Raw genomic sequence first — 56551 nt, 5'->3', positions numbered from 1 at the left:
ACCGCGGCGAGCGCCGGGGCATATGCGACGCGTGCGGAGCGTTCGATGCGTGCCACGCCGGGCAATGCACCCGCAAGCAGCGGCACATGGTGCGCGAGCAGTCCGCAGTACGAGCAGGCGTCGAAGTGATCGGCGGCGGAGGCGTGATGCGCGCCGTGCGTATCCGTGTCGGCGGAGGCGGCCTGATGGTGGTCGCCGTGCTCCGCAGATGACGCGAGCGGCGCAGCCGGAGCGATCCCCGGCACGAAGTCCGCGGAGCACATCGGCGCCTGCGGATCGGCGGCGGCTACGCGCGCGGCGATCGTCTGGCTCACGACCGGCGCGACAATGGCAAGCCACATGGCGGCAATGCCGAGCCATGCGACGAAGCGATTGCGCGATGTGCGGGTCATGTAGCCGAAGGCGAACGCAACTGGAAGACGGCGATTGTAGGCACGTCGCAGGCACGGCGCAATCGCCCGGGCGCCATGGTGGGCATCGGTCACGCGGGTGTCGGCCGGTTGCAGACATCGCGGGGCGAATCGGTTAGAATCTCGGGCTTGGCGCGGCCAACGCATAGTGTTTCAAGGGATCGCCGAGGTCCGGAGAAACACGGAAGAACGTTCCGCGCGAGCATGTCAAGGCAACGCACGGCAAGACAAAACGGGTTCACGCGCTTCTCTTCGGAGCGGGCGAATCCGGCGGCGAGGATGGCGAAATTGGTAGACGCACCAGGTTTAGGTCCTGACGCCAGCAATGGTGTGCGGGTTCGAGTCCCGCTCCTCGCACCAGTCATGAAAGCAGCACGCGCATCACGAAAAAGCCATTGATCTTCAATGGCTTTTTTTACTAGGACGGCCGCATTCCAGACGTTCCGAACGCCTGCCGCATGCCGCGCAAGCCGCCCGCTCAGTCGCCCCACACAGCCGACCCCAGTGAACTTCGACGATTACTGCCAGCAAAAGGCCGCCCCCGAAGGCTCCAGCACGTACTACGCGCTGCGCCGGGCGCCGGCCGCCCGCCAGCCGTTCCTGACGGCGCTCTACGCGCTGCGCCGCGAACTCGAGGAGACGGTCAAGGAAACCAGCGATCCGACGATCGGCCGCACCAAGCACGCATGGTGGCAGAAGGAGCTTGCGAGCCTGGCCGGCGGCGAGCCGTCCCATCCGGTGACGAAGGCGCTGCGCGCGCATGCTGCGCATCCTGGCGGCGGAGCGCTCGACGAAGCGACCCGCGCGTCGATCGACGCGCTCGTCGAAGGCTTCGGCATGGACCTCGATCAGGCGCGCTATCTCGACTGGCCGGGACTGCGCCGCTATCTCGAACAGGTGGGCGGCGCATTCGCGGTGGCCGTCGCCCGGACGACGGCGCGCGACGCCGCGAACGCCGCTGGCTGGGCCATGCCGCTCGGCTCGGCGCTGATGCTGGCGGAACGCGTGCAGGCACTCGGCGACGATGCGCGCCACGGCCGCATCTATGTGCCGATCGACGAATTGCAGCGCTTCAAGGTAACGGCCGCCGACGTCATCAACCGCAAGTACAGCGACGATTTCACGGCGCTCATGCGCTTTCAGACCGAACGCGCCAGGCGCGTGCTCAACGACGCGCTCGCCGCCATTCCGTCCGGCGAACGCGCGCACCAGCGCGTGCTGCGCGCGCAGGCGGCGCTCTCCCTCGCACTGTTCGACGAGATCGAGCGCGAAAACTTTCAGGTGCTGCATCAGCACATCTCGCTCACGCCGATCCGCAAGCTCTGGATCAGCTGGCGCACGCGCTAGCGTTTCAGGTGCGCAGAAGCGGCAGCGGCTCGAAGCGCTCGTGCAGAATCGACGCGGAATCGAGACCCCACCAGTTGCCGAGGATGGTCGAGTAAAGCTGCCGGAAGTCGACGGCGGCGGGCAGGTTGCCGCCGCCGTCGAGCCGCGCGAGCCGGGGCGCCGCGCCGAAGAGCCCGCCGCGCACGCGCCCGCCCATCACGAAGTGCGGCGCCACGGTGCCGTGGTCGGTGCCCCTGCTCTGGTTTTCGCGCGGATGCCGGCCGAATTCCGAGTAGGTCACGACGAGCGTGTCATCCCAGCGTCCGAGTTCGCCCAGCGCAGAGCGCAGCGCGGCGCACCCCTCCGACAGCTCCCCGAGCAAAGCCGCGTGCCGCGCGTGCTGGTTCTGATGCGTGTCGAATCCGTTGAGCGTCAGGCGGATCACGGCGACGCCCGAGCGGGTGTCGCCGGCGAGAAGACGCACTGCCGAGCCGACCGACGCGCCGAACGCGCCGGCCGCAAAGCGCGTCCTCACTGTTTGCGCCGCGCCGCGCCCGTTCGCTGCAGCGATCGAGTCGCTCGCGGTTGACGCCGACAAGAGCATCGCGTTGCCTGCCGCGCCGTTGGCCGCTGTGGCGAATGCGGTGAATGGCCCCTTCTCGACACTGCCGATCACGGCAGCGCCCGCGGCAAGTCCCCGCGCACCGGATGCCGGCCGCAACGCGCGCGCCAGCCAGCCTTCTTCGAGATATTGATCGGCGCGCGACGCGGTGTCCCAGATCTCCAGCGAGCGGAAATGCGAGAGATTCGGCCGTGGATAACCAACGCCCTGCACGATCGCAAGCTGGCCGTCGCTCCAGAGCGGCATCAGGGCTTTCGCCGCCGGGTGCAGGCCCGTACGTTCGTCGAGCTGCAGGACCCGCGAGCGCGCGATGTTGAGGGTCGGTCGCAGCGTGTAGTAAGCGGGATCGGCGAACGGGATCACCGTGTTCAGGCCGTCGTTGCCGCCTTTAAGCTCGATGAGGATCAGGACCTTGCCCGCGCCGGAAAGGTCAGGAACAAGCGGTCTGGAAGGAAGTGCGGCGGGCGCGGGCGAAATGCCCGCATAGGCGTTCGGGATCGAAAGACATGCGCCTGCCATCGAAAGAAAACGGCGTCGGTTCATGGCAAGCGGCCGGGGCGCATCAACGCTTGTAAAGATCCCGTACCGCTTCTTCGATATGCTGTCGCAACAGGCGCCGCTCGTCGGCGGTCATGACGGCATGCCGGGGCGGGCGCGCGGGCGGCTGGTCGTTTTGCTGGACGGATTGCATCGCGGGAGGCTTCGAGTCGCGATCACGATTGCCTGAGGTCGAGTTCTTGCCGCTTCGCTGCTGGGCACGGATCATGCGTGGATCCGACCGGTTGGGCCGGCTGGTCACGGTGCGGTCGAACGCAGCCGGATCGCGACCGGAAGCCGACGATGACTGTGCAAATACGGGGGGCGTGGTCAGTACGGCGTAAAGCGCGCTAGCGAGTAGCGTCTGCTTGAGAATGCGCTCATGGCGCACAGGTCCGCGCTGCCGCGCTCCCTTCATGTTGTTCCCTTCGTTGCTCGACAACCGGACGGTCTCAGTCTCTTGTTGCGTCGCACGCAACCCCGTGATCACGGTGCGAACGCGGAGCGTTGGTCTAATGAAGTATCTACCGAATGACGGGCTTAGGTAAAGGAGTGTACGCACAGAACCTATATAGCGTGCCACACGCGCCGTAAATTTTGTAACCGTCTGTTACGCTGCAATTGTTACAAACTCGACGTCTTTCTAATCGCGCTAAGATGCCGCTATGGAAACCAAAAATCCTTCAAAAATCCTCGTAGTCGACGACGATCCGCGCCTGCGCGACCTCCTGCGACGCTACCTAGGTGAACAGGGCTTCAATGTCTATGTCGCGGAAAACGCGCCGTCGATGAACAAGCTCTGGGTCCGTGAACGTTTCGATCTCCTCGTGCTCGACCTGATGCTGCCGGGCGAAGACGGGCTGTCGATCTGCCGGCGCCTGCGCGGCAGCAACGACCGCACGCCGATCATCATGCTCACCGCGAAGGGCGAGGACGTGGACCGCATCGTCGGGCTCGAGATGGGTGCCGACGACTATCTGCCGAAGCCGTTCAATCCGCGCGAACTCGTTGCGCGCATTCATGCAGTGCTGCGGCGGCAGTCGCCGTCCGAGCTGCCTGGCGCGCCTTCCGAAACCACCGAAGTGTTCGAGTTCGGCGAATTCGCGCTCAATCTTGCCACCCGCACGCTCACGAAGAACGCGCAGGAAATTCCGCTCACCACGGGCGAGTTCTCCGTGCTGAAGGTGTTTGCGCGCCATCCGCGCCAGCCGCTTTCGCGCGAGAAGCTGATGGAGCTTGCGCGCGGCCGCGAATACGAAGTGTTCGACCGCAGCCTCGACGTCCAGATCTCGCGCCTTCGCAAGCTGATCGAGCCCGATCCGAGCAGCCCGCGCTTCATCCAGACGGTCTGGGGCCTCGGCTACGTGTTCATCCCCGACGGCGCCGCGTGAGGCGTCCCGAAACCGGCCACGCGACGTTTCCCGAGCAGGACCCGAAAGACTCATGCGCATCGACAGGCGGCTACTGACGCTCGCGTTCGGCGGCCTGTTCTGGCGGACTTTTGCGCTGATCGCGCTGCTGATCGCGGTGAGCCTCGCCGCGTGGTTCCAGAGCTTTCGCGTGATCGAGCGCGAGCCGCGCGCGCAGCGCGTGGCGCTGCAGCTCGTCGCCGTCGTCAAGCTCACCCGCACCGCCCTCCTCTATTCCGATCCCGATCTGCGCCGCGCGTTGCTGCAGGATCTGGAGAGCAATGAGGGCGTGCGCGTGTATCCGCGCGAGACTACCGACAAATATCGCCTGCAGCCCGACGAGTCGCTCAACCGGCTGATCGAGCGCGACGTGCGCGGACGGCTCGGCAACGAGACGATCATCGCGCAGTCGGTGAACGACATCCCGGGTGTGTGGATCAGCTTCAAGATCGACGACGACGACTACTGGGTCGCGCTCGACCGCGATCAGCTCGACACCGTCACCGGCCTGCAATGGGCCGGCTGGGGCGTGTTCGCGCTCGCGCTGTCGCTCTTCGGCGCGGCGTTCATCACGAGCCTCGTGAACCGGCCGTTCGCGCGGCTCGCGCTCGCCGCGCGCAAGGTGGGCTCGGGGCAGTCGCCGGAGCCGCTGCCCGAACGCGGCATGGGCGTCGCGGCCGAAACCAACCGCAGCTTCAACCAGATGGTGCAGGACCTCGAACAGCTGGAAGCCGACCGCGCGCTGATGCTCGCCGGCATCTCGCACGACCTGCGCACGCCGCTCGCGCGCCTGCGGCTCGAAACCGAGATGAGCCCGTCGGACGAGACCACCAAGCTCGCGATGATCGACGACATCGAGCAGATGGACATGATCATCGGGCGCTTTCTCGACTACGCGCGGCCGATGCAGCGCATGCCGGAAGCCGTCGACCTGTCGATGATCGCGGGCGAGCTCGCCGCCCGCTTTCAGGCCGACGAGGGCGTCGTGATGAAGACGGACCTCGCGCACGGCGCGATGATTGAAGGCGATCCGACCGACGCACGCCGCGTGGTCGGCAATCTGCTGGAAAACGCGCGCAAGTACGGCCGCAGCGAGCACGACGACATCGCGCGCATCACGCTCGTCACGCGTGTGACACATGGTCGCGTGGAGCTGTCGGTGATGGACGAGGGCCGCGGCATTCCGGACGACCAGATCGCGCTCATCACACGTCCGTTCTATCGCGTCGACACCGCGCGCACCCAGGCGAACGGCACCGGGCTCGGAATGGCGATCGTGCAGCGGCTCGTCACGCGCCAGCGCGGCACGCTGCGCCTGCGCAACCGCGCGCCCGGACCGGGCTTCGAAGTGACGATCGACTTCCCCACCGTGAAGGGCGGGAAGTTCGACACGCAGCGCGATTGAGCGCTGAAGTGCACAACAATCGCGATGTGAAAACCTATCGAATCGTTCGCCAAAAACTATCCATGTTGTTAGTTAAAATCTATTGAGAATATAGATTAATAGAGTTATAGTCGGGGTCGGGTAACGGGGGCGCGGCCTATGTCACGGCCTCGTTACGGCGATCAGGTAGTCTCGTCTGTCCTTCCAAACGTACACAGGAGTAGTCACATGAAGACCGTGGGCGATAAAGTCGAAGCGTTTACCGTCACCGCTGCAAAGCCGGGTTTCAACCATCACGAGGAAAACGGCCAGTCGGCGTTCGAAGAGATCACCGAGCAGTCGTTCCCGGGCAAGTGGAAGATCATTTACTTCTATCCGAAGGACTTCACGTTCGTCTGCCCGACGGAAATCGTGGAATTCGGCAAGCTCGCGAAGGATTTCGAAGACCGTGACGCCGTGCTCCTCGGCGGCAGCGTCGACAACGAATTCGTGAAGCTCGCATGGCGCCGCGAGCACAAGGACCTGAGCAAGCTGAACCACTACGCGTTCGGCGACGTGAAGGGCGAGCTGATCGACCAGCTCGGCGTGCGCGACAAGGAAGCGGGCGTTGCGCTGCGCGCCACGTTCATCGTCGACCCGGACAATGTCATCCAGCACGTTTCGGTGAACAACCTGAACGTCGGCCGCAACCCGGAAGAAGTGCTGCGTATTCTCGACGGCCTGCAAACGGACGAACTGTGCCCGTGCAACCGCGCGGTAGGCGGCGCGACGCTGTAAGCGTCTTCGCAAGGCCCTTCCCGGCTTGACGCCAAAGCCCGCTATGCTTATTGAGTCACACTGAGCCGGCGGGCTTTTTTACCGTCGTTAGAATAGGAGAAATCAATGGAATTCCTGTCTTCGATTAAAGAACTCATTCCCGACTACGCAAAGGACATCCGCCTGAATGTCGACGGCACGATCGCGCGCTCGTCGCTGGAAGGCAACGACGCGGTCGGCGTCGCGCTGGCCGCCGCCTACGCGGCGAAGGCGACGAAGATCGTGAACACGATCCGCTCGGCGGGCGTGCTGTCGCCGGAAGAAACCAACGCGGCGCTCACGGCGGCCGCGCTGATGGGCATGAACAACGTGTGGTATCCGTACCTGGAGATGGCCGACAACGCCGATCTCAAGACGCAGCCCGCGGGTCTGCGCATGAACGCGTACGCGTCGCATGGCGGCGTGGACAAGCGCCGTTTCGAGATGTATGCGCTCGCCGCGTCGATCATCGGCAAATGCCACTTCTGCGTGAAGTCGCACTACGAGAATCTCGTCACGGAAGGCATGAGCACGACGCAGTTGCGCGACGTCGGCCGCATCGCGGCGGTGATCAATGCCGCGGCGCTCGCCATCGAGGCCGAAGCAAAATAAGTACCGGAAGCCAGCGCCCCCGGCGCCCGAAAGCGATAACGCCACGCGCGAAGCGTGGCGTTTTGCTTCAGTTCTTGCTTCAGTGATCGATCGACGTGCGCAGCAGCAGCACCGCCGCCTGCGCCTCGATCCCCTCGCCCCGCCCGAGGTAGCCGAGCTTTTCGTTGGTTTTCGCCTTCACGTTCACGCGATTGACCGGCAGGTCGAGGTCTTCGGCGATGTTCGCGCGCATGCCCTCGATGTGGGGCGCGAGTTTCGGCGCCTGCGCGATTACGGTCGAATCGACGTTCGCGATCGCGAAACCCGCCTCCGTCACGCGCCTGAACGCCTCGCGCAGCAGCGCGCGGCTGTCGGCACCGGCGAATTCCTTCGCGGTATCGGGAAAATGCCGGCCGATGTCGCCCATCGACGCCGCGCCGAAAAGCGCATCCGTGATCGCGTGCAGGAGCACGTCGGCGTCGGAGTGGCCGAGCAGGCCGCGTTCGTGGGGAATGGTCACGCCGCCGATGATGAGCTGCCGCCCTTCGACCAGCTGGTGGACGTCGTAGCCCTGTCCGATTCTGAAGTCCATCGATTTACCCTGTCTGAAGGAGATTTAAGGCGTTGGGCCGAGCATCGCCGTGGCGAGCGCGAAGTCTTCGGGATAGGTGACCTTGAAATTGCGCAGGCTGCCCTGCACGAGCCGCGGCGCATGGCCGAGCCATTCGATCGCGCTCGCCTCGTCGGTGAGATCGTGGCCGTCCTGGCGTGCCCGCGCGATCGCGTCGCGCAGCATGCCGAGACGGAACATCTGCGGCGTCTGAGCCTGCCACAGGCCGTCGCGCGGCTCCGTGCGCGCGATGCGCCCTTCGAGGTGCGCATCGCCCTCGGGCTCGATGCGCTTCAACGTATCCGCGACCGGCAGCGCCAGAATCCCGCCGACTGCGTCGTCTTTCAGTTCGCCGACGAGCGTGCGGATCATCTGAGCGGTGATGCCCGGCCGCGCGGCGTCGTGCACGAGCACCCAGTCGCCGTCCTTCGCGCCGAACTCGATCAGCGCGTTCAGGCCGTTGAACACCGACGCCTGGCGCGACGCCCCCCCGCAGCGCTTCACCGCGAAACGCAGGCCGGCAAAGCGGCGGGCGTCGAAATGGGTGTCGTCGGGAGCGAGCACGACGAGCGTCTGCGAGAATTCGGAGCACGCATCGAACGCGGCAAGCGTATAACTCAGCATCGGGCGGCCGGCCACGGTCTGGTATTGCTTGGGCATCGGCGCGCCCGAGCGGCTGCCGGTGCCGGCGCACGGAATCAGGGCAAAAAGGCGTGAGCTCACGTGTCGGAAATCTTGCCAAGTCAAAGTGAAGCCCGGATTTTATAATAGGTCCTTCGCGACCACGCCGGTCCGTGCGCACTTTCGCGCCCGGACGGTTCCCCGCACACCTTATGTCTTCAAAAGCCGTCACATCGCAGTCCACGTCTCCCATCGCACTTGTCAAGGCGGGCCAGCGCTTCGTCTTCAACGGCGCCACCGGCTCCTCCGACGCCCTCGCCATCGCGCGCTACCACACCGCCTTTCGCGAGCAGGTGCCGCTCCTGACGGTCCTATGCGCGAGCGCCGTCGACGCGCAGCGCCTCGCCGCCGAAATCCCCTATTTCGCGCCCGCTGCCCGCGTGCGCCTCCTCCCCGACTGGGAGACGCTGCCGTACGACACGTTCTCGCCGCACCAGGACCTCGTCTCGGAGCGCCTTGCCACGCTGCACGACCTGGGCGAAGGCCGCTGCGACATCCTGCTCGTGCCCGCCACGACCGCGCTCTACCGCATGCCGCCGGCGTCGTTTCTCGCCGCCTACACGTTCTCGTTCGCGCAGGGCGAGCGCCTGAACGAGGCGAAGCTCAAGGCGCAGCTGACGCTCGCGGGCTACGAGCACGTGAGCCAGGTCGTGCGCCCGGGCGAATACTGCGTGCGCGGGTCCCTGCTCGATCTCTTCCCGATGGGCTCGCCGCTACCCTACCGCATCGACCTCTTCGACGATCAGGTCGATTCGATCCGCGCGTTCGACCCCGACACGCAGCGCAGCCTCTATCCGGTGCGCGACGTGCGCCTGTTGCCGGGCCGCGAGTTCCCCTTCGACGAAGCTGCGCGCACCGCGTTTCGCAGCCGCTGGCGCGAGGTGTTCGAAGGCGATCCGAGCCGCTCGCCGATCTACAAGGACATCGGCAACGGCGTGCCGTCGGCGGGGATCGAGTATTACCTGCCGCTCTTCTTCGACGAGACCGCGACGCTCTTTCACTATCTGCCCGAAGGCGCGCAACTGGCGTTCGTCGGCGACATGGACGCGGCGATCAGGCGCTTCACGAGCGACACGAAGCAGCGCTACAACTTTCTCTCGCACGACCGCGAGCGGCCGCTCCTCGAGCCGCACCGCCTCTTTCTGACCGACGACGACTTCTTCTCGTTTGCCAAGCCGTTCGCGCAGCTCAAGTTTCCGCCCGTGCCCGAAGGCGGCTGGGCCGTGCCGCTGCCGGGCCTCGCGATCGACCGCCACGCCGACGAGCCGCTCGCCGCGCTGCGCCACTATCTCGACCAGACACCCAATCGCGTGATGCTGGTCGCGGAATCGGCGGGACGGCGCGAGACGATCCAGCAACTGCTCGCCGACAACGGCCTGCGCGGCGCGCTCGACGACACCTTTCAGCAGTGGCTCACCGGCGACGCGAAGTTTTCGCTCGGCGTGGCGCCGCTCGCCAACGGCTTCGCGCTGCCGGGCGAGGAACTCGCGATCATCACCGAGACGGAGCTTTACGGGCCGCTCGCGCGCCGCGCCGGGCGCCGCCGCCAGGAGCAGGCGAGCAACGTCGACTCGATGGTGCGCGACCTCTCGGAGCTGAAGGTCGGCGATCCGGTCGTCCATACGCAGCACGGGATCGGGCGCTACATGGGGCTCGTGTCGATGGACCTCGGCGAGGGCGAAACCGAGTTCCTGCATCTCGAATACCAGAACGAAAGCAAGCTGTACGTGCCGGTCGCGCAGTTGCACGTCATTTCGCGCTACAGCGGCGCCGATCCGGAAAGCGCGCCGCTGCACGCGCTCGGCTCCGGCCAGTGGGACAAGGCGAAGCGCAAAGCGGCGCAGCAGATCCGCGACACCGCCGCCGAGCTGCTGAACCTCTACGCGCGGCGCGCGGCGCGCTCGGGCTACGCGTTCAAGCTCGAACCGCGCGACTACACGAAGTTCGCGGAGAGCTTCGGCTTCGAGGAAACGCCCGACCAGGCCGCGGCGATAGCCGCCGTGATCGGCGACATGACGAGCGGCAAGCCGATGGACCGGCTCGTGTGCGGCGACGTCGGCTTCGGCAAGACGGAAGTCGCGCTGCGCGCGGCGTTCATCGCGGTGATGGCGGGCAAGCAGGTCGCGATCCTCTCGCCTACCACGCTGCTCGCCGAACAGCACACGCAGACCTTCACCGACCGCTTTGCCGACTGGCCGGTGCGCATCGCGGAGCTGTCGCGCTTCAAGAGCACGAAGGAAGTATCGGCGTCGATCGCGCAGATCAACGAGGGCACCGTCGACATCGTGATCGGCACGCACAAGCTGCTCTCCTCGGACGTGCAGTTCAAGCGCCTCGGGCTCGTGATCATCGACGAGGAGCACCGCTTCGGCGTGCGCCAGAAGGAGGCGTTGAAGGCGCTGCGCGCGGAAGTCGACGTGCTGACGCTCACCGCCACGCCGATTCCGCGCACGCTCGGCATGGCGCTCGAAGGCCTGCGCGACTTCTCCGTGATCGCCACCGCGCCGCAGAAGCGCCTCGCGATCAAGACCTTCGTGCGCCGCGAGGAAGACGGCGTGATCCGCGAGGCGATGCTGCGCGAGCTGAAGCGCGGCGGCCAGGTGTATTTCCTGCACAACGAGGTCGAAACGATCGAAAACCGCCGCGCGATGCTGGAAGAGCTCGTGCCCGAAGCGCGCGTCGCCGTCGCGCACGGCCAGATGCACGAGCGCGAGCTTGAGCGCGTGATGCGCGACTTCGTCGGCCAGCGCGCGAACGTGCTTTTGTGCACGACGATCATCGAAACCGGCATCGACGTGCCGAGCGCCAACACGATCCTCATGCACCGCGCCGACAAGTTCGGCCTCGCGCAGTTGCACCAGCTGCGCGGGCGCGTCGGGCGCTCGCACCACCAGGCGTATGCGTATCTGCTCGTGCACGACCCCGCCGCGCTCACCAAGCAGGCGCAGCGGCGGCTGGAGGCGATCCAGCAGATGGAGGAACTCGGCTCGGGCTTCTATCTCGCGATGCACGACCTCGAGATCCGCGGCACGGGCGAAGTGCTCGGCGACAAGCAGTCGGGCGAGATTCACGAGATCGGCTTCCAGCTCTACACCGACATGCTCAACGACGCCGTAAGGGCGCTGAAGGAAGGCCGCGAGCCGGACCTCAACGCGCCGCTCGCCGCGACCACCGAGATCAACCTGCACGCGCCGGCCATCCTTCCCGCGGACTATTGCGGCGACGTCCAGGAACGGCTGTCGCTCTACAAGCGGCTCGCGAACTGCGAATCGAGCGACGCAATCGACGGCATTCTGGAAGAGCTCGTCGACCGCTTCGGCAAGCTGCCGCCGCAGGCGCATGCGCTCGTCGAGACGCACCGGCTGCGGCTCGCCGCGAAGCCGCTCGGCATCTCCAAGATCGACGCGGCCGAACAGGTGATCGGGCTCCAGTTCATCCCGAACCCGCCCGTGGACGCCATGAAAATCATCGAGATGGTGCAGAAGCACAAGCACATCAAGCTTGCCGGACAGGACAGGCTGCGCATCGAGACGAGGAGCCCCGACCTGTCGGTGCGCATCGCGACGGTCAAGGAGACGCTGCGCGCGCTCGGCAGCCCGGCGCGGCAGGCAGCGCCAGCGGCGCGGTAATGTCCCGCGCCGGCGGTGCAGCGGGCCCGCAGCGCCCGCCCCGGGACGGACCCGGACGCGCTTTTTCGGTATGATCGAACTCTATCCACACGGAGAACACAATGTCGCAGATCGCTGAACCGGCGGGTTCCCAAACGTCGTCGGCCGCGTCGTCCGCCGCCCTTCCGTGGGTCGAGCGCCTCGTCTCCTTCGACACCGTCAGCCGCAATCCGAACCTCGGCCTGATCGAAACCGTGCGCGACGAACTGCGCGCGGCGGGCGTCGAATCGACCATCACGGTCGACAAGCGCGGCCAGTGGGCCAATCTCTTCGCGACCGTGCCCGCGCACGACGGCGAGACCAACGGCGGCATCGTGCTGTCGGGCCATACGGATGTCGTGCCGGTCGACGGCCAGGACTGGGCAAGCGACCCGTTCAAGCCGGAAATCCGCGACGGTCTGCTCTACGGCCGCGGCACCTGCGACATGAAAGGCTTCATCGGCACGGCGCTCGCGCTCCTGCCGAAAATGCAGGCCACCCGCCTCGCCCGGCCGATCCACTTCGCGCTTTCCTATGACGAAGAAGTCGGCTGCGCGGGCGCGCCGCTCATGATCAGCGACCTGCAAAAGCGCGGCCTGCGCCCGGACGGCTGCATCGTCGGCGAACCCACTTCCATGCGCCCGGTCATCGCGCACAAGGGCATCAACACGTACAACTGCTGCGTGCGCGGGTTCGCCGCGCATTCGTCGCTGACGCCGCGCGGCCTGAACGCGATCGAATACGCCGCGCGTCTCATTTGCTTCATCCGCGACGTCGCAGACGAATTCCGCGCGAAGGGCCCGTTCGACGAACTCTACGACGTGCCCTACACCACCGCGCAGACGAGCACGATCAAGGGCGGCAACGCGATCAACACGGTGCCCGCCGAGTGCAGCTTCCAGTTCGAATTCCGCAACCTGCCGATGATGGACCCCGAGCTCGTCTATCAGCGCATCGAAGCGTACGCGCGCGAGACGCTCCTGCCGAAGATGCAGCAGGAGCACGCGAGCGCCGCGATCGAGTTTTCGCGGATCGCCTCGGCGCCGGGGCTCGACGCGACCGAGCAGGCGGCGATCACGCAACTCGTGCGCGCGCTCACGGAGAATCAGGAGAAGCGCAAGGTCGCCTATGGCACGGAAGCGGGCCTCTTCGCGCTCGCGGGCGTGCCGAGCATCGTGTGCGGGCCGGGCAACATCGAGCAGGCGCACAAGGCGAACGAGTATGTGTCGCTCGAGCAGCTTGCCGCGTGCGAAGCGTTTCTCGGCAAGTTCATCCACAGCATGTCGGTGGACGCGCAGTCCGCCCGCTAAACCGTTCCGTTCGAGCCGCCATGTCCACAGCCACGCACACCGACCACACGATCGACGGCACGCCGATCCCGACACTCGACGAAATCGCCGAGCAGCACATGGCGCTCGCACCGTGGGTCGCGCGCACGCCCACCTTCGAGCGCCACGACTTTCCGACGCTCGAGGGCACGCCCGTCACGTTCAAGTTCGAGCTTCTGCAGGCAAGCGGCACGTTCAAGGCGCGCGGCGCGTTCTCGAACCTGCTCGCGCTCAGCAACGACGAGCGCAGCGCGGGCGTCACGTGCGTATCGGCGGGAAACCATGCGGTGGCGGTCGCCTATGCGGCGATGCGCACGGAGATCGGCGCGAAGGTGGTGATGATCCGCACCTCGAGCCCGGCGCGCATTGCGCTCGCCCGGCGCTTCGGCGCGGAAGTGGTGCTGGCGGAGAACGCCACGGAAGCGTTCGAGATCGTGCGCCGGATCGAAGCCGAGGAAGGCCGCTTCTTCGTGCATCCGTTCAACGGCTACCGGACGGTGCTCGGCACCGCCACGCTCGGCTACGAATGGACGTCGCAGGCACCCGATCTCGAAGCGGTGATCCTGCCGATCGGCGGCGGCGGGCTGGCAGCCGGGGTATCGACGGCGATGCGCCTCGCCAACCCGTCGATTCACGTCTACGGCGTCGAGCCGATCGGAGCCGATGTGATGAGCAAGAGCTTCGCTGCCAACCACACGGTAAAGATGGGCACGATGCACAGCATCGCCGATTCGCTGATGGCGCCGCACACCGAGCAGTACAGCTACGAGCTGTGCCGCCGGCATATCGACCAGATCGTGACCGTGACGGACGGGGAACTGCGCCGCGCGATGCTTGCGCTCTTCAACGAACTCAAACTCGCCACCGAGCCCGCCTGCGCGGCGGCGATGGCGGGCCTGCTCGGGCCGCTGCGCGAGCGGCTGCAAGGCAAGCGCGTCGGCGTCCTGCTGTGCGGCACGAACACCGACTCCACTTCGTTCGCGCGGCATCTGGCGAGCGCATAGCCCGCCCCGCTCGGCTCACAGCACCCCGGTGAGCCGTTTGCGCTGGCCGCGCTGCATGAAGTAGTTCGCCGCCACCACGCCGATCGTCACGAACGCGATGAAAAGCGTCGCGAGTGCATTCATTTCCGGATTCAGCCCGAGCCGCACGCGCGAGAACACGACGAGCGGCAGCGTGGTCGAGCCCGGCCCCGACAGGAACGCCGAGAGCACGAGGTCGTCGATCGACAGCGTGAACGACAGAAGCCACCCCGCCACCAGCGCCTGCGAAATCAGCGGCAGCGTGATCGTGAAAAATACCCGCAACGGCGTGGCGCCGAGATCGAGCGCGGCTTCTTCGAGCGACGGATTCAGTTCACGCACACGCGACTCGACGATGATCGCCACATAGGAAATGCACAGCATCACGTGCCCGACCCAGATCGTGAACATGCCGCGGCCGGCCGGCCAGCCGAACACCTTCGCCATTTCCACGAACAGCAGCAGGAGCGAAATGCCCTGGATCACCTCGGGAATCACGAGCGGCGCGTTGATCATGCCGGTGTAGAGCGTAAAGCCGCGAAAGCGGCCCATGCGCGCGAGCACGAAGCCCGCCCAGGTGCCGATCGCGACCGACGCGCACGCCGTCAGCACCGCGATCTTCAGCGAGAGCCACGCGGCGTTGATCAGCTCGTCGTCGTACCACAGCGCCTTGTACCAGCGCAGCGAGAATTGCGTCCAGACGGTCACGAGCTGCGACTCGTTAAACGAATAGACGATCAGGCTGATGATCGGGATATAGAGAAACAGAAAACCGAGCCCAAGCGCGGTGAACTGGAGCGGGCGGCTTGGCCTGATCATCGCTTCTCCTCCAGTTGCTTCGCCTGGTAATGCTGGAAGAGCGCCATCGGCACGAGCAGCAGCAGCACCATCGCGCAGGTGACGGCGGAGGCCATCGGCCAGTCGGCGTTGTCGAAGAACTCGTTCCACATCACGCGGCCGATCATCAGCGTGTCCGCGCCGCCGAGCAGTTCCGGAATCACGTATTCGCCGACCGCCGGAATGAAGACCAGCAGGCACCCGGCGATGATCCCGTTCTTCGACAGCGGCAAGGTGATCTGCACGAACGCCTTCCACGGTTTCGCGCCGAGGTCGTAAGCGGCTTCGAGCAAGGTCAGATCCATTTTCACGAGGTGCGCGTAAAGCGGCATCACGAGAAACGGCAGATACGAATAGACCATGCCGATATAGACCGCGATGTTCGTGTGATAGAGCTCGATCGGCGAATGAATCAGGCCGGTCGACATCAGGAAGTTGTTCAGCAAGCCGTTGTTCTTGAGAATGCCGATCCACGCGTACACGCGGATCAGGAACGACGTCCAGAACGGCAGCATCACCGCCATCATCAGCAGGTTGCGCGTCGCCGGATTGGAGCGCGCGATGTAATACGCCATCGGATAGCCGATCAGCAGGCACAGCACCGTCGATACCGCCGCCACCAGCAGCGAATTCATGTAGGTGGCGAAATACAGGCTGTCGGTGAAAAGGAACGCGTAATGCGAGAAGTCGAGCGCGATATTGAGCACGCCGTCCTTCATCGCCACGAGTTCGGTGTAAGGCGGAATGCCGAGCCGCGAATCCGCGAAGCTGATCTTCACGACCAGCAGGAACGGCACGAAAAAGAGCAGCAGCAGCCAGCCGAACGGCCCGGCGATCACCGCCGTGCGGCCCGTGAAGCCCATGCGCCGCCACGGCGCGGCAAGTAGAGCAAGCACGCGCTTCATGACGTCAGCACGACACCCGCCGACGCGCTCCAGCGCACGTAGACTTCGTCGTCCCAGGTAGGCGAGTCGATTTCGCCGAGCGCGAGGCTCGACACGTTCGCGACCACGATCTTGCCGCTCTCGAGCTTCACGTGATAGAGCGTATAGCCGCCCATGTACGCAATGTTCGACACCGTGCCGCGGCCCCAGTTGTACGCGCCTTCGGGCGGCTTTCTCGTGAGCGCGATGCGCTCGGGGCGCACCGAGATCGTCACCGGCATGCCGAGCGGCCCGGTGATCCCGTGGCTCACGTAAAGCCGCACCGACAGGTCGGGCGACTCCACGAACACGTGATCCGGCTGGTCCTCGACGACGTTGCCGTCGAAGAGATTGGTCGAGCCGATGAACTCCGCCGAAAAGCGGCTGTTCGGATATTCGTAGACCTCGTGCGGCGTGCCGATCTGCACGATCTGCCCCTCGCTCATCACGGCAAGGCGCCCCGCCATCGTCATGGCCTCTTCCTGGTCGTGGGTGACCATGATGCAGGTCACGCCGACCTGATCGAGGATGTTCACGAGCTCGATCTGGGTGCGCTGGCGGATCTGCTTGTCGAGCGCGGACATCGGCTCGTCGAGCAGCAGCAGCTTCGGCCGCTTGACGAGGCTGCGCGCGAGCGCGACGCGCTGCTGCTGCCCGCCCGAAAGCTGATGCGGCTTTCGCTTCGCATAGCGCGCCATCTGCACGAGTTCGAGCACGGTACTCACGCGGTCCTTCAGCTCGCTGCCGCGCACGCCTTCCTGCTTCAGCCCGAACGCGACGTTCGACTCCACCGTCATGTGCGGAAACAGCGCATACGACTGGAACATCATGTTGGTCGGGCGGCTGTAGGGCGGCATGCTCGCGAGGTCGACGCCCTCGATGAGGATCTGCCCGGAGCTCACCGATTCGAGCCCCGCGAGCATGCGCAGCAAGGTTGACTTGCCGCATCCGGAACTGCCGAGCAGCGCGAACAGCTCGCCCTTCTTCACCGACAGGTTGACGCCCTTCACCGCCACCGTGTCGCCGAATTTCTTGACGACATCGACGATCTGCACGAAGTTGTCCGTGCCGGCCGCATCGGGGGCATTGCCCGGCTGCGGCCTGCCGGAGTTAGGCGCTGCGTGTACTGCGCTCGACTGCTCACTCATGATTGCCTGCTCGACTCCTGCAAAATTCCTGTTGCGCGACACATGGCGCCCGGCCGGTCGAAAGGCGGGCGCCCGATCGGCTGCGCGACGAACAAAGCCCCCGGCGGACCAGGGGCTTCGTGGTTTCGATTCACTGCAAAACGTTCAAGTCTAGCGGCCGGACTTGAATTCGGTCCAGAGGCGCGTCTGCAAACGCTGGATCTCGGGAGGCAGCGGCTTGAGCAGGAACAGGGTCTTGATCACTTCCTGCGGCGGATACACGGCCGGATCGTTCGCGACGTCCTTGTCGACGTACTTGCGCGCTTCCGCATTCGCGCTCGGGTAGTACACCGCGTTGGTGATCGCTGCGTGCACCTGCGGCGTCTCGATGTAATTGATCCACGCGTGCGCGGCTTCCTTGTTCTTCGCGTCCTTCGGGATCGCCATCACGTCGAACCAGACCGGCGCGCCGCCCTTCGGAATGAAGTATTCGATCTTGAACGGCTTCTTCGCCTCCAGCGCGCGGTGCTTCGCGATCACGACGTCGCCCGACCAGCCGTAGGCAAAGCAGATGTCGCCGCCGACCATGTCGTTGATGTAGCCCGACGAATTGAACTGCGTGATGTACGGGCGGATCTTCTTGAGCATTGCCAGCGCGGCGCGGTAGTCGTCCGGGTTCGTGCTCATCGGATCCTTACCGATGTAATGGAGCGCCGCCGCGAACATCTGGTCGGGCGCATCGAGCACCGAGACGCCGCAGGCCTTGAGCTTGGAGATGTTCTCCGGCCGGAAGAGCACGTCCCAGCTGTCGAGCGCGACATCCTTGCCGAGAATCTGCTGCGCCTTCGTCACGTTGTAGCCGAGGCCCGTCGTACCGTAGGCCCAGGGCACCGTGTACTTGTTGCCCGGATCGGCGCCCTCGACGAGCTTCATCAGATCCGGATCGAGATATTTGAGGTTCGGCAGCTTCGACTTGTCGAGCGGCGCGAAAATGCCGGCCGCGATCTGCTTGCCTGCGTAGTTGCTGGTCGGCGCGACGACGTCATAGCCCGAGTTGCCGGTGAGGAGCTTGGCCTGCAGCGTGTCGTCGCTGTCGTAGTTGTCGTACTTGACCTTGATGCCGGTCTGCTTCGTGAAATTCGGGATCGTGTCCTTGGCGATGTAGTCCGACCAGTTGTACACATTGAGCTGCGTGTCCTTCGCCGATGCCGTCGCCGGTGCCAGCGCCAGGGCGCATGTCACTGCAGCCGCCAGCATCGTCAACCGGCCCGCCAGTTTTTTTGTCATCTCGTTTCTCCGTCGTTTCGACTCTCGACCCCGTCATGCCGCGCGGACCGCCCTTGCTCGAACAACCGGCCAGCCCGCGGCTCCCTTAAAAACCCGAAAACTACCATTAAATACCTGCGGGACAAAAAACAATCGCCCGCTTGTCGCGCAAAGTGGACACGCATGCGCGCGCGGTGCGCGGCGCAAGGCTCCCGAGCGGTCCGCGGCCCCCGGCCGTGGCCCCGGCGCGCGGATTGCTGCCCGCCGGGGAGGCCGCATTTTAGCCGTTAATCCGCGTGCGCGACACCGGGCAAAACCACACTGGCGGCAGTGAGACCCGGCAGCCGGTGCGCCGCGCGATGGCAATATCTGTGACCTGCGGTCGCGCCCGGCATCACCGGGCGCGACCGCATCGAATAGCCATGCGGAACAGTCGTTGCTAGCCACTTCGGACGCGCGCCGATTCGCCGACGCGCGGGTGCCCCGCTTCGGGCGCGCCATCACGGGAGGCGCCCGGCGCCTCCCGGCGCACGGCGACGGCACCGTCCGTCGCCGCCATATCTCACGGGCTTTCACTGGCACGCCGCATTCCGTACCAGCTATTCGGGGCAAGCATCTGCAATGAACAGCAATCCCTCCGCACTCATGCCCGCGACCCGGCCCGAGCGAGCGCCGTCCGGGCGCGATCCTCACGACGAACGGCTGCGCCGGCGCCCGGCCGGACCGCCGCGCGGACGTTGGTTCTCGTTTGTCGGCGCGGGCGCGCTCGTCGCGGTCGGCTACATGGACCCCGGCAACTGGGCGACGGCGCTTGCGAGCGGCGCAAGGTACGGCTACCGGCTGCTCGGCGTCGTGCTGTTCGCGAGCCTGATGGGCATGCTGCTGCAATGGGTGGCGTCGCGGGTCGGCGTGGTGACGGGACGCGATCTCGCGCAACTGTGCCGCGAGCGCTTCAGCCGGCGCACGACGCTGTTCCTCTGGATAGCGTGCGAAATCGCGATCATCGCCTGCGATGTCGCCGAGGTCGTGGGCAGCGCGGTCGCGCTGCAACTGCTGCTCGGCGTCTCGCTGACGACGGGCGTCCTGATGTCCGCGTTCGCCACCTTCGCGATGCTCGCCCTGCAAAGCCGCGGCAAACGGCCGCTGCAGATGGCGATCACGGCGCTGATCTTCTTCGTCGGCTTCTGTTTCGTGGTCGAGCTCGCGCTGGCGCGCCCGGCGTGGCACGCCGCGCTCGCCGGACTGGCGCCGCCGAAGGAACTGCTGCGCGATGCCGGCATGATCTGGCTCGCGGCCGGCATCCTCGGCGCGACGGTCATGCCACACAACCTCTATCTGCATTCGGCGCTCGTGAAGGAGCACGCGCCGCAACGCGACGACCCGTCGATCTCCGAGGCCCTCTACGGCGTGAACATCGACACGTTCGCGTCGCTCGCGCTGGCATTCACGGTCAATGCGTCGCTGCTGATCGTCGCGGCGGCGGTGTTTCACGCGAGGGGATACGTCGACGTGGAGGATCTCGCCGACGCCCACCGGCTCATCGCGCCGCTCGTCGGCACGCAATGGGCGAGCATTTTCTTCGCGGCGGCGCTGCTCGCCTGCGGGCTCAACGCGACGGTCACCGGCACGCTAGCCGGACAGGCGGTCATGGAGGGCTTTTTGCGCATCACGATCGCACGCTGGGCGCGAGCGCTCCTCACCCGCGGGCTCGCGATCGGGCCGGCGCTCGTCGCCGTCGGCGCGTTCGGCCAGCACGGCTCCAACCAGTTGCTCGTGGCAAGCCAGGTGGTGCTCAGCCTGCAGCTTCCGCTCGCCGTGATTCCGCTCGTGCGCTTCGCCTCCGACGCCGGACTGATGGGGCGCTGGCGGGTCGCGCGCATTCCGCTCGCGCTCGCATGGGCGTGCGCGGGAATCATCGTCGCGCTCAATGTCGCGCTGCTCTCGCAGCTCGTGCGCGGCAACTGAAGTCACACGCGGGTCATCCGAGGACATCGGCCGGCATCGGGCGCCACCTGTCGGGCGCGCCTTCAGCACGTTTACAATTACACCCCTGACATCGCTTTTGTCCTGAACGCCGCGACGCCGGCACACGCTGACGAACGCCGGATGGCCCGCGCCGCGCCCGTCCGGCCGGGCAGAAGTTCGACAAAACGCCACCCCGGGCATGGACACGCTGGCCCGCTCCCTGCCCGCATCACGATCGAGGACGACCATTACATGGCCCGATGCCCCCCGCGTCCCGAAAGACGCGCCACACGACGCAACTTCGCATTGCTCCTGCGCGTCTGCGCGCTCGTCATTGCCGTCGGCTGGACGGGCGCGGCGTGCGCGACCGTCGCCGTGCTCCAGCCTGCTCGCGAAGCCGCTGCGCAGCAGCCGCTCGAGCTGACGCTGCTCTACACCGACGACGACGCCAGGCCGCTTACCGTCGAAGTGCCGAAGCAACTGAACGTGACACTGACCAACGGCGATCTGCCGCCGCAGCCGCTCGCGCTGCAACGCGATCCGGCCGTGCCGGACCGGCTGACGCTGCGGCCCGGGCAATACCGGCGGGTGCGCTTTTCCGCGCCGTGGCCCGACTCGGCGCGCGGCACGGTGAAAATCGATCCGGTCGGCTTCGATTCGTCGCCGATGCTCGTCACGCTCAATCGCGGCGAAAACCAGGCGCAGGTCGTCGCGGCGGAGCGCGAGGAAGCGCAGGCGCGCACCCCCGCGCAGCTGGCGAGCGCGAGCGCCGCGGTCAATACGGCAGCCGTGCCGACCACGACCGACCGCATGCTGAGCGGCCGTCTCTCGACGTTCGAGCCGATGTATTTCGCCGACGGCCAGAACGGCGACAACCTCGCCAAGTTCCAGTTCAGCTTCAAGTACCGCCTGTTGCTGCCGGACGACCCGCGTTCGCGCGCCCTGCTCGACAACCTCTATTTCGGCTACACGCAGACGTCGATCTGGGATCTGTCCGCCGATTCCGCCCCTTTTCGCGACACGAGCTACCAGCCCCAGTTGTTCTACTACCTGCAGGACACCGGGTGGAAGAGTCCGCTCTTCACGCGCATGGGCGTGGCGGCGGGCTTCGGCCACGAATCTAACGGCAAGAGCGGCGACGAGTCGCGCGCGATCAACATCGCGTTCGTGCGGCCGACGTGGGAGTTCGGCGACATCAATTCGAACCACCTGACGCTGTCGCCGAAGTTCTATTACTACATCACGAAGCAGGGCAACGAAGACATCGCCGACTATCGCGGCTATGTCGATTTTCTGGTGAAGTACGGCAGCCCCGACGGCTGGCAGCTCGCCACCACGCTGCGCAAGGGCACGAAGGCGTGGTACGGCAGCGTCGACGCGCAACTGACCTATCCGCTCGCGAAGCTCATCAGCAGCGCGTGGGGCGGCTATCTGTTCGTGGGGTACTTCAACGGCTACGGCGAGGACATCCTCGACTACAACCAGCGTCATCACTGGATCGCGCGAATCGGCTACAGTATTGCGCGCTGAGGTTTTTTTCCGCTTCGCCCGCGCCTTGCCGCGGGCAGGCGCCAACAGGTTTCCTATGTCATCGAATCTTCACGGCTTGCCCGACAGCCCCTGCATCGGCGTGTGCTCCACTCTCTTCGACGAAGTGTGCAAGGGCTGCGGCCGCACCGCGGTCGAGGTGTCCAACTGGGTGTTTCTCTCCGACGACGAAAAACGCGCGATCTGGGAGCGCATCACGCGCGACGGAACCGCCATGCGGTTCAGGAACGACCGGCTCTGAGCGTTACCCGGCGCCATGGTGCGCCGCCGGGCGCGGCCGGGCGGTCTCTCTTCAGGCCGCCGCGGGCGCGCGGCCGGTCAGCATCAGGTCGAGCAGTTCGCGCACGCTTCGGATCGCCGGGCCGAACGGCAGCGCCTCGCGGCCCCGGAAGAACAGCCCGTTCGCGACATCGCCGCGCAGCGCCGCCGCAAGCCGCGTATCGATGCAGAAATGGCCGAACTTCTCGATGCCGTCGCGCAAGCCGCACACGGAAAGACACTCGAGCCCGGTCGGGCAGACCTGCTGGCGCGCGCCGATTTTCGTGCGAATCCGCTCCTCGTTGCGCAGATAGCGCGCGAGCCACGGCGTTTTCACGGCGCGCGCGGGCAGCCCGGTCACGCTGACGAAATCGACGATGTCGTCCGGCTGGGCCTCAGCCAGAATGCGCTTGAAGGCGGGGTGCGCGTCGCCCTCCTCGGTCACGGCAAACGGCGTGCCGAGCTGCACGCCCGCCGCGCCCGCCGCGAGACACGCGCGCAACGCCGCGTGGCTGTTGATCCCGCCCGCGACGATCAGCGCAATGCGCATGCGCCCGATGCCCAGGTTGTCGAACGTCTGCATGGTCTCCTCGATCACACGGGCGAAGTGAAAGCGCGCGTCCCCGATGTCGCCGACGTTTGCGACGCCCAGATGACCGCCCGCATGCGCGGGATGCTCGATGACGATCGCATCGGGCAGGCGGTTCTTTTTCATCCATTTCTTCAGCACGAGCGCGATGCCGCGGCTGTCCGAGAGGATCGGGATCAGCGCGATATCGACGCTCTCCGTGAGATCGGGCAAATCGAGCGGCAGGCCGGCACCCATGACGATGGCGTCAGCGCCCGCGTCGCAGGCGGTCTTCACCGAGTCCGCGTACGAACTGACCGCGCGCATCACGTTCACGGCGATCATGCCGCGGCCTTCGCTCAGGCGCCTCGCCGCCGCGATTTCGCGCGCGAGCGCTTCCTGGTTGGCTGCTTCGAAGGTCGCGCGGTCCGGGCTTGCCTTGCAGCGCTCGACGAGGTCGGGATGGTGGTGGCGCAGGTCGATGCTCGCGATCGTGCCGAGCGCGCCTTCCCGCGCGACGGAACCCGCAAGGCGGTGCGCCGAAACACCGACGCCCATTCCGCCCTGGACGATGGGCAGCAGCGTGCGGCCGCGGATGGTCAGCATGGGCAGGTCGGTCATTGCGAGTGTGTCCTTCGATGAATTCAGATTTTCGGAGTCTGATCGAAGGAACGGCCCGAGGGCTTGCGGCGGGTCAAGCGAAAGCGGATATGCGGACGAACACGCGGGCGAACCGGCGCGCGACCGTTCGACGCGCCCGCGCGATCCGCCCTGACCCTAGCTTTTCAACTGCATCGACTTGTACTCGAGATATTCCTCCAGTCCGTACTTGCCGTTCTCGCGACCGTGGCCCGACTGCTTGAACCCGCCGAACGGCGCGGCCATGTTCCACGCGCCGCCGTTGATATCGACCTGCCCGGTGCGAATGCGTCGCGCGACGCGCAGGGCGCGCTCGTCGTCGCCCGACCAGACCGCGCCGCCCAGACCATAGAGCGAGTCGTTCGCGATGCGGATCGCCTCTTCCTCGTCCTTGTAGGTGAGGATCGACAGCACCGGCCCGAAAATCTCTTCCTGCGCGAGGGTCGCCTTCGGATGAACGCGGCCGAACACCGTCGGCTTCACGTAAAAGCCGCGCTCGAGGCCGGCGGGCCGGCCGGGGCCGCCCGTCACGAGTTCCGCGCCCTCGTCGATGCCGCGGCGCATGTAGTCCTGCACGCGCGCCTCCTGCGCCGACGACGCGAGCGGCCCGAGCCGCGTCGTCTCCCTGTGCGGGTCGCCCGGGACGAACGCCTCCGCCGCCTGCTTCGCGAGGCCGCGCGCCTCCTCGTAGCGCGATTCCGGCACGATGAGCCGCGTGTGCGCCGAGCACGTCTGCCCCGAGTTCAGGAAGCATGCGCCGACGGTGCCCTTGATCGCCGCGGGGAAATCGGCGTCGTCGAGCACGACCGACGCCGACTTGCCGCCGAGCTCCAGCGCGACGCGCTTGACCGTCGCCGACGCCAGTTCGGACACGCGCTTGCCCGCCCGCGTCGAGCCGGTGAACGACACCATGTCGACCGACGGATGGCTCGCGAGCATTTCGCCGACGACCGGCCCGTAGCCGCTCACGAGATTGAACACGCCCGCGGGCAGCCCCGCCTCGTGAATCACCTCGGCGAGCACGAACGCGTTGAGCGGCGCGACTTCCGAGGGCTTCAGCACGACCGTGCAGCCGGCCGCGAGCGCGGCGGCGACCTTCAGCGTGATCTGGTTCAGCGGGAAATTCCACGGCGTGATCCCCGCGACGACCCCGACCGGCTCGCGCACGACGAGCGAGTTGCCGACCTTCTCCTCGTACTGGAACTCGCTCGCGAGCTTCGCGTAGGCGTTCCAGTTGTAGACGGGGCTGCCGACCTGGATCGCGCGCGCGAGCTTGATCGGCATGCCGACTTCGCCCGCGATGAGGCTCGCGAGCTCGTCGGTGCGCGCTTTCAGCGCTGCGGCGATCTTCGCGAGATAGTCGCCGCGCACTTTCGCGGGCGTCGCGGCCCAGGCGTCGAAAGCGAGCCGCGCGGCCTCGATGGCCGCCTCGGCGTCGGCGTCGCACCCTTCCGGGATGCGGCCCATGACGGCTTCCGTCGCGGAATCGATCACGTCGATCGTGCCGTCGCCCGACGGCTTGTGCCATTTGCCGCCGATATACAGCTGTTCGCAGATTTTCATGTCCTGTCTCCGGTGGATGACGACATTCTACGAGGCTTCCGGAATGCAAAACGGCCCGCTTCTGCCGAAGCGGGCCGTTCTGGAACGGTTCCGGGTGCTGGTTCGGGCCCCGGAAGGCGCTGAACTTACTGAATGCCCTGGCTCGTCAGGAATTCCTCGTACGTGCCGCCGAAATCGCGCAACGTGCCGTCGTTGCGCACTTCGATGATCCGGTTCGCGAGGCCGCTCACGAACTCGCGGTCGTGCGACACGAAAATCAGCGTGCCGTCGTACTTTTCCAGCGCGATCTGCAGCGATTCGATCGATTCCATGTCCATGTGGTTGGTCGGCTCGTCCATCAGCATCACGTTGTGGCGGCCGAGCATCAGCTTGCCCCAGATCATGCGGCCCTTTTCACCGCCCGACAGGACCTTCACGGACTTCCGGATGTCGTCGGCGTTGAAGAGCAGCCGTCCGAGCGTGCCGCGCACCATCTGGTCGTCGTCGCCGTCCTGACGGAACTGGTCGACCCAGTCGGTGAGCGTCTCGTCCTTCGGAAACTCTTCGTACGTGTCCTGCGGCATGTAGCCGACGTTCGCGTTCTCCGCCCACTTCACCGTGCCGCCGTCGAGTTCGATCGCGCCCTTGAGCGACTTGAGCAGCGTGGTCTTCCCCGCGCCGTTCTCGCCGATGATCGCGATGCGCTCGCCCGGCTGGACGCTCAGATTGAAGCGCTCGAAGATGGTGCGATCGTATTTCTTCGTGATGCTGTCCGCGACGACCGCAATGTTGTACAGCTTCTTCTCGAAGTCGAAGCGGATGAACGGGTTCTGACGCGACGACGGCTTGAATTCCTCGATCTTGATCTTCTCGATCTGCTTCGCGCGGCTCGTGGCCTGGCGCGCCTTCGACTTGTTCGCCGAGAAGCGGCGTACGAAATCCTGCAGATCGGAGACGCGGTCCTTGGCCTTCTGGTTCGCGGCCTGCTGGCGTTCCTTCGCCTGCGTGCTCGCGAGCATGTAGTCGTCGTAGTTACCCGGATAGACCTTCAGCGTGCCGTAATCCATGTCCGCCATGTGCGTGCAGACCTGGTTCAGGAAGTGCCGGTCGTGCGAGATGATGATCATCGTCGAGTTGTACTGGTTCAGCACGTCTTCGAGCCAGCGAATCGAGTTGATGTCGAGGTTGTTGGTCGGCTCGTCGAGCAGCAGCACGTCGGGCTTCGAGAACAGCGCCTGCGCGAGCAGCACGCGCAGCTTCCAGCCCGGCGCCACGTTGCTCATCGGACCGTCGTGATCGGCGATCGCAATGCCGATGCCGTGCAGCAGCTCGCCCGCGCGCGCTTCGGCCGTGTAGCCGTCGTATTCGGCGAACTTCGCTTCGAGTTCGGCGGCGCGCATGTAGTCGTCGTCGGTGGCGTCGGGGTTCTCGTAGATCGCGTCGCGCTCGGTCATCGCGGCCCACATTTCCGTGTGACCCATCATGACGACGTCGAGTACGCGCATGTCTTCGTACGCGAACTGGTCCTGGCGCAATTTGCCCAGACGGACGTTCGGCTCGAGCATCACGTTGCCGGAGCTCGGCTCGAGGTCGGCGCCGAGGATTTTCATGAAGGTCGACTTGCCGCAGCCGTTCGCCCCGATCAGGCCGTAGCGATTTCCTTCCCCGAACTTGACCGAAATGTTCTCGAAGAGGGGCTTCGGCCCGAATTGCATGGTGATGTTGGCAGTAGACAGCACAGCGCGTCCTTTTGAATGATGTACGGCGAAAAACCGCGTATTTTAGCAGTTTTTGAAGCGTTTTTGCGGATTAATCCGATTTCGGTGCCGGTTGCTCACGTTGCAACGGGCCGGCTGCGGCGCGGCCGCGGCGGCACCCGGAAAAGCACACAAGCAAAACGGGGCGCGGCAAGCCTGCCGCGCCCCATGTGTCCCGCCGATGCGCCCCCGTTTTCAGGTGCGCTCGGCGATATAGGCTTTCACCACGTTCGCATCGGCAGGCACGATATCGAACCTTTGTGGCAGTTTTTCAAGTCCAACGAACGCGGGCGGGCGTTCCGGCTCGCGCAGGAGCGCTTCGCGGATCGTCTCGCCGAACTTGATCGGCTGCGCGGTCTCCAGCACGATCATCGGCACGCCGGGCTGAAGGTGCTCGCGCGCCACTTTCAGGCCGTCGGCGGTGTGGGTGTCGATCATCGTGCCGTAGCGCTCGAACACGTCGCGGATCGCGTCCACGCGGTCGGCATGGCTGCTGCGGCCCGACACGAAGCCGAATTCCTTCACCCGCGCGAAATCGCCGCTCGCCGCGAGATCGAAGCCGCCCTTCTCCTCGACGTCGCGGAACAGTTGCAGCACGCGCGCCGGATCGCGCCCGAGCAGGTCGAACACGAAACGCTCGAAATTCGACGCCTTCGAGATGTCCATGCTCGGGCTGGTGGTGTGATACGTCTCGTCGGCGCCGCGCACGCGATACACGCCCGTGCGGAAGAACTCGTCGAGCACGTCGTTTTCGTTCGTCGCGACTACGAGCTTCTCGACCGGCAGCCCCATCATGCGCGCGATGTGTCCCGCGCAGACATTGCCGAAGTTGCCCGACGGCACCGTGAACGACACGCGCTCGTCGTTGCTCTTCGTGGCCGCGAAATAGCCCTTGAAGTAGTAGACGACCTGCGCCACCACGCGCGCCCAGTTGATCGAATTGACCGTGCCGATCTTGTGCGCGGCCTTGAAGGCGTGGTCGTTGGACACCGCCTTCACGATGTCCTGGCAGTTGTCGAAGTTGCCCTCGACGGCGAGATTGAAGATGTTCGGGTCCTGCAGCGAGAACATCTGCGCCGTCTGGAACGCGCTCATTTTCCCGTGCGGCGACAGCATGAAGACGCGCACGCCCGCCTTGCCGCGCATCGCGTATTCGGCGGCGCTGCCGGTGTCGCCCGAGGTCGCACCGAGAATGTTCAGCGTCTCGCCGTGTTTGCGAAGCGCGTACTCGAACAGGTTGCCGAGCAACTGCATCGCCATGTCCTTGAAGGCGAGCGTCGGCCCGTTCGAGAGCTCCAGCAGCGAGAGCGCCGCGCCGTTCTCGACGCCGAGCGTCTTGAGCGGCGTGATCTGCGCGGCGGCTTCCTCGTCGCGCACGTTGCTGTAGACGTCGGCCGTATAGGTCTTGCGCGTGAGCGAGCGCAGGTCGTCGGCGGGAATGTCGTCGCTGAATTTCGAGAGCACTTCGAACGCGAGGTCCGCATACGACAGGGTGCGCCACCGCGCGAGTTCTTCCGCCGGTACGCGCGGATACTGCGTGGGCAGATAAAGGCCGCCGTCCCTGGCGAGCCCGCCGAGCAGGATGTCGGAAAACGTGTGGCGCTCGGAAAGGCCGGCGCCGCGCGTCGAGATGTAGTTCATGGCTTGAATCCTAGTTCAGCGCTTCCATGCGCAGCTTCGTCACTTGCGAGACGACCGTCGAGAGCGCCTCGATCTCCCGAATCGCCGCGTTCACGTTCCGTTCGACCGTCTCGTGCGTGATCAGGATGATGTCGGTCTCGCCCTTGTCCACGCCGTCGACCTGCTCCGATTCCTTCTGCAGCAGCGCGTCGATGGAGATGCGCTTGTCGGCCAGAATGCGCGTGATGTTGGCGAGCACGCCCGTCACGTCCGCGACGCGCAGGCGCAGGTAGTAGCTGCTCGTCACGTCCTCGATCGGCAGGATCGGCGTGCTGGAGAGGCTGTCCGGCTGGAACGCGAGGTGCGGCACGCGATGCTCCGGGTCGGCCGTGTGCAGGCGCGTGACGTCCACGAGATCGGCGACGACTGCCGAGGCGGTCGGCTCGGCGCCCGCGCCCTTGCCGTAATAGAGCGTCGTGCCGACGGCGTCGCCGTGCACGACGACCGCGTTCATCGCGCCTTCCACGTTGGCGAGCAGGCGCTTTTCCGGAATCAGCGTGGGATGCGTGCGCAACTCGATGCCCTTCTCCGTGCGCCGCGCGATCCCGAGCAGCTTGATGCGGTAGCCGAGGTCCTCGGCATAGCGGATGTCGATCGCCGCGAGCTTGCTGATGCCTTCCACGTACGCGCGCTCGAACTGCACCGGCACGCCGAACGCGATCGCGCTCATGATCGTCACCTTGTGCGCGGCGTCGACGCCTTCGATGTCGAAGGTCGGATCGGCTTCCGCGTAGCCCAGGTCCTGCGCCGCCTTGAGCGCGGTCGCGAAATCGAGGCCGCGGTCGCGCATTTCCGAGAGGATGTAGTTCGTCGTGCCGTTGATGATGCCCGCGATGTATTCGATGCGGTTCGCCGTCAGCCCTTCGCGCAGCGCCTTGATGATCGGAATGCCGCCCGCCACCGCCGCCTCGAACGCGACCATCACGCCTTTCGCGCCCGCCGCTTCGAAGATCTCGCTGCCGTGCACGGCGAGGAGCGCCTTGTTCGCGGTGACGACGTGCTTGCCGTTCGCGATCGCGCGCAGCACGAGCTCGCGCGCCACGCCCGTGCCGCCGATCATTTCGCAGACGATGTCGATGGACGGATCGTCGACGACGGCGTTGAAGTCGTTGGTCACCGCGATGCCGGCCGCCGCCGCGGCCGCGGCCTTTGCCGGCGTGCGCACGGCGACGCGCGCGATTTCGATGCCGCGGCCCGCGCGGCGTTTGATTTCTTCCTGGTTGCGGCGCAGTACCGTAAAGGTGCCGCTGCCGACCGTGCCGAAGCCCAAGAGTCCAACTTTGATCGGTTCCATGCAGCGTGTTTCTTATAGTGAGGGGTTAAGCGGAGTGGCGTTTGCGATAGCCGCCGAGAAAGCGCTCGATGCGGTTGATCGAATCGGCGAGATCGTCGACGTTCGGCAGGAACACCACCCGGAAGTGATCCGGCGTCGGCCAGTTGAAGCCCGTGCCCTGCACGAGCAGCGTGCGTTCCTCGAGCAGCAGGTCGGTGATGAACTGCTGGTCGTCCTCGATCGGGTACATCTTCGGATCGAGCTTCGGGAACATGTAGAGCGCCGCCTGCGGCTTCACGCAGGATACGCCAGGAATCGACGTCAGCATGTCGTACGCGAGTTCGCGCTGCTTGAAGAGGCGCCCGCCCGGGACGATCAGGTCCTGGATGCTCTGGTAGCCGCCGAGCGCCGTCTGGATCGCGTACTGCCCCGGCACGTTCGCGCACAGGCGCATCGAGGCGAGGATGCCGAGGCCCTCGATGTAGTCGTTCGCGCGGCGCCGGTTCTCTTCGATCAGGCCCGAAATGAACATCCAGCCCGCGCGGTAGCCGCACGACCGGTAGCTCTTCGAGAGACTGTTGAACGTCACGGTCAGCACGTCCTCGGAAAGCGCCGCCATCGAGGTGTGCTTCTGGCCGTCGTAGACGATCTTGTCGTAGACCTCGTCGGCGAAAATGATGAGCCCGTGCTGGCGCGCGATCTCGACCAGTTCGAGCAGCAGGTCGTCCGAGTAGAGCGCGCCCGTCGGGTTGTTCGGGTTGATGACGACGATCGCCCGCGTGTTCGGCGTGATTTTCGCGCGGATATCGTCGAGATCGGGCATCCAGCCGGCGCCCTCGTCGCAGATGTAGTGGCGCGGCGTGCCCGACGAAAGGCTCACGGCCGCCGTCCAGAGCGGGTAGTCGGGCGCGGGCAGCAGGACTTCGTCGCCGTCGTTGAGCAGCCCCTGCATCGCCATCACGATCAGTTCCGACGCGCCGTTGCCGATGAAGATGTCGTCCAGCTCGACGCCCGTCACGCCCTTTTGCTGCGTGTAATGCATGATCGCCTTGCGCGCGGCGAACACGCCCTTCGAGTCCGAGTAGCCCGACGACGTCGGCAGGTTGCGGATCATGTCCTGGATGATTTCGTCCGGCGCATCGAAGCCGAACGCCGCCAGATTGCCGATGTTGAGCTTGATGATCCTGTGCCCTTCTTCTTCGAGGCGCTTCGCGTGTTCCAGCACGGGCCCGCGGATGTCGTAGCAGACGTTTTGCAACTTGTTGGATTTGAGAATCGGTTTCACGGCTGGCGGCTCTGGGTAATCAAGCTGGCTGAAAAGGCGGTCTGCGGTATGAACGCTGGCTGATCGGAAAAACGCGGAACATCCTGGAAAACATTGCAAAACTTCGACAATACGCCGCGAGGCGCCCGCGTGACCCGCTCACTTGCGAGGCTGGCGCAGTCAACCGGCGGCTGAACGCGCTCTGCATGGCCTGGCTGCGATTCGCGCGCGAAGGTCAAGGCGGGCGCGGACGTCAACGGGCAAACAGGCCAGGCACGAGGCCAAACAACGAAGCCGACAGCGAGACCGGCAAGGCAATCCGGCAGGGCCGCGACGGATGGAGGCGGGATCCTGCCCGGGACCGGCGGGTTGCCGGCGTGAGTCACCGGGGTCAATCGCCGGGCCAAATCGCCGGGTTGGATCGCAACTCGAAGGCGGCTTGTGGCGGCGCGCGAGTGCAATGGACGCCGCACGAGCAGGCCCGGCGGCTAAAAAGTTATAATTTAGCGGATTATGGCTGACTTCCGCAATGCACCAATCGAAGGCGCGGGAAGGCGCGGCGCCTGTTCCGGCTTTCCGCGGCCGGCGTGCGCGTCGTGCGGAAGCGCCTTTCGTCTCCCGCCATCACCCTCGCTAGTCGGAACATCGATTTGAAACTGCACCAGGAATCCAGCGGCGCGCTGAACACGATCACGAGCTACGGCGACGGCTACGTCGCGATCAATCTGGAACGCCACGAAGGCAGCGTCATCATCATGCCGCAGACACCGGTGCTCGCCTGGCCGGTGTCGTCGTTCGAGGCGCTCCTTCCCGAGCATTTCGAGACGCTTCTCGCGGCCGCGCCCGAAGTGGTCATTTTCGGCAGCGGCTCGCGGCTTCGCTTTCCGCATCCGCGCCTCACTGCCCAGCTCGCGAAGCACCGGATCGGTGTCGAGACGATGGACTTCGGCGCGGCCTGCCGCACCTACAACATTCTGATGTCCGAAGGCCGGCGCGTCGCCGCGGCGCTCCTGATCGAAGCCTGAGCACGCGGCCGTCCGCAGCGCGGCAACATCACAAATTGGCAAAAACGGCTTCGCAGTGCGGTAAACTCGCGCCCGTCGTCCGGGATGCCGTCCGATTCCGCTCACGCGTCCGCCGGGGCACACGGCCTGTTGCCCCATGCAGGATTTCAGTGAACCTGCGCGGCAGCCCCGGTACAAAGCTTACGGTATCTCGTCGTCACGCCTTTCGAAAACCATTCGATGCGCACCGGCCCCGCCAGCGTGCGGCGCGCGGCGGCCCGGCCCGCGCACGCTAAGCGTCGTTTAAGTGTTGTCGCGCGATACTCGAGCCTTTTTTGCATTCTTAGCGCCGCACGTGCGGCATCGGACAGGTCGAATCTCATGAACGATACGCCTTCGCGGCTACCGCTCACCCGCCTCTCGCTGCTCCTTTTGATTGTCGCGCTCGCGCTGATCTGGTTCGTGCCGCTCGGCTGGCGCCACCTGCTGCCGAGCGACGAAGGCCGCTACGCCGAAATGGCGCGCGAAATGTTCGTCACCGGCGACTGGATCACCCCGCGCTACAACGGCTACAAATACTTCGAAAAGCCGCCGCTGCAGACCTGGGCGAACGCGCTCACGTTCGCGTGGTTCGGCATCGGCGAATGGCAGGCGCGGCTCTACACGGCGCTCACCGGCTTCGCGGGCGTGCTCCTCATCGGCTACACGGGCGCGCGGGTGTTCAACGCGGCGACGGGCTTCTGCGCCGCCGTCGTGCTCGCGACCGCGCCGTACTGGAACCTGATGGCGCACTTCAACGCGCTCGACATGGGCCTGTCGTTCTGGATGGAGCTGACGCTTTGCGCGCTGCTCCTCGCGCAGCGCCCCAACCTGCCGACGCGCGAAGTCCGGCTCTGGATGTGGGTCTGCTGGGCCGCGATGGCGGCGGCGCTGCTGTCGAAGGGGCTCGTCGGCATCATCCTGCCGGGCGGCGTGCTCGTGCTCTATTCACTCGTCGCCCGGGACTGGGCGCTCTGGAAGCGCCTCTATATCGGCAGCGGCCTGATCGTGTTTCTGATCATCGCGCTGCCGTGGTTCATTCTGGTGCAGATCAAGAATCCGGAATTCTTCGACTTCTTCTTCATCGTCCAGCAGTTCAAGCGCTATCTGACGCCCGAACAGAACCGCCCCGGCCCGTTCTACTACTTCGTGCCGGTGGTGATCGTCGGGTTTCTGCCATGGCTGTCGATTGCGTTCCAGAGCGTGCGCCACGGCCTGAAAGCGCCGCGCCAGCCGAACGGGTTCGCGCCGGTGCTGCTGCTGTGCGTCTGGTCGGTGCTGATTTTCGTGTTCTTCAGCGCATCGCACTCGAAGCTGCTCTCCTACACGCTGCCGATTGCGCCCGCCATCGCGCTCGTGCTCGGCATCTACCTGCCGCTCCTCACGCGCGTGCAATGGCACCGGCATCTCGTCGGCTACGCGGTGTTCCTGATCGCGGCGGCGTTCGGCGCCATCTTCATCGGCCGCGCGGGCAGCGACAATACGCCGAACGTGCTGTATCGCGAGTTCCAGGTCTGGGTGTACGCGGCGATCGCGGTCGCGTTCGTCGTGACGCTCGTCGCCATCTGGCTCAACCGTCGCAGCACGATCGCCGCCGCGGTGGCGCTCGGCACGGCGTGGCTCCTGCTCGGGACGATCGCGGGCACCGGCCACGACGTGTTCGGCCGCGAAAGCTCGGGCGTGAAGCTCGCGCCGGCCGTGAAGGCCGCGCTCGCGAAAGTGCCGCCCGACACGCCGTTCTACTCGATCGCCAAGCTCGACCACACGGTCCCGTTCTACATCGGCCACACGATGATCATGGTGCAGGAGGCCGACGAGCTGCGCTTCGGCGTTCAGACGGAGCCGCAGAAGTGGGTGCCGACCATCGACGAATGGGTGAAACGCTGGGACGCCGATCGCTACGCGCTCGCGCTGATGCCGCCCGGGCGCTACGACGAGCTGGCCGCGCGCCACGTGCCGATGCAGGTGATCGCCCGCGACGCCCGGCGCGTGATCGTCGAAAAGCCGCAACCCTGAAACAATCGGTACGATCGTTCAGTAAAATGCAACCCCGCATTCGCAACCTGGCGTTCGCCACCCACACGGAATCCCTGAAGCGAGCCTGATGAACCCGATATCCTTCCTTTGCATCCTCATCGGCGTATTGTTGAACGCCGGCGCGCAATTGCTGCTCAAAGCAGGCGTCAACGCGGTCGGGCACTTCGAATTCACCCGCGCGAACGTCCTGCCGGTCGGACTCAAGATCGCGACGCAGTGGCCCATCATCGGCGGCCTCGCGTGCTATGTGGTCAGCGTGGCGGTGTGGATCATCGGCCTGTCGCGCGTGGACGTGTCGATCGCCTATCCGATGCTCTCGCTCGGCTACGTCGTCAATGCCTTCGCCGCGTGGTATTTGTTCGGCGAAGTGCTGTCGATGCAGCGGCTCATCGGCATCGGCATCATCCTCATCGGGGTCGCCGTCCTCGCACGCGGCTAAACATCATTTTTAAGCAGACAGTCCATGACTCAGACATCGCTGCCTTTCCTGCCTTTCACGCGCCCGGAGATCGACGAAGAGACGATTCAGGGCGTCGTCGACGTGCTGCGTTCCGGCTGGATCACGACCGGCCCGCAGAACCAGCAGTTCGAAGCCGAGTTGTCGGCGTATTTTGGCGGCCGGCCGGTGCGCTCGTTCAACTCCGGCACGGCGACGATGGAAATCGGGCTGCGGATCGCGGGCGTCGGCGCGGGCGATGAGGTCATCACCACGCCGATGACCTGGGTCTCCACCAGCAACGTGATTCTGGAAGTGGGCGCGACGCCGGTTTTCGTCGACATCGATCCCGCCACGCGCAACATGGACCTCGACCAGCTGGAAAAGGCCATCACGCCGCGCACGAAGGCGCTCATGCCGGTGTATCTGTCGGGGCTGCCGCTCGACATGGACCGGCTCTACGACATCGCGCGCGCCCACCAGCTGCGCGTGATCGAGGACGCCGCGCAGGCGTTCGGCTCGACGTGGCGCGGCAAGCGCATCGGCTCGTTCGGCGACATCGTCTCGTTCAGCTTTCACGCGAACAAGAACGTGACGACGACCGAGGGCGGCGCGCTCGTGCTGAACAACGAGGAAGAAGCGGTGATCGCGCAGAAATACCGGCTGCAGGGCATCACGCGCACGGGCTTGGACGGGATGGATTGCGACTTGCTAGGCGGAAAGTACAACCTGACCGATGTCGCGGCGCGCGTGGGCCTCGGGCAGCTGCGGCAGGTGGAACGGTTCACGGAGAAGCGCCGGCAGCTTGCGCGCGCCTACTTCGAGGGCTTCGCGAACGGCGCCGCGGTGAAACAGGGCGTGCAGTTGCCGGTGCGCAATTTCACCGACAGCAACTGGCACATGTTCCAGATCGCGCTGCCGCTCGAGCGGCTTGGCGTCACGCGCGCCGAATTCATGGCGCAGCTGAAGGAGCGCGGCATCGGTACCGGCGTGCACTATCCCGCGCTGCATCTTTTCACGCTGTACCGGGCGCGCGGCTTTGCCGAAGGCATGTTCCCGCATGCGGAGAAGTACGGGGCGTCCACCGTCACGCTGCCGCTCTTCACGCTGATGAGCCACGACGACGTCGCACGGGTCGTGCGCGCGGTCGACGAGATATGCGAACAACATGGACAATACTAAACATAACTCGGGAACCCAAACCCCAAGGGAACGAAGCGCAACATGAGTCATTCGGATTTTCCGCCGGCGGGGCCGGAAGTATCGGTCATCATCCCGGTGTACAACGAGGAGGCGGGGCTTGCCGCGCTCTTCGAGCGCCTGTACCCGGCCCTCGATGCGCTCGCCACGCCGTATGAAGTGATCTTCATCAACGACGGCAGCCGCGACAAGTCGGCCGCGCTCCTCGCGCAGCAGTTCCACGTGCGTCCCGACACGACCCGCGTGATCCTGCTCAACGGCAACTACGGCCAGCACATGGCGATTCTCGCGGGCTTCGAGCAGTCGCGCGGCGAGATCGTCGTCACGCTCGACGCCGACCTGCAGAACCCGCCCGAGGAAATCGGCAAGCTCGTCGCGAAAATGCGCGAGGGCTTCGACTACGTCGGCACCATCCGGCAGCAGCGCCAGGACAGCCTGTGGCGCAAGAAGGCGTCGCGCATGATGAACCGCCTGCGCGAGCGCATCACGAAGATCAAGATGACTGACCAGGGCTGCATGCTGCGTGCGTACAGCCGCCATATCATCGATACGATCAATCGCTGCGGCGAGATCAACACCTTCATTCCGGCGCTCGCGTACACGTTCTCGCAGAACCCGATCGAAGTCGACGTCGCGCACGAGGAGCGCTTCGCCGGCGAATCGAAGTACTCGCTCTACAGCCTGATTCGCCTGAACTTCGATCTCGTGACGGGCTTTTCGGTCGTGCCGCTGCAGTGGCTGTCGTTCATCGGCGTGATCCTGTCGGTCGGCTCGGCGGGCCTCTTCCTGCTGCTGCTGGTCCGCCGCTTCATGTTCGGCGCGGAAGTCGAAGGCGTGTTCACCCTCTTCGCCATCACGTTCTTCATGCTCGGCGTGATCATCTTCGCGCTCGGCCTGCTCGGCGAATACATCGGACGGATCTATCAGCAGGTGCGCGCACGCCCGCGCTACCTCGTGCAGACCATCCTCGAAGAGCGCGACGGCCACGCGACCCTCAACAAGCCGCGCCAGGAAGCCGTGCAGCCGGTCGTCGCCGTGACGCGCGAGGAACACGGACGATGAAACCGCGCGCCGTCGTCTTCGCGTATCACAACGTCGGCGTGCGCTGCCTGCAGGTGCTGCTCGCGCGCGGCGTGGACGTCGCGCTCGTCGTCACCCACGAGGACAGCGCAAGCGAGAACATCTGGTTCGGCAGCGTGGCGTCGGTCGCGGCCGAGCACGACATCGACGTCGTCACGCCCGCCGATCCGAAGGCGCCCGAACTCTTCGACGCGGTGAACCGCATAGCGCCGGATTTCATCTTCTCCTTTTACTACCGGCACATGCTGCCGGTCGATTTGCTCGCGCTCGCGAAACGCGGCGCGTACAACATGCACGGCTCGCTGCTGCCGAAGTATCGCGGCCGCGTGCCGACCAACTGGGCCGTGCTGCACGGCGAAACGGAGACGGGCGCGACGCTGCACGAAATGGCGGCCAAGCCCGACGCCGGCGCCATCCTCGCGCAGACGCCGGTGCCGATCCTCCCCGACGATACCGCCGCGGAAGTCTTCGAGAAGACCACCGTCGCCGCCGAGCAGACGCTCTGGCGCGTGCTGCCCGCGCTGATCGCGGGCGAGGCGCCGCATCTGCCAAACGACCTCGCCGCCGGCAGCTACTTCGGCGGGCGCAAGCCGGAGGACGGGCGCATCGACTGGTCGCGGCCCGCCCAGCAGGTGTACAACCTGATTCGCGCCGTCGCGCCACCCTATCCCGGTGCGTTTACCGATATCGGCGGCGAACGCTTCATCGTCGCGCAGGCCCGGCTCGTGCCCGAATCCGGTACGCGGGCCATTCCCGCCGAGTTCGTGCGCACTGTCTCGAATTTGCCCGCGGGCCTGACCGTGGCGGATAATGCGCTGTTTGGCGTCTGCGGCGACCGCCGCGTCATCGCCATCCGCGAATTGCGGCACCGGGCCGCGGACGGCAGCGCGGACCCAGCCGGCGGCGAACGCGTCGTCAGCCCCGCCGAATTTGGCCGAATCACTCAAACCTCTCGTCATTCATGAAAAAAGTCCTGATTCTGGGTGTCAACGGCTTCATCGGCCATCACCTGTCCAAGCGCATCCTCGAAACGACCGACTGGGAAGTCTTCGGGATGGACATGCAAACCGACCGCCTCGGCGACCTCGCGAATCATGAGCGCATGCACTTCTTCGAAGGCGACATCACGATCAACAAGGAGTGGGTCGAGTATCACGTGAAGAAGTGCGACGTGATCCTCCCGCTCGTTGCGATCGCGACGCCCGCCACGTACGTGAAGCAGCCACTGCGCGTGTTCGAGCTCGACTTCGAGGCGAACCTGCCGATCGTGCGCTCGGCCGTGAAGTACGGCAAGCACCTGGTGTTTCCGTCGACGTCCGAGGTGTACGGCATGTGCAGCGACGAGCAGTTCGACCCGGAAGAGTCGCTGCTCTCCTACGGCCCGATCAACAAGCCGCGCTGGATCTACGCGTGCTCGAAGCAGCTGATGGACCGCGTGATCTGGGGCTACGGCATGGAGGGGCTCAACTTCACGCTCTTTCGCCCGTTCAACTGGATCGGCCCGGGCCTCGACTCGATCTACACGGCGAAGGAAGGCAGCTCACGCGTCGTCACGCAGTTCCTCGGCCATATCGTGCGCGGCGAGAACATCAGCCTCGTCGATGGCGGCGCGCAAAAGCGCGCGTTCACCGATATCGACGACGGCATCGGCGCTCTGATGAAGATCATCGAGAACAAGGACGGCGTCGCGACCGGCAAGATCTACAACATCGGCAATCCGGCGAACAACTTCTCCGTTCGCGAACTTGCGCACAAGATGCTCAAGCTCGCGAACGAGATCCCCGAGTACGCGCAAAGCGCGAAGGACGTCCAGCTCGTCGAGACGTCGTCGGGCGCGTATTACGGCGCGGGCTATCAGGACGTGCAGAACCGCGTGCCGAAGATCGACAACACCATGCAGGATCTCGGCTGGAAGCCGCTCGCCACGATGGACGACGCGCTGCGCAAGATTTTCGAAGCGTACCGCAGCCACGTGGGCGACGCCCGCAAGCTCGTCGAGCAGTCTTGAAGGGTAGCGCGTGGCCCGCATCGTCCTGAAGATCGACGTCGATACGCTGCGCGGCACGCGTGAAGGCGTCCCCAATCTCGCGCGCCTGCTCGACAGGTTCAACGCCCGCGCCACCTTTCTCTTCAGCCTCGGGCCGGATCACACCGGCTGGGCGTTGCGGCGCGTGTTCCGGCCGGGCTTTCTGAAGAAGGTGTCGCGCACGTCGGTCGTCGAGCATTACGGCGTCAAGACGCTCATGTACGGCGTGCTGCTGCCGGGGCCGGACATCGGCACGCGTGCGGTGTCGGAGATGCGTGCCATTCACGAAGCCGGCTTCGAGTGCGGCATCCACACGTGGGACCACGTCTACTGGCAGGACAACGTGCGCGAGCGCGACCGCGCCTGGACCGTCGCGCAGATGCAGCAGAGCCATGCGCGCTTCATCGAGATCTTCGGCGCGCCGCCCGTTACGCACGGCGCGGCCGGCTGGCAGATGAACGGCTACGCGTTCGAGCAGATCGATGCGTGGGGCATGCGCTATGCATCCGACGGGCGCGGCCACACGCCATACATTCCCGTGCTCGACGGCCGCACGCTCGGGCACGTCCAGATGCCGACCACGCTGCCGACGCTCGACGAGGTGCTGGGCGTGGACGGCATCGACGTGAACAACGTCGCGGGGCATCTGCTGCGTCACACCGCGAACAATCCGCACGATCAGGTCTTCACGCTGCACGCCGAACTCGAGGGGCAGAAGCTCGCGCCCGTCTTCGAGCAACTGCTCGCCGGCTGGCGTGCGCAGGGACACGGCTTCGCCACGATGGGCGACTATCATGCGACGCTGGACCGGTCGGCGCTGCCCACGTACCCTGTGACGTGGGGCGAGATCCCGGGCCGCGCGGGCGAACTGATCGTCCAGCCGGGCTGATATCCTTCCGGTCTGCTGCGCCTGGCCCGCGCCGGCCGGCCACGACGCCCGCCGCCGTCCGCCGCGCGTCCGCGCAGAGCCCACTGCCCCGGCGCCCGGCAGGACATGCCGAATCCAAACAACAACAGGAGAAAATTACGTGCCGATCGCAGTCGACCAGCCCGTCCCCGATTTCACCGCGCCTTCGACGTCCGGCGAGTTCTCGTTCGCCAGCCTGCGGGGCAAAAAGGTCGTCCTCTTTTTCTATCCGAAAGACAACACGCCGGGCTGCACGACGGAAAGTCTCCAGTTCCGCGACCTGTATGCGCAGTTCCAGGCCGCGGGCGCCGAAGTGGTGGGCATCTCGCGCGACAGCCTGAAGTCGCACGAGAACTTCAAGGCGAAGCTCGAACTGCCCTACGCGCTCGTTTCCGACACCGACGAAGCCATCTGCAACCTCTTCGGCGTCATCAAAATGAAGAAAATGTACGGCAAGGAAGTGCGCGGCATCGAGCGCTCGACGTTCCTCGTCGACGCCGACGGCGTACTGCGACGCGAGTTTCGCGGCGTCAAAGTGCCGGGGCACGTGGAAGCAATTGTGGACGCTGTACAAGCGCTTTGAGGCACGTTATATTGGTCCGCAATGAGCGCCTGTCCACCCCATTCCTCCTGCCGTAGCGCCAGCCACCACGTGCCTTTCAGCGCGGTCGGCATGGACCCGGGCTATGTGGAGACGGCCAGCGTCGGGCGCCCGCGAATCAAGGTCGAGCCGCTGTTTCCCTTCTCCGGGACGGCGGCTTTTTTATTTGCGTCGCGTGAAGTCCACATTCCGTGCGCACCGCGCGCGGCGCGCCTGCCTCATGCAACTTCCAAGGAGCCGATCGAAACCTAGGCGAACCGGCGTTTTCGACAACGAAGCGCGTCTCCGGGCGCAAACTGCACGACCCGTTTTCAGTGTCACGGTAGAAGCAGGATGCGACAGGCGGCGCACGACATACGATCCGATTCCTTTCGAGGGAAACCATGCCTTTGCCTACCGCCCCAGCCAAGCTCGGCAACCTTCTGCCGTCTGAAGAATACAAGGCCAAAGCCCGGCCTGCGAAACAGCTGAAGAAACAGGCGGGCGAGACCGACGCAGCCGAAACCGACGACTATGGCACTGCGGTGAACGCCGTTGGCAGCACGCGGCCCGCGGCAGCCAACGCGGCGACCGCCCTGCGGGCCGTCGCGAGCGATACGCTCGCCCAGGGCAAAAGCGTCCCCGCCGACGCTCCGGCGCCCGCCTCCAGCCGCCGCCGCCTCAAGCAGACGGCTGCCCTGCTGCAGCCCGTTCCCTCGCCGCGCGCCGACGAAGACGAAGTCGCCAGGCCTTTGGCCCGTCAGGCCCGCGAAGCCCGCGGCGACGATTCCGCCACGGCCGCCGCGCAGCCGCGCGCGCAGAACAAGCGCCGTCAGCGTGGCCAGCCGGAAGCGGAGATGCGCAAGCTCTTCGTGCTCGACACGAACGTGCTGATGCACGATCCGAGCTCGCTCTTTCGCTTCGAGGAGCACGACGTCTATCTGCCGATGATGACGCTCGAGGAGCTCGACAACCACAAGAAGGGCATGTCGGAAGTGGCGCGCAATGCGCGTCAGGTGAGCCGCACGCTCGATGCGCTCGTCGCGCACGCGGGCGAGATGTCGGCGGGACTGCCGCTCTCGGCGCAGGGCAACCGCGACGCGCTCGGCCGCCTGTACTTCCAGACCACGCTCACCGACATCGAGCCGGTCGAGGGGCTGCCCGTCGGCAAGGCGGACAACCAGATCCTCGGCGTCGTGCGGGCGCTGCAGAAGGAGCGCGGGGACCGCCAGGTCGTGCTGGTGTCGAAAGACATCAACATGCGCATCAAGGCCCATGCGCTGGGCCTCCCGGCCGAGGACTACTTCAACGACCAGGTTCTCGAGGACAAGGACCTGCTCTATTCCGGCGTGCGCGCGCTGTCCCAGGATTTCTGGACGAAGCACGCGAAGGGCATGGAAAGCTGGCAGGACACCAAGACCGGCACGACCTATTACCGCGTGACGGGTCCGCAGTGCGCGTCCATGCTCGTGAACGAGTTCGTCTACCTGGAGCCGCAGAACGGCGAGCCGTCGTTCCATGCGGTCGTGCGCGAGCTGAACGGCAAGACGGCGCTGTTGCAGACGCTGCGCGACTACGGCCACCACAAGAACAACGTGTGGGGCATCACGGCACGCAACCGCGAGCAGAATTTCGCGCTCAACCTGCTGATGAACCCGGATGTCGATTTCGTCACGCTGCTCGGGCAGGCGGGCACCGGCAAGACGCTGATGGCGCTCGCCGCCGGCCTCGCGCAGGTGCTCGACGACAAGCGCTACAACGAGATCATCGTGACGCGCGCGACGGTTCCGGTCGGCGAGGACATCGGCTTCCTGCCGGGCACCGAGGAAGAAAAAATGCAGCCGTGGATGGGCGCATTCGACGACAACCTCGAAGTCCTCCAGAAGACCGACGACGCCGCCGGCGAATGGGGCCGCGCGGCGACGCAGGAACTGATCCGCTCGCGCCTGAAGGTGAAGAGCATGAACTTCATGCGCGGCCGGACGTTCGTCGACAAGTACGTGATCATCGACGAAGCGCAGAACCTGACGCCGAAACAGATGAAAACGCTCGTCACGCGCGCGGGTCCGGGCACGAAGATCGTGTGCCTCGGCAACATCGCGCAGATCGACACGCCGTACCTGACCGAAGGGAGTTCGGGGCTCACGTATGTCGTCGACCGCTTCAAGGGCTGGACCCACAGCGGCCACGTGACGCTCGCGCGCGGCGAACGCTCACGGCTCGCGGACTACGCGTCCGATATTCTCTAAGCGCTCGCGCGCTCATTGACGGCCCGGCAGGGATCTCCCTGCCGGGCCGTTTTCATTTTCGAAAGGCTGTTGCGGCGTTCTTTCATCGGGTTTTCGTCCCGGCCGCGCAACACTTACGGCGCACACCTCAAGTAAAACATCAGGAACGCTTGCCGCGGGCCCGTGTGGCGGACTAGTATCGATAGACCGCCTGCTCTGGCGAGTGTTCGCTCGCCCTCCGAAATGCGTCGATTCTGGTTCCTGCTGGTCGTCACCCTGTTCCTTGCCGCGTGTGGGAGCGCGCCGCAGCAGGTGTCACGCAAGCCAGCCGCCAGTTCCGCCGCCACTCGCACGTTTCCGACGCCGTCGGGCTTTCCCAATTTCGTCGATCACAGCGTCGGACGCGAGGAAATCTCCATCCAGGCGATGTCGCTCGTCGGCGTCCCGTATCGCTGGGGCGGCAATACGCCGGAAGCGGGGTTCGATTGCAGCGGGCTCGTGCGGTACGTGGTCGATCGCGCGGCGTCCGTGAACCTGCCGCGCACGACCGCTGACATGAGCACGCGCGGCGAATCCGTCGAGCCGGACGAAGTGGCGCCCGGAGACCTCATCTTCTTCAACACGACCGGGCGGCCGCATTCGCATGTCGGCATCTATGTCGGCAAGCTGCGGTTCGTGAACGCGCCGTCGACGGGCGGCACCGTGCGGCTCGATTACCTGACGAATCCCTATTGGGCCAAGCGTTTCGACGGCATCCGGCGCGTCGCGCCGCCGAAGTCCGCGCCCACGCCGTTCGATGCGCCGGTCTATCTGGCCTCGCCCGCTGCGGCGCCGGCCGCGCCGGCCGCGCCTGCCGCGGCGAGCGCGCGTGCGCAGCCGGGCGTAGCGGAGCCGGTCGAAACGCGGGCGGCCGCGCAGCGTCAGGAGCGCGTCGCGGTTACCGCCGCGCTGGCGCGCGCACAGCCGCAAGCCGCCGCCATCGCGCAAGATCAGTTCGAGCCGCCGCCGTCCGCGCTCACAGCCGCGCAGCGGCAGGCGCAGGCAGCGGGCGCGGTATCGCCGGCGGTGGCCGCCGCCTCGGACGCTCCCGACCCGATCGCCGCCGTCGCCGACGCCTTCGAGCCCCCGCCGCCCACCGCGCGCCTCGCCGCGCAGCAGGCGCGCTCGGTGCAGCAACCCGCCGCCGCGGAGCCGCCCGTGCGCGTGATGCGCGCCTCGACGGGATCGCTCGCCGCGCCCCGCCCCGTTGCCAGCGACGACCCGATCGCACGCTTCGCCAATGGCGGTGACTAACCTTCGCCCCGTGTCTCTGCTATCGTGTTCCGATTATCTCGGCTAGATAGGAGCGAAACGTCATGGACCTGGGACTCGCGGGCAAAGTTGTCCTGATTACGGGTGGCAGCAAGGGCATCGGATTCGCGTGCGCGCGCGCGTTCGCAAGTGAAGGCGCGAAGGTGGCGATCGTGTCGCGTGATCCGGCCAACCTCGCGCGCGCCCGCGAGCAGCTCGCCGCATCGGGCTATCACGTCCACCTCGCCCGCGCGGACCTGCACGAGGCCCACAGCGCGCAGGACATCGTCGAGGAAGCGACGAGCGCGCTCGGCCCGATCGACATCCTCGTCAACAGCGCGGGCGCGGCAAAGCGCTACGACCCGGATATGCTCGACGCCGCCGCGTTCAGGGCCGCCATGGACGCGAAATACTTCTCCTACGTCTTTCCGCAGCAGATCGTGCTGAAGCAAATGGCCGAGCGCGCGCGGGCGAATCCGGACGCGGAACCCGGGGCGATCGTGAACATCATCGGAATGGGGGGCAAGATCGCGAGCGACATCCACATCGCGGGCGGCGCGGCGAACGCGGCGCTGATGCTCGCGACGGTCGGACTCGCGCATCACTACGCGAAGCTCGGCATCCGCATCAACGCGATCAATCCGGGTGCGACGCTGACGGAGCGCGTCGAGGAAGCGCTCACGCTCGAAGCGCAGCAACAGGGCATCACGCGCGACGAGGCGCTCGCGGGCAGCCAGTCGCGAGTGCCGCTCGGCCGCTATGCAAAACCGGAGGAAATCGCCGACGTCGCCCTCTTTCTGGCGAGCCGCCGCGCGAGCTATGTATCGGGCGCCATCATCCCGATGGACGGTGTCTCGGCGCCGCTCATCTGAGCAGCGCGTCGGCAGGAAAACTTACAGGAAGCGGTGGCCGAGCCACCAGCCGGCGGCGGAGAGTGCCGCCGACGCCGGAATCGTCAGAATCCACGCCCACACGATGCTGCCCGCGACGCCCCAGCGCACCGCGCTGAACTTCTGCGTCGCGCCGACTCCGACGATCGCGCCGGTGATCGTGTGCGTGGTCGACACCGGAATACCGAGGAACGAGGCGACGAACAGCGTGATCGCCCCGCCCGTTTCTGCGCAGAACCCGCCGACGGGCTTGAGCTTCGTGATCTTCTGGCCCATCGTGCGCACGATGCGCCAGCCGCCAAAGAGCGTGCCGAGGCCCATCGAGAGGTAGCACAGCCCGATCACCCACACGGGCGGCGCGTCGGCCGTGGCGGACGCGTAGCCCGTCGCGATCAGCAGCATCCAGATGATGCCGATGGTTTTTTGCGCGTCGTTGCCACCGTGACCGAGCGAGTAAAGCCCCGCCGACACGAGCTGCATGCGCCTGAAGCGCCGGTCGACGCGCGAGGGCGGCGTGCGGAAGTACATCCACGACACGAGCAGCATGAAGAACGAGCCGAGCACGAACCCGAGCAGCGGCGAGATGAAGATGAACGAAACCGTCTTGAGCAGCCCGTCGATGTTGAGCGCGCTCCAGCCCGACTTCGCGAGCGCGGCGCCGACCAGCCCGCCGATCAGCGCGTGCGACGAACTCGACGGAATGCCGTAGATCCACGTGACGATGTTCCAGCCGATCGCCCCGACGAGCGCACCGAAAATCACGTAATGGTCGACGATGGCCGGGTCGATCGTGCCCTTGCCGACCGTGGCGGCCACTTTCAGGTGAAAGACGAAGTACGCGATGACGTTGAAGGCGGCGGCGAATGCGACCGCCTGCTGCGGCTTGAGCACGCCGGTGGAAACGACAGTCGCGATGGAGTTGGCTGCGTCGTGGAAGCCGTTCATGAAGTCGAACACGAGTGCGACGATGACGAGCGTGGCGACAGCCCAGATTGCGAGTTGAATCGAATGCATTCGGTGGTGGTTTTTTAACCGTTTCTTGACCGCTTGTGGCTGTTTGTGGCCGCTTTTGGCCCTAGTCGGCCCAAGTCGGCCCTATTCGGCCCGGTGACTGGCGAAGCGGCCCGCCGCAGGGGCGTGGCCGGTCAGCCGGATGAGTGCCATGCCGGAATCAGGCGTTTTCCAGCACGATGCCTTCGATGATGTTCGCGACGTCCTCGCACTTGTCCGTGATCGTTTCCAGCAGTTCGTAGATCGCCTTCAGCTTGATGAGCGTCTTCACGTCGTCTTCCTCGCGAAAGAGCTTCGACATCGCCGCGCGCAGCACGCGGTCCGCGTCCGATTCCAGGCGGTCGATCTCCTCGCAGATCTTCAGGATGTCGCTTGCGCGCTTCATGTCCGCGAGCAGCTCAACGGCCTGCTGCACGCGCACCGACGTGGCGGTGCAGATGTGCGCGAGCTGGCTCGCCTCGGACGTGACGGCGCGCACGTCGTAAAGCGAAATGGCCGTGGCGACGTCCTCCATCAGGTCGAGGATGTCGTCCATCGTGGTGATCAGCTTGTGGATTTCGTCGCGGTCGAGCGGCGTGATGAAGGTCTTGTGCAGCAGGTCGATGGTTTCGTGCGTGAGCTTGTCCGCACGCTTTTCATTGGTCTGGACGTTCTGCTTGTGGATCTCGGCGTCCTCGAGATTGTCGATCAGCAGTTCGAGCTCGCGGCTCGCGGCGACGATGCACTTCGCATGTGCATTGAAGATTTCGAAGAATTTGCCCTCAGTGGGCATGAATCGACCGAACATGAAAATCCCGGTAAATGGGTCAATATGGGGCTGACATCAAACCGACACATTGTACCTTTGCAAGACAGCCGGCGCACCGCGCCGGCCGTTGCGTTGTTGCATGTCAACCGCATCCCGGGAGCGCATTGACACGCGGCCGGATGTACCGGCCCGATCGATTTTTCAGTCGCCGCCGTAGAAGCTCTGCGCGCCCGCGAAGTTGTCGAACTTGGTGTACTGGCCGTGGAACGTGAGCCGCACCGGGCCGATCGGACCGTTACGCTGCTTGCCGATGATGATTTCCGCGGTGCCCTTGTCCGGGCTGTCGGGGTTGTAGACTTCATCGCGGTAGATGAAGAGGATCACGTCCGCGTCCTGCTCGATGGCGCCGGATTCGCGCAGGTCGGACATGATCGGACGCTTGTTCGGCCGCTGTTCGAGGCCGCGATTCAACTGCGACAGCGCGATCACCGGCACGTCGAGCTCCTTCGCGAGGCTCTTGAGCGAGCGCGAGATTTCCGAGATTTCCGTCGCGCGGTTCTCGCCGCTGTTGCCGGAGCCGGACATCAGCTGCAGATAGTCGACGATGATGAGGCCGAGCTTGCCGCACTGCCGCGCGAGGCGGCGGGAGCGCGAGCGCAGTTCCATCGGATTGAGGCCGCCGGTTTCGTCGATGAAAAGCTGCGCCTCGCTCATCTTCTGCACCGCGTGGGTGAGCTTCGGCCAGTCCTCGTCGGTGAGGCGGCCGGTCCGCATGCGGTGCTGGTCGAGCCGGCCGACCGAGCCGAGCATACGCATCGTCAGCTGCGTGCCCGGCATTTCCATGGAAAACACCGCGACCGGCAGGCCGTATTCGACCGCGACGTATTCGCCGATGTTCATCGAAAACGCCGTCTTGCCCATCGACGGCCGCCCCGCCACGATGATCAGCTCCCCGCCGTGCATGCCGGACGTCATCCGGTCGAGGTCGACGAAGCCCGTCGGCGTGCCGGTCACGTCGCTCGGGTTCGCGGTGTGATAGAGCGTGTCGATGCGCTCGACGACCTGCGTCAGGAGCGGCCCGATTTCGAGAAAACCCTGCGTGCCGCGCGCGCCGTCTTCGGCGATCGAGAAGACTTTCGCCTCCGCTTCGTCGAGCAGTTGCCGCACTTCCTTGCCTTGCGGATTGAAAGCATCGGCGGAAATTTCGTCGGCGACCGAGACGAGGCGCCGCAATACCGCCCGATCGCGCACGATTTCCGCGTAGCGGCGAATGTTCGCCGCGCTCGGCGTGTTCTGCGCGAGCGCGTTCAGGTAGGCGAGCCCGCCGACCTCCTCCGCCTTGCCCGCCGTGGTGAGCGCTTCGTGGACCGTGATCACGTCGGCGGGCCGCGTGGTCGCGATCAGCTTGCCGATATGCTCGTAAATGATCCGATGATCGTAGCGGTAGAAGTCGCTGTGCGACATGACATCGGCGATGCGATCCCACGCGGCGTTGTCCAGCAAGAGGCCGCCGATCACGGACTGTTCGGCTTCGATCGAATGCGGCGGGACTTTCAGCGCATCGAGTTGCGGGTCTTTAGACGGTGCGTTCATGGGGTGGAATTATCGATGAAATGACGGATCGCGGACAACAAAAAAGGCAGGAACCGCGCGCGGTTCCTGCCCTTCTTTTACTGCATCCGGCGTCGGGCGTCAGCACTCGACGCCCGCGGCATCAGGCGTGTTCGCCGAGCACCGACACCGTGATGTCGACCAGGACGTCCGTGTGCAGGGAAACCTGCACCGAGTGGTCGCCGACCATCTTCAGCGGGCCTTCCGGCAGACGCACCTGCGCCTTTTCCACTTCGGCGAAGCCTTGCTTCTTCAGCGCTTCCGCGATGTCCGCGTTCGTGACCGAACCGAACAGGCGGCCGTCGACGCCGGCCTTCTGCGAAATCTGCACGGTCGAGCCGTTCAGCTTTTCGCCCTGAGCCGTCGCGGCAGCCAGCTTTTCAGCGGCGACCTTTTCGAGCTCGGCGCGGCGCACTTCGAATTCGGCGATTGCGTCCTTCGTTGCACGGCGGGCCTTCTTGCCCGGGATCAGGAAGTTGCGCGCGTAGCCGTCCTTGACCTTGACGATGTCGCCCAGGTTGCCCAGGTTGACGACTTTTTCCAAAAGAATGATTTGCATTTGGCTGTTCCTTTTTTACGTCGTCCGATTAGGCCTTGTGCAGGTCGGTGTACGGCAGCAGCGCGAGGAAACGCGCACGCTTGATCGCCGTGTCGAGCTGACGCTGATAGTGAGCCTTCGTACCCGTCAGGCGCGCCGGCGTGATCTTGCCGTTTTCGCCGATGAAGTCCTTCAGCGTTTCCGTGTCCTTGTAGTCGATGTACTCGACACTGGCTGCCGTGAAACGGCAGAACTTCTTGCGCTTGAAGAGCGGGTTTTGTTGCTGACGACGCTTGTCGAATTTCTTACCAGTCGGGCGGGGCATGTTCAGTCCTTTCCAATGTCCTGCAATTCTGTGATGTGAAACACCAGGGTTCGCGCGTTGCGGCTCTTTTTCGCCAGAAAGCCGGTGAAACGTGTCTCCACGCCCATCGGACAGCTTTCCAGCCTGCCGCTCGCCTCACCGGCGGCTACCGCGGGCATCGTCAGTTCGATCTGGCGGGCAATGCCCGCTTCGACGACTTCCGTGCGGTGATGCAACGTGCAGCTTGCGATCGGCACGCCGGCGGGGGTGTACCGCACCGGTTCGCGTTCCACGACGCTCGCTGTCAGTTGCAGCCGGTTCATCTAGTTCCTGGTGGCTTGATAGCCTGGGTCGCTAGACCCGGTAACTTAAGCCTGCGCTTCGGTCGGCTGGGAGGCCGCCTTCTTGGCTTCTTCGCGCTGCACTTCCTTCATCATCGGCGACGGGCCGGTTTCGGCCTTCTTCATCTTGACGATCAGGTGGCGCAGGACCGCGTCATTGAACTTGAACGCGTGTTCGAGTTCTTCGAGCGTTTCCTGATTGCACTCGATGTTCATGCAGACGTAATGAGCCTTCGCGAGTTTCTCGATCATGTAGGCCAACTGGCGACGGCCCCAGTCTTCGATACGGTGGATCTGGCCGCCGTGCGTGGTGATCGTGCCCTTGTAGCGCTCGATCATGGCGGGCACTTGCTCGCTCTGATCGGGATGCACGATAAATACGATTTCGTAATGACGCATATTCACTCCTTGTACTGACTTGTGGATTAAAGCCGCCCGGGCGTCGGACCGGTGCGGCAAGTGAGAAGCCGAAGATTGTAACCGGCGGTGGCTTCCCGCGCAAGCTTCGCGGATATTTCGCGATTTACTTCCGCTGTCTTTTCAAGGATTTAGCGCTTCGCCGGTCCCGCGCCGGAGAACCCGCACGAAAAAAGTGCCCGATCTTACGGCACGCGGCTCCAGTAATCCGGCTGGGCGTAAATTTCCTTAAGGTAATCAATGAAGTAGCGAACCTTCGCGGGCACGTAGCGCTGCTGCGGGTAGACCGCCAGAATGTCGTAGTCGGGCAGCGCGAATTCGTCCAGGACGGTTTCCAGTTCGCCCGCCGCCAGTTGCCGCTGGATTTCCCACGTCGAGCGCCAGCCGAGCCCGAGCCCTTCCGACATCCAGCGGTGCAGCAATTCGCCGTCGTTGCAGTCGAGGTTGCCGGACACGCGCACCGTCGCGAGCTTGCCGTTGCGCCGGAAATACCAGCCGCGGTTCTGCCCCCCCTGAAGGTTGAACGCGAGGCAGTTGTGCGCCGGCAGGTCCTCCAGCGTCTTCGGCTTGCCGTATTTCCTGAAATAGCCGGGCGTGCCGCACACCACGCGCCGGTTGCCCGCGAGTTTCACCGCCACGAAGTTCGGATCGACCGAGCCGCCGATGCGGATCGACAAGTCGTAGCCCTCGCGCACGAGGTCCACCACGCGGTCGGTGAGATTGAAAGACATCTGCAATTCGGGCTTGTCGGCGATGAACGCCGGCGCGTGCGGCGCCACATGCATGCGCCCGAAAGCCGCCGGCGCCGACACGATCAGATGCCCGTTCACCGCCCGCCGCCCGGCGGCGAGCTCGTTTTCCGCCTGATCCCACTCGGTCAGCAGGTTGCGGCAGCGCTCGAGGAAGGCCGCGCCGTCCTCGCTCACGACGAGCCGGCGCGTCGAGCGATACATCAGCTTCACGCCGAGGCGCTTTTCCAGCGCGTCGATGCGCCGTCCGAGAATCACCGGCGACACGCCCTCCTCCAGCGCCGCCGCGGCGAGGCTTCCCGCATCCGCGACCCGCACGAACGTCTCAATCTGCTTGAAGCGGTCCATCTGCCGTCTCCTGCCTGCAATTCGTCATTCGATACTTTTTGTTTCGAAGAAAGCGACCTGAGCTGATCTTATCAAACCTTTAGTGCGCGCTTAAAGTTCATCTCAGCCCTGCTTGATGCAGTCGGAAACATTCGGAAGAGATAAAAGGAAGGAGACACTCATGGCCAAGATGAGAGCCGTCGACGCAGCCGTCCTCGTGCTGGAGAAAGAAGGCATCGACACCGCGTTCGGCGTGCCGGGCGCGGCGATCAACCCGTTCTACTCGGCATTGCGCAAGGCGGGCAGCATCAGCCATGTGCTGGCACGGCACGTCGAAGGGGCATCGCACATGGCCGAAGGCTACACCCGCGCGGCGCCCGGCAACATCGGCGTGTGCATCGGCACGTCGGGCCCGGCGGGCACCGACATGATCACCGGCCTCTACTCGGCCCAGGCCGACTCGATCCCGATTCTCGCGATCACTGGCCAGGCACCGCGCGCACGGCTCTACAAGGAAGACTTCCAGGCCGTCGACATCGAATCGATCGCGAAGCCCGTCACGAAATGGGCCGTGACGGTGCGCGAGCCGGCGCTCGTGCCGCGCGTGTTCCAGCAGGCGTTCCACCTGATGCGCTCGGGCCGCCCGGGCCCGGTGCTGGTCGACCTGCCGATCGACGTGCAGATGGCCGAAATCGAATTCGACATCGACACCTACGAGCCGCTGCCGATCTACAAGCCGAAAGCGACGCGCGGCCAGGTCGAAAAAGCGCTCACGATGCTCAACGACGCGGACAAGCCGCTCATCGTCTCGGGCGGCGGCGTGCTGAACGCCGCGGCGGAAGACCTGCTCGTGCAGTTCGCCGAAACGCTCGGCGTGCCGGTGATCCCGACGCTGATGTCGTGGGGCGCGATTCCGGACGACCATCCGCTCATGGCCGGCATGGTCGGCCTGCAGACGGCGCACCGCTACGGCAATGCAACGATGCTCGCCTCCGACTTCGTGCTCGGCATCGGCAACCGCTGGGCGAACCGCCACACGGGCAGCGTCGAGGTTTATACGAAGGGCCGTAAGTTCGTGCACGTGGATATCGAGCCGACGCAGATCGGTCGCGTGTTCGGACCGGACCTCGGCATCGTGTCGGATGCGAAGGCCGCGCTCGAACTGTTCGTCGAAGTGGCGCGCGAATGGAAGGCCGCGGGCAAGCTCAAGGATCGCAGCGCATGGGTCAAGGATTGCCAGGACCGCAAGCGCACGATGCTGCGCAAGACGCACTTCGACAACGTGCCGATGAAGCCGCAGCGCGTGTATGAAGAGATGAACCAGGCGTTCGGCCGCGACACGTGCTTCGTCACGACGATCGGTCTGTCGCAGATCGCGGGCGCCCAGTTCCTGCACGTGTTCAAGGCGCGCAACTGGATCAACTGCGGCCAGGCGGGCCCGCTCGGCTGGACGATTCCGGCAGCGCTCGGCGTGCGTGCAGCCGATCCGCAGCGTCCGATCGTCGCGCTCTCGGGTGACTACGACTTCCAGTTCATGATCGAGGAGCTCGCCGTCGGCGCGCAGTTCAAGCTGCCGTACATCCACGTGGTCGTGAACAACTCGTACCTGGGCCTCATCCGCCAGGCACAGCGCGGCTTCGACATGGACTACTGCGTGCAGCTCGCGTTCGACAACATCAACGCGCCGGAACTCGACGGCTACGGCGTCGATCACGTCGCGGTGGCCGAAGGCCTCGGCTGCAAGGCGCTGCGCGTGTTCAAGCCCGAGGACATCGCTCCCGCGCTCAAGCAGGCCCAGGCGCTGATGGCGGAGTTCAACGTGCCGGTGGTGGTCGAAATGATCCTCGAGCGCGTGACGAACATCTCGATGGGCACCGAAATCGACGCCATCAACGAATTCGAAGAACTCGCGGAACGCAAGGAAGACGCGCCGACCGCAATCACGCCACTCGACTGAGCGGCCGTCCGAAGCAAGCGCCTGTAGCAACCACTGACCGACCATCAGGAAGAGAACATGCCGAAATTTGCTGCGAACCTGACCATGCTGTTCAACGAAGTCCCGTTCCTCGACCGCTTCGCGGCGGCGGCGGACGCGGGCTTCGAAGCGGTCGAGTTCCTGTTTCCGTACCCGTATTCGATCGGCGACCTGCAAAGCCGCCTCGCCGACAACAACCTGAAGCTGGTCCTGCATAACCTGCCCGCGGGCAACTGGGAAGCGGGTGAACGCGGCATCGCGTGCCTGCCGGACCGCGTAAGCGAGTTCCGCGAAGGCGTCGGACGCGCGATCGAATACGCGAAGGCGCTGAGGGTGCCGCAACTGAACTGCCTCGTCGGGATTCCGTCGGCGGGCGTGAGCCGCGAGCAGGCCCGCGCGACGATGATCGAGAACCTCGGTTTCGCCGCCGCAGCGCTGAAGAAGGAAGGCATCCGCCTGCTGGTCGAGCCGTGCAATTCGTACGACATTCCCGGCTTCGCGCTCAACCGCTCGGCAGAAGGACTGGACGTGATCCGCGCGGTCGGCTCGGACAACCTGTTTTTGCAATACGACATCTATCACATGCAGCGCATGGAAGGCGAACTGGCCGCGACGATCAAGAAGAACCTGCCGTCGATCGCGCATGTCCAGCTCGCCGACAACCCGGGCCGCAACGAACCCGGCACGGGCGAGATCAACTACGCGTACCTGTTCGCCCTGCTCGACTCGGTGGGCTACGAAGGCTGGATCGGCTGCGAATACAAGCCGCGCTCGACGACGGCCGAGGGCCTCTCCTGGCTTCAGGAAATCGCGGGCTGGCCCGCATCGAACAACGCACGCGCCGCTGCGTAAGACATCAGCAACCATTTTGGATGGGACCAGAGCACGCGCATGAGACCAGAGCAAGCGCTTGAGCGCTGACTCCGGTCGACAGCGCCCACTCTGATCGACAAGGGAGATACTTGAGAATGGCAACAATCGGATTCATCGGCCTCGGCATCATGGGCGCGCACATGGCGCGCAACCTTCTGAAGGGCGGGCACAAGCTGGTCGTGAACGGCAAGTTTCCGGTGCCGGACGACATCCGCGAGCAAACGAGCGTGGTCCCCGACTCCACCGCCGTCGCGCTGACGAGCGAGATCATCATCACGATGGTCCCGGACACGCCCGACGTCGCGGCCGTCCTCTTCGCCGACGACGGAGTCGCCAAAGGTCTGACGAAAGGCAAACTCGTGATCGACATGAGCTCGATCTCGCCGCTCGACACGCAGGAGTTCGCGAAGAAAATCAACGCGCTCGGCTGCGACTATCTCGACGCGCCGGTTTCGGGCGGCGAAGTGGGCGCGCGTGAAGCGACGCTCACGATCATGGTCGGCGGCCCGCAGCGTTCCTTCGATCTCGCCAAGCCGCTGTTCGAACTGATGGGCAAGAACATTTCGCTCATCGGCGACAACGGCGCGGGCCAGACCTGCAAGGTCGCGAACCAGATCATCGTCGCGCTGAACATCGAGGCCGTGGCCGAGGCCCTGCTCTTCGCATCGCGCTCGGGCGCCGATCCGGAACGCGTGCGCAAGGCGCTGATGGGCGGCTTCGCATCGTCGCGGATTCTGGAAGTGCACGGCGAGCGCATGACCAAGCGCACGTTCAACCCGGGCTTTCGCATCGAACTGCACCAGAAGGATCTGAATCTCGCACTCGATGGTGCACGCAAGATGGGCCTTGCCCTGCCGAATACGGCAAGCGCGCAGCAGCTCTTCAGCGTGTGCGCCGCGAACGGCGGCAAGGCATGGGACCATTCCGGCCTCGTGCGCGCACTGGAAATCATGTCGAACTTCAAGGTTGCCGAAGAGCCGGTGGAAGCGGCGAAGGCAGCCTGAACCGTGGGGCGTCCCGCGTATGGGCACGCGGGACAACATGCCGCTCTGGGCTGAGGGCGGCAAGTGGGGTCCGAGAGCGGCACCCGGCGGGCGCCGGGGAAGCCTTGGTCGGTCAGACGGTTTTCGTCGGGTGTCCGCGTCGGATTTCTTGTCTCAAGTCTATTGAATGCACCAGGAAAGGGTTGGCCCGGTTGGCCCGACCCTTTCTGTTTTACAACTCTGGCTGACAAATCTCAGAACTATCTGGTGGAACGCGCGACTAAATTGCCTAGACTTCGCGAGCCCTTCCACCACTGTCACTTAAGGAGTTGAAACAATGGGAATTCTCAGTTTTATCAAGGACGCGGGTGAAAAGCTGTTCGGCGCGGTATCGGCACCTGCTCAGGCCACGCCCGCTGCGGCTCCTGTCGATGTCGCCGCGCTCAACAAGAAGGCCGGCGACGCCATTGCGGTCTACATCCGCGCGCAGGGGCTCTCCGCCGATAACATGGAAGTCACGTATGACGGCGCCTCGCACACGGTAACGGTGTCGGGCCAGGCGGCCGACCAGGCGACCAAGGAGAAGATCCTGGTTGCGGCGGGCAACGTGCAGCACGTCGACAAGGTGAACGACCAGATCACCGTGCCGAATGCGGCACCCGAGTCGCAGTTCCACACGGTGGTTTCCGGCGACAACCTGTGGAAGATCGCAGAAAAGTATTACGGCAACGGCGCGAAGAACGATGTGATCTTCGAAGCGAACAAGCCGATGCTGAAGAGCCCGGACAAGATCTATCCGGGACAGGTGCTGCGCATTCCGGCTGCGTGAAGTCTGCGGAAGCCGTCCCGAGCATGAACGAAACGCGAACCCCGGTTCGCGTTTTTTGTTTCAGTACGTGTCGAATAGTTGCTGGAGCGCCGTCGCATCCGTGATACCGGCGGCAATCGAGAGCATCAGCAGCACGCGCGCCTTGTACGGGTTGAGCGTGCCCGCGCTGACCGAGCCGAGCGCGTCGTCGGGTGCGGCGCCGTTGCGCATCACGTGGCCCGAGCCGACGCGCGACGAGCGCACTACCGCGACGCCCTGCTTCACCGCGTCGGCGAGCGCCTGCTGAAGCGCCGCATGAATCGAGCCGTTGCCCGTTCCGGCGACGACCAGCCCTTTCACCCCTGCCGCGACGAACGCATCGATCGCCGTGCGCGATGCGCCGGCGTAGCTCGTCACGATCTCGACGGCGGGCAGCGCCGCGGGAAGATCGAACTGGCTGCCGACGGTATGGCGGCGCACGACGCCGCGCTGGAAGTCCACGCGTCCATCCTGCACCCAGCCGAGGGCGCCGAATTCCGGCGTACGGAAGGCATCGACGGCATAGGTGCTTGTCTTCGTCACGTCGCGCGCGCTGTGGATCTGGTTGTTGAACGCGACGAGCACGCCCTGCCCGGCCGCGCCGTCGTGCGCGGCGAGGGTTACGGCATTGAGCAGATTGAGCGGGCCGTCGGCGGAGAGCGCGGTGGAGGGACGCATTGCGGCCGTGAGCACGACGGGCTTTTCGCTCTTCACGGTCAGATGCAGGAGGTAGGCGGTTTCCTCGAGCGTATCGGTGCCGTGTGTGATGACAACGCCGTCGATGTCGTCCTCTTCGAGCAGCGCGTTGACGCGTGCGGCGAGCGTCAGCCAGAGCGCCGTGCTCATGTCCTTGCTGTCGATGCTCGCCACCTGCTCGGCGTGAATCTGCGCGACCTGCGTGAGCGCAGGCACGGCGTCGAGAAGCTTGTCGACGCCTACGACACCCGCCTTGTAGCCCGCGGTTTTTGAGGCGTCGCCCGCCTGGCCCGCGATCGTTCCGCCCGTCGCGAGCAGCGCTATGCGTGGCAGTGAAATATCGGATTTCGTCATGTGCACGATTGTAGTTCAGCTTTCGCTGGCGCTTGGGGTTGGGGTTGGGGT

General features: G+C 65.2%; 52 protein-coding genes and 1 tRNA gene (1 of these 53 cut by a window edge). 28 read left to right on the top strand and 25 right to left on the bottom strand.

All coding sequences use genetic code 11. The annotated features are described in order from the left end of the window. A protein-coding gene (locus BG61_RS27450) for a DUF2946 domain-containing protein (protein WP_241486495.1) crosses the window boundary here: on the bottom strand, positions 1 to 485 show its 5' portion. 55 nt of this gene lie to the left of the window's left edge; the window shows 485 of its 540 coding nt (coding positions 1-485); the start codon lies at positions 483 to 485; its stop codon lies beyond the left edge, outside the window. A gap of 198 nt (positions 486 to 683) precedes the next feature. On the opposite strand from BG61_RS27450, the gene BG61_RS27445 reads away from it, so the two are divergent. Together BG61_RS27445 and BG61_RS27440 are read left to right on the top strand one after the other, a co-directional pair. Beyond that, positions 684 to 770 (top strand) — tRNA-Leu (locus BG61_RS27445). 144 nt (positions 771 to 914) lie between these two features. Further along, positions 915 to 1757 (top strand): squalene/phytoene synthase family protein, encoded by an 843-nt coding sequence (locus BG61_RS27440; protein ID WP_035933420.1) that lies wholly within the window; start codon positions 915 to 917, stop codon positions 1755 to 1757. A 4-nt stretch (positions 1758 to 1761) separates the two neighbouring features. On the opposite strand, the gene BG61_RS27435 is transcribed toward BG61_RS27440, so the two are convergent. Then, on the bottom strand, positions 1762 to 2901 hold the full coding sequence (locus BG61_RS27435) for a DUF1501 domain-containing protein (protein WP_035933422.1): 1140 nt from the start codon (positions 2899 to 2901) through the stop codon (positions 1762 to 1764). 19 nt (positions 2902 to 2920) lie between these two features. Further along, the gene (locus BG61_RS27430) at positions 2921 to 3313 is read right to left on the bottom strand and encodes a hypothetical protein (RefSeq protein WP_081868202.1); all 393 of its coding nucleotides are present in this window, start codon (positions 3311 to 3313) and stop codon (positions 2921 to 2923) included. Positions 3314 to 3560: 247 nt separating this feature from the next. Here BG61_RS27430 and ompR point away from each other — a divergent pair, with 247 nt between their 5' ends. From ompR to BG61_RS27410, 4 genes are all read left to right on the top strand, one after another. Continuing rightward, a complete protein-coding gene (gene ompR / locus BG61_RS27425) occupies positions 3561 to 4286 on the top strand; it encodes an osmolarity response regulator transcription factor OmpR (RefSeq protein ID WP_035933424.1) in 726 nt (241 codons plus the stop codon). A 52-nt stretch (positions 4287 to 4338) separates the two neighbouring features. Continuing rightward, on the top strand, positions 4339 to 5709 hold the full coding sequence (locus tag BG61_RS27420) for an ATP-binding protein (protein WP_035933426.1): 1371 nt from the start codon (positions 4339 to 4341) through the stop codon (positions 5707 to 5709). A gap of 207 nt (positions 5710 to 5916) precedes the next feature. Next, entirely contained in the window at positions 5917 to 6465 is a 549-nt protein-coding gene (locus tag BG61_RS27415) for a peroxiredoxin (protein ID WP_035933429.1), read from the top strand. Positions 6466 to 6570: 105 nt separating this feature from the next. After that, positions 6571 to 7095 carry a carboxymuconolactone decarboxylase family protein gene (locus tag BG61_RS27410; protein WP_035933432.1) on the top strand — a complete coding sequence of 175 codons (525 nt, stop codon included), beginning with the start codon at positions 6571 to 6573 and terminating at the stop codon, positions 7093 to 7095. Between the two features lie 79 nt (positions 7096 to 7174). Here the strand turns inward: BG61_RS27410 and ispF are convergent, their stop codons facing one another. Next, positions 7175 to 7666 carry a 2-C-methyl-D-erythritol 2,4-cyclodiphosphate synthase gene (ispF, locus tag BG61_RS27405; protein WP_035933434.1) on the bottom strand — a complete coding sequence of 164 codons (492 nt, stop codon included), beginning with the start codon at positions 7664 to 7666 and terminating at the stop codon, positions 7175 to 7177. A gap of 24 nt (positions 7667 to 7690) precedes the next feature. Then, the gene (ispD, locus tag BG61_RS27400) at positions 7691 to 8407 is read right to left on the bottom strand and encodes a 2-C-methyl-D-erythritol 4-phosphate cytidylyltransferase (RefSeq protein WP_035933437.1); all 717 of its coding nucleotides are present in this window, start codon (positions 8405 to 8407) and stop codon (positions 7691 to 7693) included. Positions 8408 to 8517: 110 nt separating this feature from the next. On the opposite strand from ispD, the gene mfd reads away from it, so the two are divergent. From mfd to BG61_RS27385, 3 genes are all read left to right on the top strand, one after another. After that, positions 8518 to 11994: a transcription-repair coupling factor gene (gene mfd, locus BG61_RS27395; protein WP_035933440.1), complete on the top strand. Its 3477-nt coding sequence runs from the start codon at positions 8518 to 8520 to the stop codon at positions 11992 to 11994. A gap of 101 nt (positions 11995 to 12095) precedes the next feature. Continuing rightward, on the top strand, positions 12096 to 13322 hold the full coding sequence (gene argE, locus BG61_RS27390; RefSeq protein ID WP_035933442.1) for an acetylornithine deacetylase: 1227 nt from the start codon (positions 12096 to 12098) through the stop codon (positions 13320 to 13322). Positions 13323 to 13342: 20 nt separating this feature from the next. Beyond that, on the top strand, positions 13343 to 14344 hold the full coding sequence (locus tag BG61_RS27385; RefSeq protein ID WP_035933445.1) for a threonine/serine dehydratase family protein: 1002 nt from the start codon (positions 13343 to 13345) through the stop codon (positions 14342 to 14344). A 15-nt stretch (positions 14345 to 14359) separates the two neighbouring features. Here the strand turns inward: BG61_RS27385 and BG61_RS27380 are convergent, their stop codons facing one another. The 4 genes from BG61_RS27380 to BG61_RS27365 form a co-directional block, all read right to left on the bottom strand. Then, the gene (locus BG61_RS27380) at positions 14360 to 15178 is read right to left on the bottom strand and encodes an ABC transporter permease subunit (RefSeq protein WP_035933559.1); all 819 of its coding nucleotides are present in this window, start codon (positions 15176 to 15178) and stop codon (positions 14360 to 14362) included. Then, a complete protein-coding gene (locus tag BG61_RS27375; RefSeq protein ID WP_035933447.1) occupies positions 15178 to 16104 on the bottom strand; it encodes an ABC transporter permease subunit in 927 nt (308 codons plus the stop codon). The genes BG61_RS27380 and BG61_RS27375 overlap by 1 nt, the downstream gene beginning before the upstream one ends. Further along, positions 16101 to 17270: an ABC transporter ATP-binding protein gene (locus BG61_RS27370; RefSeq protein ID WP_035933562.1), complete on the bottom strand. Its 1170-nt coding sequence runs from the start codon at positions 17268 to 17270 to the stop codon at positions 16101 to 16103. The genes BG61_RS27375 and BG61_RS27370 overlap by 4 nt, the downstream gene beginning before the upstream one ends. A 150-nt stretch (positions 17271 to 17420) precedes the next feature. Continuing rightward, positions 17421 to 18536: a polyamine ABC transporter substrate-binding protein gene (locus tag BG61_RS27365; protein ID WP_035933450.1), complete on the bottom strand. Its 1116-nt coding sequence runs from the start codon at positions 18534 to 18536 to the stop codon at positions 17421 to 17423. Positions 18537 to 19136: 600 nt separating this feature from the next. On the opposite strand from BG61_RS27365, the gene BG61_RS27360 reads away from it, so the two are divergent. The 3 genes from BG61_RS27360 (at position 19137) to BG61_RS27350 (ending at position 22269) form a co-directional block, all read left to right on the top strand. Next, entirely contained in the window at positions 19137 to 20480 is a 1344-nt protein-coding gene (locus tag BG61_RS27360; RefSeq protein ID WP_035933453.1) for an Nramp family divalent metal transporter, read from the top strand. Positions 20481 to 20732: 252 nt separating this feature from the next. After that, entirely contained in the window at positions 20733 to 22010 is a 1278-nt protein-coding gene (locus BG61_RS27355) for a phospholipase A (RefSeq protein WP_051672813.1), read from the top strand. 55 nt (positions 22011 to 22065) lie between these two features. Further along, entirely contained in the window at positions 22066 to 22269 is a 204-nt protein-coding gene (locus tag BG61_RS27350) for a DUF1289 domain-containing protein (RefSeq protein WP_035933457.1), read from the top strand. 51 nt (positions 22270 to 22320) lie between these two features. Here the strand turns inward: BG61_RS27350 and BG61_RS27345 are convergent, their stop codons facing one another. From BG61_RS27345 to BG61_RS27320, 6 genes are all read right to left on the bottom strand, one after another. Next, positions 22321 to 23475 (bottom strand): NAD(P)H-dependent flavin oxidoreductase, encoded by a 1155-nt coding sequence (locus BG61_RS27345; protein ID WP_035933459.1) that lies wholly within the window; start codon positions 23473 to 23475, stop codon positions 22321 to 22323. 156 nt (positions 23476 to 23631) lie between these two features. Beyond that, a complete protein-coding gene (locus tag BG61_RS27340) occupies positions 23632 to 25056 on the bottom strand; it encodes an aldehyde dehydrogenase family protein (protein ID WP_035933461.1) in 1425 nt (474 codons plus the stop codon). A 125-nt stretch (positions 25057 to 25181) separates the two neighbouring features. After that, the gene (locus BG61_RS27335) at positions 25182 to 26774 is read right to left on the bottom strand and encodes an ABC-F family ATPase (protein ID WP_035933463.1); all 1593 of its coding nucleotides are present in this window, start codon (positions 26772 to 26774) and stop codon (positions 25182 to 25184) included. A 213-nt stretch (positions 26775 to 26987) separates the two neighbouring features. Further along, positions 26988 to 28433: a threonine synthase gene (gene thrC, locus BG61_RS27330; RefSeq protein WP_035933465.1), complete on the bottom strand. Its 1446-nt coding sequence runs from the start codon at positions 28431 to 28433 to the stop codon at positions 26988 to 26990. 10 nt (positions 28434 to 28443) lie between these two features. Then, the gene (locus tag BG61_RS27325) at positions 28444 to 29766 is read right to left on the bottom strand and encodes a homoserine dehydrogenase (RefSeq protein ID WP_035933466.1); all 1323 of its coding nucleotides are present in this window, start codon (positions 29764 to 29766) and stop codon (positions 28444 to 28446) included. A gap of 25 nt (positions 29767 to 29791) precedes the next feature. Continuing rightward, positions 29792 to 31030, bottom strand: coding sequence for a pyridoxal phosphate-dependent aminotransferase (locus BG61_RS27320; protein ID WP_035933469.1), 1239 nt, complete (start codon positions 31028 to 31030; stop codon positions 29792 to 29794). A 629-nt stretch (positions 31031 to 31659) separates the two neighbouring features. Here BG61_RS27320 and BG61_RS27315 point away from each other — a divergent pair. Further along, positions 31660 to 32034, top strand: coding sequence for an Mth938-like domain-containing protein (locus tag BG61_RS27315; protein WP_035933471.1), 375 nt, complete (start codon positions 31660 to 31662; stop codon positions 32032 to 32034). A gap of 146 nt (positions 32035 to 32180) precedes the next feature. Here the strand turns inward: BG61_RS27315 and BG61_RS42175 are convergent, their stop codons facing one another. Then, positions 32181 to 32396, bottom strand: a complete 216-nt coding sequence (locus BG61_RS42175) for a hypothetical protein (RefSeq protein WP_129572163.1) — start codon at positions 32394 to 32396, stop codon at positions 32181 to 32183. On the opposite strand from BG61_RS42175, the gene BG61_RS27310 reads away from it, so the two are divergent. The 11 genes from BG61_RS27310 (at position 32395) to BG61_RS27255 (ending at position 44708) form a co-directional block, all read left to right on the top strand. Further along, on the top strand, positions 32395 to 34068 hold the full coding sequence (locus tag BG61_RS27310) for a glycosyltransferase family 39 protein (RefSeq protein WP_035933474.1): 1674 nt from the start codon (positions 32395 to 32397) through the stop codon (positions 34066 to 34068). The genes BG61_RS42175 and BG61_RS27310 overlap by 2 nt on opposite strands. Positions 34069 to 34156: 88 nt before the next feature. Then, positions 34157 to 34528: an SMR family transporter gene (locus tag BG61_RS27305; protein WP_035933477.1), complete on the top strand. Its 372-nt coding sequence runs from the start codon at positions 34157 to 34159 to the stop codon at positions 34526 to 34528. Between the two features lie 24 nt (positions 34529 to 34552). Then, entirely contained in the window at positions 34553 to 35707 is a 1155-nt protein-coding gene (locus BG61_RS27300; RefSeq protein ID WP_035933481.1) for a DegT/DnrJ/EryC1/StrS family aminotransferase, read from the top strand. A gap of 42 nt (positions 35708 to 35749) precedes the next feature. Continuing rightward, positions 35750 to 36787: a glycosyltransferase gene (locus BG61_RS27295; RefSeq protein ID WP_035933484.1), complete on the top strand. Its 1038-nt coding sequence runs from the start codon at positions 35750 to 35752 to the stop codon at positions 36785 to 36787. Continuing rightward, entirely contained in the window at positions 36784 to 37770 is a 987-nt protein-coding gene (locus BG61_RS27290; RefSeq protein ID WP_035933487.1) for a formyltransferase, read from the top strand. The genes BG61_RS27295 and BG61_RS27290 overlap by 4 nt, the downstream gene beginning before the upstream one ends. After that, entirely contained in the window at positions 37767 to 38813 is a 1047-nt protein-coding gene (locus BG61_RS27285) for a bifunctional UDP-4-keto-pentose/UDP-xylose synthase (protein ID WP_051672812.1), read from the top strand. The genes BG61_RS27290 and BG61_RS27285 overlap by 4 nt, the downstream gene beginning before the upstream one ends. 10 nt (positions 38814 to 38823) lie before the next feature. Then, a complete protein-coding gene (locus tag BG61_RS27280; RefSeq protein WP_035933489.1) occupies positions 38824 to 39720 on the top strand; it encodes a polysaccharide deacetylase family protein in 897 nt (298 codons plus the stop codon). A 139-nt stretch (positions 39721 to 39859) separates the two neighbouring features. Then, positions 39860 to 40321, top strand: a complete 462-nt coding sequence (locus BG61_RS27275; protein WP_035933492.1) for a peroxiredoxin — start codon at positions 39860 to 39862, stop codon at positions 40319 to 40321. Between the two features lie 401 nt (positions 40322 to 40722). Continuing rightward, on the top strand, positions 40723 to 42567 hold the full coding sequence (locus BG61_RS27265; RefSeq protein WP_035933495.1) for a PhoH family protein: 1845 nt from the start codon (positions 40723 to 40725) through the stop codon (positions 42565 to 42567). Positions 42568 to 42789: 222 nt separating this feature from the next. Then, on the top strand, positions 42790 to 43839 hold the full coding sequence (locus BG61_RS27260) for a C40 family peptidase (protein ID WP_035933498.1): 1050 nt from the start codon (positions 42790 to 42792) through the stop codon (positions 43837 to 43839). 62 nt (positions 43840 to 43901) lie between these two features. Beyond that, positions 43902 to 44708 (top strand): SDR family oxidoreductase, encoded by an 807-nt coding sequence (locus BG61_RS27255; protein ID WP_035933500.1) that lies wholly within the window; start codon positions 43902 to 43904, stop codon positions 44706 to 44708. Positions 44709 to 44729: 21 nt separating this feature from the next. Here BG61_RS27255 and BG61_RS27250 read toward each other — a convergent pair whose 3' ends face one another. From BG61_RS27250 to BG61_RS27215, 8 genes are all read right to left on the bottom strand, one after another. After that, positions 44730 to 45740, bottom strand: a complete 1011-nt coding sequence (locus BG61_RS27250; protein WP_035933503.1) for an inorganic phosphate transporter — start codon at positions 45738 to 45740, stop codon at positions 44730 to 44732. Positions 45741 to 45897: 157 nt separating this feature from the next. Continuing rightward, positions 45898 to 46524 (bottom strand): DUF47 domain-containing protein, encoded by a 627-nt coding sequence (locus BG61_RS27245; RefSeq protein WP_035933504.1) that lies wholly within the window; start codon positions 46522 to 46524, stop codon positions 45898 to 45900. A 162-nt stretch (positions 46525 to 46686) separates the two neighbouring features. Beyond that, positions 46687 to 48078, bottom strand: coding sequence for a replicative DNA helicase (locus BG61_RS27240; protein WP_035933505.1), 1392 nt, complete (start codon positions 48076 to 48078; stop codon positions 46687 to 46689). Positions 48079 to 48199: 121 nt separating this feature from the next. Beyond that, a complete protein-coding gene (rplI, locus tag BG61_RS27235) occupies positions 48200 to 48655 on the bottom strand; it encodes a 50S ribosomal protein L9 (RefSeq protein WP_035933506.1) in 456 nt (151 codons plus the stop codon). A 28-nt stretch (positions 48656 to 48683) separates the two neighbouring features. Next, complete coding sequence (rpsR, locus tag BG61_RS27230; RefSeq protein ID WP_035933509.1) at positions 48684 to 48959, bottom strand: 30S ribosomal protein S18; 276 nt, start codon at positions 48957 to 48959, stop codon at positions 48684 to 48686. 2 nt (positions 48960 to 48961) lie between these two features. Next, positions 48962 to 49261, bottom strand: a complete 300-nt coding sequence (gene priB, locus BG61_RS27225) for a primosomal replication protein N (RefSeq protein WP_035933512.1) — start codon at positions 49259 to 49261, stop codon at positions 48962 to 48964. 45 nt (positions 49262 to 49306) lie between these two features. Beyond that, entirely contained in the window at positions 49307 to 49678 is a 372-nt protein-coding gene (rpsF, locus tag BG61_RS27220; protein ID WP_035933514.1) for a 30S ribosomal protein S6, read from the bottom strand. 203 nt (positions 49679 to 49881) lie between these two features. After that, positions 49882 to 50793 (bottom strand): LysR family transcriptional regulator, encoded by a 912-nt coding sequence (locus tag BG61_RS27215; protein WP_035933517.1) that lies wholly within the window; start codon positions 50791 to 50793, stop codon positions 49882 to 49884. A gap of 160 nt (positions 50794 to 50953) precedes the next feature. Between BG61_RS27215 and gcl the strand changes: the two genes are divergently transcribed. The 4 genes from gcl (at position 50954) to lysM (ending at position 55432) form a co-directional block, all read left to right on the top strand. Further along, complete coding sequence (gcl, locus tag BG61_RS27210; RefSeq protein WP_035933519.1) at positions 50954 to 52729, top strand: glyoxylate carboligase; 1776 nt, start codon at positions 50954 to 50956, stop codon at positions 52727 to 52729. Between the two features lie 57 nt (positions 52730 to 52786). Next, positions 52787 to 53599, top strand: a complete 813-nt coding sequence (hyi, locus tag BG61_RS27205; protein ID WP_035933522.1) for a hydroxypyruvate isomerase — start codon at positions 52787 to 52789, stop codon at positions 53597 to 53599. A 116-nt stretch (positions 53600 to 53715) separates the two neighbouring features. Next, a complete protein-coding gene (locus BG61_RS27200; protein ID WP_035933524.1) occupies positions 53716 to 54624 on the top strand; it encodes a 2-hydroxy-3-oxopropionate reductase in 909 nt (302 codons plus the stop codon). A 316-nt stretch (positions 54625 to 54940) separates the two neighbouring features. Next, positions 54941 to 55432, top strand: a complete 492-nt coding sequence (lysM, locus tag BG61_RS27195) for a peptidoglycan-binding protein LysM (protein WP_035933526.1) — start codon at positions 54941 to 54943, stop codon at positions 55430 to 55432. A 60-nt stretch (positions 55433 to 55492) separates the two neighbouring features. Here lysM and BG61_RS27190 read toward each other — a convergent pair whose 3' ends face one another. Then, on the bottom strand, positions 55493 to 56500 hold the full coding sequence (locus BG61_RS27190; protein ID WP_035933529.1) for an asparaginase: 1008 nt from the start codon (positions 56498 to 56500) through the stop codon (positions 55493 to 55495). Between the last annotated feature and the right edge of the window lie 51 nt (positions 56501 to 56551).

The sequence above is a fragment of the Caballeronia glathei genome (assembly GCF_000698595.1).
Classification (GTDB): domain Bacteria; phylum Pseudomonadota; class Gammaproteobacteria; order Burkholderiales; family Burkholderiaceae; genus Caballeronia; species Caballeronia glathei.
This window is presented reverse-complemented; position numbering and strand designations above follow the sequence as displayed.

Excerpts from the sequence above, each read along its gene's own strand:
- BG61_RS27410 (WP_035933432.1), top strand. The coding sequence starts at position 6,571 with ATGGAATTCCTGTCTTCGATTAAAGAACTCATTCCCGACTACGCAAAG.
- rplI (WP_035933506.1), bottom strand. The coding sequence starts at position 48,655 with ATGCAAATCATTCTTTTGGAAAAAGTCGTCAACCTGGGCAACCTGGGC.
- BG61_RS27370 (WP_035933562.1), bottom strand. The coding sequence starts at position 17,270 with ATGAGTGAGCAGTCGAGCGCAGTACACGCAGCGCCTAACTCCGGCAGG.
- mfd (WP_035933440.1), top strand. The coding sequence starts at position 8,518 with ATGTCTTCAAAAGCCGTCACATCGCAGTCCACGTCTCCCATCGCACTT.
- BG61_RS27295 (WP_035933484.1), top strand. The coding sequence starts at position 35,750 with ATGAGTCATTCGGATTTTCCGCCGGCGGGGCCGGAAGTATCGGTCATC.
- BG61_RS27265 (WP_035933495.1), top strand. The coding sequence starts at position 40,723 with ATGCCTTTGCCTACCGCCCCAGCCAAGCTCGGCAACCTTCTGCCGTCT.
- rpsF (WP_035933514.1), bottom strand. The coding sequence starts at position 49,678 with ATGCGTCATTACGAAATCGTATTTATCGTGCATCCCGATCAGAGCGAG.
- priB (WP_035933512.1), bottom strand. The coding sequence starts at position 49,261 with ATGAACCGGCTGCAACTGACAGCGAGCGTCGTGGAACGCGAACCGGTG.
- BG61_RS27200 (WP_035933524.1), top strand. The coding sequence starts at position 53,716 with ATGGCAACAATCGGATTCATCGGCCTCGGCATCATGGGCGCGCACATG.
- BG61_RS27300 (WP_035933481.1), top strand. The coding sequence starts at position 34,553 with ATGACTCAGACATCGCTGCCTTTCCTGCCTTTCACGCGCCCGGAGATC.
- BG61_RS27190 (WP_035933529.1), bottom strand. The coding sequence starts at position 56,500 with ATGACGAAATCCGATATTTCACTGCCACGCATAGCGCTGCTCGCGACG.
- gcl (WP_035933519.1), top strand. The coding sequence starts at position 50,954 with ATGGCCAAGATGAGAGCCGTCGACGCAGCCGTCCTCGTGCTGGAGAAA.
- argE (WP_035933442.1), top strand. The coding sequence starts at position 12,096 with ATGTCGCAGATCGCTGAACCGGCGGGTTCCCAAACGTCGTCGGCCGCG.
- BG61_RS27260 (WP_035933498.1), top strand. The coding sequence starts at position 42,790 with ATGCGTCGATTCTGGTTCCTGCTGGTCGTCACCCTGTTCCTTGCCGCG.
- BG61_RS27240 (WP_035933505.1), bottom strand. The coding sequence starts at position 48,078 with ATGAACGCACCGTCTAAAGACCCGCAACTCGATGCGCTGAAAGTCCCG.
- BG61_RS27420 (WP_035933426.1), top strand. The coding sequence starts at position 4,339 with ATGCGCATCGACAGGCGGCTACTGACGCTCGCGTTCGGCGGCCTGTTC.
- thrC (WP_035933465.1), bottom strand. The coding sequence starts at position 28,433 with ATGAACTACATCTCGACGCGCGGCGCCGGCCTTTCCGAGCGCCACACG.
- BG61_RS27245 (WP_035933504.1), bottom strand. The coding sequence starts at position 46,524 with ATGTTCGGTCGATTCATGCCCACTGAGGGCAAATTCTTCGAAATCTTC.
- BG61_RS27310 (WP_035933474.1), top strand. The coding sequence starts at position 32,395 with ATGAACGATACGCCTTCGCGGCTACCGCTCACCCGCCTCTCGCTGCTC.
- ompR (WP_035933424.1), top strand. The coding sequence starts at position 3,561 with ATGGAAACCAAAAATCCTTCAAAAATCCTCGTAGTCGACGACGATCCG.
- BG61_RS27305 (WP_035933477.1), top strand. The coding sequence starts at position 34,157 with ATGAACCCGATATCCTTCCTTTGCATCCTCATCGGCGTATTGTTGAAC.
- BG61_RS42175 (WP_129572163.1), bottom strand. The coding sequence starts at position 32,396 with ATGAGATTCGACCTGTCCGATGCCGCACGTGCGGCGCTAAGAATGCAA.
- BG61_RS27415 (WP_035933429.1), top strand. The coding sequence starts at position 5,917 with ATGAAGACCGTGGGCGATAAAGTCGAAGCGTTTACCGTCACCGCTGCA.
- BG61_RS27285 (WP_051672812.1), top strand. The coding sequence starts at position 37,767 with ATGAAAAAAGTCCTGATTCTGGGTGTCAACGGCTTCATCGGCCATCAC.
- BG61_RS27340 (WP_035933461.1), bottom strand. The coding sequence starts at position 25,056 with ATGAAAATCTGCGAACAGCTGTATATCGGCGGCAAATGGCACAAGCCG.
- BG61_RS27435 (WP_035933422.1), bottom strand. The coding sequence starts at position 2,901 with ATGAACCGACGCCGTTTTCTTTCGATGGCAGGCGCATGTCTTTCGATC.
- BG61_RS27360 (WP_035933453.1), top strand. The coding sequence starts at position 19,137 with ATGAACAGCAATCCCTCCGCACTCATGCCCGCGACCCGGCCCGAGCGA.
- BG61_RS27430 (WP_081868202.1), bottom strand. The coding sequence starts at position 3,313 with ATGAAGGGAGCGCGGCAGCGCGGACCTGTGCGCCATGAGCGCATTCTC.
- BG61_RS27255 (WP_035933500.1), top strand. The coding sequence starts at position 43,902 with ATGGACCTGGGACTCGCGGGCAAAGTTGTCCTGATTACGGGTGGCAGC.
- BG61_RS27375 (WP_035933447.1), bottom strand. The coding sequence starts at position 16,104 with ATGAAGCGCGTGCTTGCTCTACTTGCCGCGCCGTGGCGGCGCATGGGC.
- BG61_RS27325 (WP_035933466.1), bottom strand. The coding sequence starts at position 29,766 with ATGGAACCGATCAAAGTTGGACTCTTGGGCTTCGGCACGGTCGGCAGC.
- BG61_RS27385 (WP_035933445.1), top strand. The coding sequence starts at position 13,343 with ATGTCCACAGCCACGCACACCGACCACACGATCGACGGCACGCCGATC.
- BG61_RS27290 (WP_035933487.1), top strand. The coding sequence starts at position 36,784 with ATGAAACCGCGCGCCGTCGTCTTCGCGTATCACAACGTCGGCGTGCGC.
- BG61_RS27345 (WP_035933459.1), bottom strand. The coding sequence starts at position 23,475 with ATGACCGACCTGCCCATGCTGACCATCCGCGGCCGCACGCTGCTGCCC.
- lysM (WP_035933526.1), top strand. The coding sequence starts at position 54,941 with ATGGGAATTCTCAGTTTTATCAAGGACGCGGGTGAAAAGCTGTTCGGC.
- ispF (WP_035933434.1), bottom strand. The coding sequence starts at position 7,666 with ATGGACTTCAGAATCGGACAGGGCTACGACGTCCACCAGCTGGTCGAA.
- rpsR (WP_035933509.1), bottom strand. The coding sequence starts at position 48,959 with ATGCCCCGCCCGACTGGTAAGAAATTCGACAAGCGTCGTCAGCAACAA.
- BG61_RS27250 (WP_035933503.1), bottom strand. The coding sequence starts at position 45,740 with ATGCATTCGATTCAACTCGCAATCTGGGCTGTCGCCACGCTCGTCATC.
- BG61_RS27215 (WP_035933517.1), bottom strand. The coding sequence starts at position 50,793 with ATGGACCGCTTCAAGCAGATTGAGACGTTCGTGCGGGTCGCGGATGCG.
- BG61_RS27355 (WP_051672813.1), top strand. The coding sequence starts at position 20,733 with ATGGCCCGATGCCCCCCGCGTCCCGAAAGACGCGCCACACGACGCAAC.
- BG61_RS27365 (WP_035933450.1), bottom strand. The coding sequence starts at position 18,536 with ATGACAAAAAAACTGGCGGGCCGGTTGACGATGCTGGCGGCTGCAGTG.
- hyi (WP_035933522.1), top strand. The coding sequence starts at position 52,787 with ATGCCGAAATTTGCTGCGAACCTGACCATGCTGTTCAACGAAGTCCCG.
- BG61_RS27350 (WP_035933457.1), top strand. The coding sequence starts at position 22,066 with ATGTCATCGAATCTTCACGGCTTGCCCGACAGCCCCTGCATCGGCGTG.